This is a genomic window from Chromobacterium rhizoryzae (assembly GCF_020544465.1).
GTDB lineage: Bacteria > Pseudomonadota > Gammaproteobacteria > Burkholderiales > Chromobacteriaceae > Chromobacterium.
Genome location: NZ_CP066126.1, coordinates 1,026,486 through 1,083,374, shown reverse-complemented (window position 1 = coordinate 1,083,374; position 56,889 = coordinate 1,026,486). Strand labels below are relative to the sequence as shown.

Genomic DNA, 56,889 nt, shown 5'->3' with positions numbered 1-56,889 from the left:
CGAAAGCGGCTTCCGCCAGCAAGTCCACCTTGGCCAGGAAATCCGCCTCGGCCACGCCGGCGGCCTGGATGGACGCCGGAATGTCCAGTGTGCGCTTGAGCTCGTCCACCCACTCGATCAACTTCTCCACCCGCTCGTGGTCGCGGCTGGCTTCCAGGCCCAGATGGCGGGCGATTTCAGCGTAGCGCGCCACGCTCTTGGGCCGGTCGTACTGGCTGAAGGCGGTCTGCTTGGTCGGCACGTCGGCCGCGTTGTAGCGGATCACATTGCTGATCAAGAGCGCGTTGGCCAGACCGTGGGCCAGGCCGAACTCGGCGCCTATCTTGTGCGCCATCGAGTGGCAGACGCCGAGGAAGGCGTTGGCGAAGGCGATGCCGGCGATGGTGGCGGCATTGTGCACCTGCTCGCGCGCCTTGGGGTCTCCGGCGCCGTTGCGGTAGGCGGACGGCAGATAGTCCTTGAGCATCTTCAAGGCCTGCAAGGCCTGAGGGTCGGAATACTCGTTGGCCATCACCGAGGCGTAGGCCTCCAGCGCGTGGGTCACCGCGTCGATGCCGCCGAAGGCGGTCAGCGACTTGGGCATATTCATCACCAGATTGGCGTCGACAATCGCCATGTTCGGCGTCAGCTCGTAGTCGGCGATCGGGTATTTGACCCCGGTGTTCTCGTCGGTGACCACGGCGAACGGCGTCACTTCCGAACCGGTGCCGGAGGTGGTGGGCACGGCCACCAACTCCGCCTTGCGTCCCAGTTTGGGGAACTGGTAAATCCGTTTGCGGATGTCCATGAAACGCAGCGCGAGGTCTTCGAAATGCACTTCCGGGTGTTCGTACATCACCCAGATGATCTTGGCCGCGTCCATGGGCGAACCGCCGCCCAAGGCCATGATCACGTCCGGCTTGAAGGCGTGGGCCAGGTCCGCGCCCTTGCGCACCACCGCCAGCGTGGGATCGGCCGGCACCTCGAAGAACACTTCCACCTCCAGACCCATTTTCTTCAGCAGGCGGATGGGCTCGTCGACGAAGCCGTTGTCGAACAGATACTGGCCGGTGACGATCAGACAGCGGCGTTTGCCGGACAGATCCTCCAAGGCCACCGGCAGGCAGCCGCGGCGGAAGTAAATCGACTTGGGCAGCTTATGCCACAACATGTTCTCCGCCCTCTTGGCCACGGTTTTCTTGTTGATCAGGTGTTTGGGGCCGACGTTCTCCGAGATCGAGTTGCCGCCCCAGGAGCCGCAGCCCAGCGTCAACGACGGCGCCAGGCTGAAGTTGTAGAGGTCGCCGATGCCGCCTTGGGACGACGGCGTGTTGATCAGGATGCGCGCGGTCTTCATCTTGTCGCCGAAGTAGCGGATGCGCTCGCCTTGCAGATCCTGGTCGGTGTACAGCGCCGAGGTGTGGCCGATGCCGCCCATCGCCACCAGCGCCGCGGCCTTGTCGCAAGCGTCGATGAAATCGCCGGCGCGGTACATCGCCAGCGTCGGCGACAGCTTTTCATGCGCAAAGGCCTCGGCGGCGGACACATCGCTGACTTCGCCGATCAGCACCTTGGTGGCCGGCGGCGCTTCGATGCCGGCCATCGCGGCGATCTTGGCCGCGCTCTGGCCGACGATGGCGGCGTTGAGGCTGCCGTCCTGCAGAATCACCTTGCGCACCGCCTCCGCTTCGCGCTTGGACAGGATGTAGCCGCCGTGCTTGGCGAAGCGCTCGCGCACCGCCTCGTAGATTTCATCGACGATGATGACGGACTGCTCGGACGCGCAGACCACGCCGTTGTCGAAAGTCTTGGACATCAGGATGGAGGCGACGGCGCGCTTGATGTCGGCGGTCTCGTCTATCACCGCCGGGGTGTTGCCGGCGCCCACGCCGATGGCGGGCTTGCCGGAAGAATAGGCGGCGCGCACCATGCCCGGCCCGCCGGTGGCCAGGATCAGATTGAGGTCGGGGTGATGCATCAGCTGATTGGATAGCGCCACCGAGGGCTCGTCTATCCAGCCGATGATGTCCGGCGGCGCGCCGGCCGCCACCGCCGCCTGCAACACCAGCCGCGCCGCCTCGCAAGTGGAACGCTTGGCGCGCGGATGCGGCGAGAAAATGATGCCGTTGCGCGTTTTCAAGGAGATCAACGCCTTGAAGATGGCGGTGGAGGTGGGATTGGTGGTGGGCACGATGCCGCAGATCAGGCCGATGGGCTCGGCGATGGTGATGGTGCCGAAGGTGTCGTCCTCGGCCAGCACGCCGCAGGTTTTATCGTCCTTGTACTTGTTGTAGATGTATTCGGAGGCGAAGTGGTTTTTGATCACCTTGTCCTCCAGCACGCCCATGCCGGTTTCCGCCACCGCCATCTTGGCCAGCGGTATCCGCGCGTCCGCGGCGGCCAGCGCCGCGGAGCGGAAGATGTGGTCCACCTGCTCCTGGCTGAAGCCGGCAAACGCGGCCTGCGCCTTTTTCACCCGCGCCACCAGCGCGTCCAGTTCCAGTTCATTGCCAACGGTCATTTCAAGTCTCCCAAACAGTTAAACCTGTCGCAGCGAGAGAATGACTAATTAGCGACATTTTATTTTCATTTATGAAAATAAAATCTAGACAATAATATTGTCCATTCACCGCCCATTCTCATCGCTTCAAAACTTTTTTGTAGCAAGCGCATTACAGCGATACGCTTTCAACACCGAAAAACCCTGTCGCCCGCAAACGCGAAACCATAGCGGCGGCATCAATAAGTCCATGCTAAGCGAAAAAACGATATTCGTTTTTGCGCATTGCCAAACAAATACGGATTAAGCGGAGAAAAAATGTCACAACCGGAATCATGAGGGGAAAAGCGCGCGCATCGGCTGTAACGGCGACGCTACCGCGCCGACGCCGCGCAAATAGAATGGCCGCCTGTCGGCGGCCATGGGCGAAGCGGAAATGCGGCGCGCCGCTATTTCATGAAACTGTATTTGAAGAACTGGCCGGCGCGGCTCATTTCGCGGATCTTGGCCGGATCGGTCTCGCCGTTCAGATTGGTGATCACCAGCTTGCCGTAGCCTTGCTTCAGATCGTTGCGGAAGTCGTAGAACGCGCCCAGCACCGCCAGCTTGCCCGCCTCCACCTCACCGGCGTAGGTCATGATCGCGGTTTCCACCTGATTGTTGACGTTCAGCAGCGCGCCGTTGGTGGGGTCTATGCCCTTGGGAATGTCGATGGTGGACAGCTCTTTGCGGATTGCCGGCTCCAGCCCGCCATAGTCGCCGGAGGCGGCCTTGATCGCGCCGCAGGCGGCATGGCCGATGATGATCAGCAAGGGGGTATGCAAATGCCTCACCCCGTATTCGACCGAACCCTCGGCGGTGGCCAATTGATTGCCGATGTCCCGCACCATGAACAGATCGTTGACCGCGTCGCCGTGGAAGGCATTGGTTTGCACTCGGGAATCCGAGCAAGTCACCACGGTGGCGCGCGGGCTCTGATGCTCGGCGAAGCGCTCAAAATAGGCTTTGTCGTGCGCCTTCATATAGCGGGCGTTGGCTTCGACTATGGTCTCCACCACGCCGCGCACTTGCTGGGCCTCGGAGGCCAAATGCGCGCCGGCGTGCGCGTCGCCGTGCTCGGCAGCAACCGCCTTGCGCCTGGGCTTGACCACGCGGCGCTTTTTCACCGGCGCGTGCACTTCCGGGCTGGGTTCGCTCAAATTCTTGGCCGCCGGCGGCGGCGCCATCTTCACCGCCGGTTCCATTTTCTCCGGCGGTTTGGCCTCGGCGTGTTTGGCTTCAGCGGGCTTGGCCTCCGCCGGTTTCGCTTCCGCGTGCTTCGCCTCCGGCTTGGCCTCCGCTTTGGCCTCCGCTTTGGCCTCCGCCTTGGCGGCGGGCTTGGCCTCGGTCTTGTGTTCCGCCGCCGGCGCGGCCGGCTTGGCCGGCTCCGCCTTGTGGGCTTCCGGCGCCGCCGGCTTCAACTTCAGCGGCAGCTTGATCACCGTCTTGGGCTGAGACCCTTCGGCCGGCGCCGCCTCCTCCGCCCAAGCCTGGGCCGTCAACAACAAGAGACAAAGCGCCAGTCGGCGCTTGCGTCCAAGCATCCCCATTTACCACTCCTTATTGTCATCTTGGCGGTCATTATATTTATGCAATATCGGCTATGTTTGATAAAACTGAAAGACGATATTAATTGACCGGTAATTAGCCCAAAAAAATGACAATAAGTTAAATTAACGCCGTTCAACATGCAAACGGCGCCGGCGACTCAGCTGCTTTGTATCCAGTACTCGACAATGCGGCCATCCGCCACCCGGTAGCAGGCGCTGCCGATCTGGCGCAGCGGCTCGCCGCTGGGCGGGCGGCCGTCCAGGCCGGCCAGGCCATGTCCCAACTGGGTCCAGCGCGCGTAAGCCTTGTCTCCATCCACCAGCAATTCGTCCACCCTCAGTTCAAAGGCCCCGTAGTCGCGCAGGAAGTCCCGCACATGGGCGGCGTAGTCGGCCGGGCTGCGCTCCAGCGTATGCGGCGACTCCGCCACCAATTGATGCGCCAATACCTTGGGCGCCAGATAATCGCCGGCCGCGTCCGGATTGCGTCCGGAACGCACCTCCTTCAAAAACCCCGTCACTACCGCTCTGGTATCCTGCATTTTCGTTTCTCCTCGATTCGACATCACGGTCAATGAAACACCCGTCGGTTCCGCGCGCAATCCACCGGATTGGCGCACTGCCGCCCTCCGTTCGACGCCGCGCACCTCGCCCGCTCCAGCGCCTCCGTTTCATCGCGCAACGCCCGCCGCGTGTGGGCTTGCATGCCCTGCCACCACAAACGGCCCAGCCGCCCCCAGAATCGACTCCACGCCCCCCAGGCTCCCAATGCCATGATGCGCTCCAATTGTTCTGCTATTGATCACGCAAGCATGCTAATCTACATGCGCATACAATAAAATCCGTGAAATATCCACACACTGTTCTGAAATGAAAACAAACCACCCTCCCTCTCCGGACGCTCTGCTGGCCTTCGACGCACTGGCCCGCCACGGCAGTTTCACCGCGGCGGCCGACGCGCTCGGCTGCGCCAAAAGCCGCGTCAGCCAATTGGTCAAGCAGCTGGAGCAGGAGCTGGGCGCGGTGCTGGTGCTGCGCAATACCCGGCGCGTGGCGCTGACCGAGGCCGGCCAGCGGCTGGCCGTGCACGCGCGCCAGCTGCGCGAGATGCTGGACCGGGTGCGCGGCGATGTCGGCAATGTGCAGGATTGCGTGGAAGGGCCGCTGGTGATCAGCTCCGCGTCCGCCTTCGCCCAGTTCCTGCTGGTCCCCATCCTGTCCGAGCTGTCCAATCAATACCCGGGACTGGAGATGCAGCTGCAAGTGGAGAACCGGCTGCAAGACCCGGTGGCGGAAGGGCTGGATTTTTGCGTGCGCACGCGCAATGTCTACGACGACGGACTGGTGGCCAAACCGCTGGGCTTCATGCGCGAAACCGTCTACGCCTCGCCCGGCTACCTGGCCCAGGCGCCCAGGCTGGAACACCCGGAAGACCTGTGCCTGCACCGCGTGCTCTACGATTCCAGCAAGGCGCCCAGCGAGGCGGTGGAATGGGCGCTGGAGAAGGACGGCGTCTATGTGCGCATGCCGGTGCGGCCGGTGCTCAGCTGCAATCAGTATTCGCCGCTGGTGTCCGGCGCGGTGGCCGGCTGCGGACTGGCGCTGCTGCCCCATTACGTGGCCAGCAGCTTTCTCGCCACCGGCCAGTTGGTGCCGGTGCTGCCGGGCTGGAGCCACGATTGCTGGCCGGCCTTCCTGGTCTACCCTTACCGTCACCCGCTGCCGCGCAAGAACGAGATCTTCGTCCAGCACGTGGTGCCGCGGCTGCGCGCGCTGCTGGCGGCGGAACCGCAAACGGCTTGATCCAGGCCAAGACGCGCGGCGCCTCCCCTGGGCTATGCTGGCGCGCGACCCGGCGCTCGGCGAAAGGCGCGGGCAAACGATTGGAAAGGGATTTATGCAATACAGCGATATTCTCATCGTCGGCGGCGGCATGGTGGGCTCGGCGCTGGCCGCCGCGCTGTCCGGCCACGGCCTGAGCATTGCGGTGCTGGAGCAAGCGCCGCCCGCCCCGTTCGACGCGGCCCAGCCGCCGGATCTGCGGGTTTCGGCGATCAGTCCGGCCTCGGCTCGCTTTCTGGCCGGCATCGGCGCCTGGGACGCGGTGCTGGCGATGCGCGCGGCCCCCTATCTGCGCATGCAGGTGTGGGAGGGCGAAGAAGCCGACGGCACGCTGTTCACCGCCGAGGAGGCCGGCGAGGCCGCGCTCGGCCACATCGTGGAAAACCGGGTGGTGCAACTGGCCGCCACCCAGGCCCTGCGCCAATGCGCCGACGTCGACTATCTGGCCCCGGCCGCCATCCGCCGCATCGTCTACCAGCCCTTCGCCTCCCGCGTGGAGCTGGAAGACGGCCGTCAATTGAGCACCCGCTTGCTGATCGCCGCCGACGGCGCGCGCTCGTCGGTGCGCGACGCCGCCGGCATCGGCGTCACCAGTTGGGACTATCCCATGCACGCGCTGGTGGCTTGCTGCGAGCAAGAGCAAACGCAGCAGGACATCACCTGGCAACGCTTCACCCCCACCGGCCCGCAAGCCTTTTTGCCGCTGACCGGCGAATACGGCTCGCTGGTCTGGTATCACCGTCCGCCGGACGTCCAGCGGCTGCTGGCGCTGGACGAGGCCGAGCTGGCCGCGGCCTTTCACGCCGCCTTCCCCCGCAAGCTGGGCGCGATCCGCCGCATCGTGGCCAAGGGCAGCTTCGCGCTGACCCGCCGCCACGCGCAGCGCTACGTCAAGGACGGCGTGGCCCTGGTGGGCGACGCCGCCCACACCATCCACCCCTTGGCCGGCCAGGGCGTGAACCTGGGCTTCCAGGACGCGGCCAAGCTGGCCGAGGTGATACGGGAAGCCGCGGCTCAAGGCCGGGACTTCGCCGCCGTCGACGCGCTGCAACGCTACCAGCGCGCGCGCAAGCCGGCCAATCTGGCGATGCAGACCGCGATGGACGCCTTCTGCTACGGCTTCGGCAACGATATCGCCCCGCTGCGGCTGGCGCGCAAGCTGGGGATGCGCGTGGCCAACCACGCCGGCCCGCTGAAACGCGAAGCGATACGCTACGCGCTGGGCTTGAAAGGCGGCTGACGCCCGGCGGCGGCGGACATGAGGGAGGCGGCGCCGGCGGTGGCTCCGGAGGCGGCGGCAACCATGACGGCGGCCCACAGGGCGGCGGTCATGCTCCCGGCAACGCCAACGGCGGCCCGCAACACGGCGCGGCCCCCGGCAACGCACCCTCCGGCGCGCCCCATGGGGAACCGCCGGGAGACCGCCGCGCGGCGCCGGGCGCCGACGATGCGGCCGCTCAGGGACAGGCTCCGGCCGGAAACGGCCAATAAACAAGTACAGGAAAGCAAACAGGCCGCATCCGAGGATGCGGCCTGTTTGCTGTCAGCGCGCCGTCATGCCTGATTTGGAACAGGCCCTCAAACCGCCTCCACATTGTTGTGGACTTCGCTGTCGCGCAAGACCACCTGCGCCCACACCGCGGCGTCCATATAGTACTGGTTGACCAATTCCACCTCGAAATCCAGCACCTTGGCCAAGGCTTCGATCTGCTCGGTGTCGCCCTGCTCGCAGGCCAGCGCCATCGCCAGGAAGGGCGCGAACATGCCGCGGCGCTCCACCACCGCCTCGCGCACCGGCGAGGCCAGCTCCAGCGGGTCCAGCACATCGGGAAACGGCACCCCGAGCAAAACGTCCAGCATGGAGAACATGCCGGTGAGGAACAGATGTTCGGCCTCCACCCGGTTGCCGCGATAGCTGCCCATGCGCTCCAGCAGGCGGGCGCGGATCAGCGACTTTTCCAGCAGCGACACCGCGGTGCCGTCGTCCTTGCGCGCGGTGAACAACAGCATGGACAGCCACTTGAACAAGGTTTCCCGGCCCAGCAGCAGCAGGGTTTCCTCTATGGTCTGCACCTTGCGCGACAAACCGTGCACCGGCGAATTCATGAAACGCAGCAGTTTGAACAGCAGCACCGAGTCCAGCTTGAACTGGGTCTCGATCTCGGCGGCTTCGGCATTGGCGCGCAACATGCGCATGATTTGCAGCACCCGGGTCTGGCTGGCGTCCACCTTGCCGCCCTCCAGCGCGCGCACGGTGGCGATGAAGGGACCGTGGAATAAGGCGAAACGATTATGCCCCGGCCCGCGCAGACAGACGTCCAGATCCTCGGCGGTGCCGACGTTGCGCGCCATCCAGCGCACAGTGGGATAACGCTTGGGCAGTTGATCCAGAATGGGCTCCAGCACCTTGCCGGACGGCGCGTCGAAGTCCAGGATCATGAAGTCCATGCGGCTGAACAAATCGTTCTGCAGGTGCGCCGGCAGGCTGCCCGGATCGTAGCCGGCCGGCTCCAGCGCGAAGCGCATCGCTTTTTGCTTGAGCGCGTCCAGCTGCCGGATCATCTCCTCGGACACCGAACCGGTCTGGGACGGCTCCAGCACGAAGATCACGCTGCTGGCCGGCATATTCGACAGCATAGGCTCGTCCAGGGTATCGATGGAGATATGGACAAAGGCGCGGCGGAAAGCCAGCAAGCGGAAGATGTCCATATTCTGCAGCGTGCTGAGCATCAGCCTGTCGAATTCTTGCTGCTTGCCGGCGGCGATATTGCGCTTGCCCTGGCGCACGAAGAAATCGTAAGCCACCACCCTTTGCAGCCTGTCCATCACCGGCTGATGCGAAACAAAGCCCAGGGTGGGCGGCAAATCCAGCGGCGGCGCGTTTTCCAGCTGCCGGCTGGCCGGCGAGTCGTGCGCCAGCTCGGTGAACGGCGCGGGCACGACCTGTTCGTCGCTGGAGGAGTCCGAAGATTTCTTCATACGGCCGGTCAGGCCGCTGATCAGATTTTTCAGCATGTTCCATCCTACCGGATATGCCGGCGTCGTCCCGGCTTACGGTTTACAGTCTAGCCGATTCGGCCGGCAATTCTGGGAGTATCTACCGAAACATCGCCGCATTGCGCGCGATGGCGCAAGGCGTGGTCGATCAACACCAGCGCCAACATCGCCTCGGCGATCGGCGTGGCGCGGATGCCGACGCAAGGATCGTGGCGGCCGTGGGTTTCCATGGTCAGCGGCTGGCCCTGCTTGTCTATGGAGCGGCGCGGCTGGGCGATGGAGGACGTCGGCTTGATGGCGATGGACACTTCGATGTCCTGGCCGGTGGAAATGCCGCCGAGCACGCCGCCGGCGTGATTGCTGGCGAAGCCCTGAGGCGTCAGTTCGTCGCCGTGCTCGCTGCCGCGCTGGGTCACGCAGCCGAAGCCGGCGCCGATCTCCACGCCCTTGACCGCGTTGATGCTCATCATCGCGTGGGCGATGTCGGCGTCCAGCCGGTCGAACACCGGCTCGCCCCAGCCCACCGGCACGTTTTCAGCCACCACCCGCAGCCGCGCGCCGATGGAGTCCAGGCTCTTGCGCACGCTGTCCATATAGCTTTCCAGCTGCGGCACCACCTCGGGATCTGCGGCGAAGAAGGGGTTGCCGGGCACATGCTCCCAGCTCTTGAACGGGATGGCGATTTCGCCGATCTGGCTCATGTGGCCGCGGATGACGATGCCGTAGCGCTGATGCAGCCATTTCTTGGCGATGGCGCCGGCGGCCACCCGCACCGCGGTTTCGCGGGCGGAGGAACGGCCGCCGCCGCGCGGATCGCGGATGCCGTACTTATGCCAATAGCAGTAATCCGCATGGCCGGGACGGAAGGTGTCGGCGATATTGCCGTAGTCCTTGCTGCGCTGATCGGTGTTGCGGATCAGCAGCGCGATCGGCGTGCCGGTGGTCTTGCCCTCGTACACGCCGGACAGGATTTCCACCGCGTCCGGCTCGCGGCGCTGGGTGACGTGGCGGCTGGTGCCGGGCTTGCGCCGGTCCAGCTCCGCCTGGATGTCGGCTTCGCTGATCTCCAGCCCCGGCGGGCAGCCGTCCACCACGCAGCCAATGGCCGGGCCGTGGCTTTCGCCGAAGGAAGTCACCGTGAACAACAACCCCATGGTATTGCCTGACATCTTCACTGTCCTTTGTATGCGGAATCCTTGGCGAAGATTCTAGCACGAGCCGTCGGCCTACCAGCCGGCCGCCGTCGCCATGCGGCGGCGAAACCAGCCGGTGATGGACAAACGCTGCCGGCCGGCCGGCAACACCTCGTGCCAGAAGCGGTCGGACAAAAACAGCGCCAGGGTGCCGGCCTCCGGCCGGACGTCGACATGGCGCTCGCCGTCCTCGTCCAGATAAAGCCGCATCTCGCCGCCGGCGTCGGCCGGCCAGTCGTCGTTCAGGTAGAGCACCGCGGTCAGCGCGCGCGCGTCGTCGTCGCGGAAGCGGTCCAGGTGTTTTTTATAGAAAGCGCCCTGCGGGTACACGGCGAAGTGGGACTCCAAGTCTTCCAGCCCCATGTAGAAGGCCTGGTTGACCGCCTGGCGGACGGCGTCCAGCTTGGAGAAATACAAGGATGCGGCGGAATCGGCATTGTCCGGCTCCAGCCACAGCACCGAGTCGGAACGGATTTCGCTGCGGCGGTTTTGCTGCGCGGCGCGCCCGACGGCGGCTTCATGGAACTTGCCCTGCTGCCAGTGGACGAGGCATTCCTCGCGCAGCAGGCGGATGTCTTCGGCAGAGAACAGGCTGCGGTCTACGACCCAGCCCTGTTCGGCAAGGTTGTCGATAACGGGCCCTAGCAAATAGGGCGAAACTTCAAAGTCTTGTGTCATGGTTCATTCTCCCAGGCGCGATTTCTACCACAGCCGCGCGCCAAGGAAAATGTCATTTATCAGTAATTTTCGCTGACCTGATCATACTCACCATGCAGCCATGCCAATACCAGCGGGAAATGGTCCCGGATGGCATCAGGATGGGTCAATAATGACACATGGTTGTAATCGTGCAGATGGCCGACGCGCCGGGACAGCAGGCGCAGCCGCGACAGGTGCGGGCCGGATTCGTCGCGGAAACGGCGCACGTCCTCCGGATGGCCGCGGCAGGGATCGTGGCCGGCGGCGAAGTACAGGGCCGGCGGCAAATGGGCGCCTTGGGCGGCGGCACCGTAATCGAAGCCGTCGTCGCTGTCCACCCAGGGCTTGGGCTGCGCCCACAGTTTGCTTTGCAGATGGCTCTTGTCGCTCTCGTCGTCCGCCCCCAGCCGGATGCGCCGCGCCGGCAGATAGCCGAACAGGCGGATCAAGACCCGCGAGGCGATATTCCACATGAAGTCCACCTCCACCAGCTTGTTCAGATTGCGCACCCGCACGCTGCGCTTGCTGCCGAAGTAAACCAGGCTGGCCACTTGCTCAGCCAGCTCGGGAAAGCGGATAAGGCAGCTGGACATGTGCACGCCGCCCCAGGAATGAGCCATCCAATGCAGCGGCGCGCCGTTCTTGAGTTCGCGGATGTGGCGATGCAGCGCCGGCAAATCCTCGCAGATGGTCTCGGTCTGCCCGTGGCGCGAGGCGCGGCTGATCTTGGGCAGACTGCGGCCGCGGCCGCGCAGATCGGCGACGAACACATCGTAGCCGGCCTCGGCCAGGTAATGAGCCAGCCCTCGGCCGGAATCGCTGTAAAAAGTGCGGCCGTTGGCCATCACCCCGTGCAACAACAGCACCGGCGGGCCGTCCTCGCGGCAATAAATGCGTTTCAGATACAGCTGCTCGCCGCCCACCGCGACAAAGCGGTCCTGCTGGCGCTTTTCCATGCCTTCTCCTCGTATCGGCGTCTGCTTCGTCGTCTGCGCGACAATTCAAACAAGCGCTTGATCATGACAAAAAAGCCGCCAAAGAGAAAGCCCGCCCTGCGTCAGAACCTGTTCAAAGTCTATCGAGCCAGAGCGAGACAAGGCGGACACGGCTGAAGAAGCGGAATGTACGGGTGGTAATGAGCATTCTGAAGACGTTTTCAACGCCGTATCGCCGACGCGTAGCAGATCGTAAACAAGTTCTCAGAGCCTGTTCAAAGTCTCGCGAGCAAGGGCGAGACAAGGCGAAAACGAGCGAAAAAGCGGAGTGTACAAGTGGTACATGAGCATTTTGAGCTTGTTTTTAACGCCGTATCGCCGAAGCGCAGCAGACTTTGAACAGGTTCTCAGGTCTTCAAGGCCGAAGCCTGCCACACGCCGCCGCCCCGGGCCTGCCGCAAGGCCTCGCCGCGCAGCGCCAGCCACCAGGCCAGCGCGCACAAGCTCGCCATCGCCGCGAATAAAGTCCCGCCGGACGCGCGGGCCAGCATCCAGCCGGCCAGCATCGGCCCCAGCGCTCCGCCCAGACTGGCCAGATTCTGCGCGCCGTAGTAGACGCCCTTGCAGTCCTCCGGCGCGATCGCGTCTATGTACAGGTATTCGGCCGGCACCAGCACGATCTCGCCTACGGTGAACACCAGCATCGCCGCGCACATGCCCAGCAGCCCGCCGGGGACCCAGCCCAAGCCCAAGGTGCCCAGCCCCAGCAGCAGAAAGCCGGCGCCGATGGCCTTCATCAAGCCGGCGTCGCCTATCCGCCGGCCCAGCGGGTATTGCAGCAAGATCACGCCGACCGCGTTGCAGCTGATCAGCGCCGACATCCAGCGCAGCACCTCGGCCTCCGGCAAGCTCTGCATCAGATACAGGGGCAGATAGCTGGAAAAACGCGCGTACACCAGGTTGGCCAAGGCGCAACTCAGGGTGAACAAGACCAGCACCCGGTCTTGCCGCAAACGGCCCAGCGTCGCCAGAAAGCCCGGCGCAGGCGCGCCGGCCTCCCGGCTGGGCGCGCAAGGGCCGCGCGGCGTCGCCGCTCCGCCGGCCGCGGCCAGCGCGATCGCGCACCAGAACGGCCAGTTCCCGTCCCAAGCCAACAGCAGGCTGCACAGCAAGGGCCCCAGCGCCCAGCCGACGTTGGCCAGGGTGTAACGCAGGGAAAAGGCCTTGCCGCGCCGCTCCGGCGGCAGCAAATCGCTGATCATGGCCTTGATCGCGATGCTGTGCACCGCCTGGCCGATCTCGCTGAGCGCCAGCGCCAGCGCGCTCCACCACAGCTGCTGGCTCAGCGGCAGCACCAGATAGTTCAACGCGATCAAGGCCGCGGCGCCCAGCAGCACCGGCCGCCGCGGCCAACGATCCAGCAAATGGCCGCCGTACAAGCCCATCAAGGCGGACAGCAGCAAGACGCCGCCCAGCAGCAGGCCGGTCTGCTCGCCGCTCAAGCTCAGTTGCCGCCCCAGGGTCAGCACCAGCAGCGGCGCGATCACCGCCCGGCTCATCGTCAACAACCAGGAGCCGGCCAGCAGCCAACGCACCTGGATTTCTTTTTCGCCAATCATGCCAAGGCCTATGCAAACAGGAAGTGCCCCCAGTATCCTGCTAAAAGCGGAATGTAAAAATGGATGCGAACCAAACAAATTGCTTCCGCTTTTAGCCTAGCCCTCAACCGGAAACGAGCATGAAGCTGGAACGACAATATCAGGCGCTGCACCAGGCCTACGCCGGCCGGCAGCCCGCCCAGCCGGGGCTGGCCGAGCTGTGCGCGCTGTGGGACTGCAGCGAGCGCAACGCCCGGCTGCAGCTGGCCAAGATGCGCGAGCGCGGCTGGCTGGCCTGGGAGCCGGGCCGGGGGCGCGGCCGCAAATCGCGGCTAAGCCTGCTCTGCCCGCCGGAACAGCTGGAATGGCAGCGTCTGCAGCGCTTGCTGCGCGACGGCAAGCTGGAGCAGGCCTTCGCCCAATTGCCGCCGCAGCGGCGCGAACAATTGCTGAGCGCGCTGCCGCAATACCTGGGCAGCGCCGCGCAAGGCCGCTGCCTGCGCATCCCGATACCGCATGCGCCGCTGAGCCTGGACCCGGTCACCGTCAGCGGCCGGCTGGAATCCCATCTGGTCCGGCAGATATTCGACCGGCTATGCCGTTTCGACCGCGCGCTGCAAAGCCTGCAGGGCGGCCTGGCCCATCACTGGGAAAGCGACGCCGCGGCCAGGCGCTGGCGCTTCTGGCTGCGCCCCGGCCTGCAATTCCACGACGGCTCGCCCTTGCAGGCCGACGCCGCGGCCGCCAGCCTGCTGCGACTGCGCGAATCCGACAATCCTTATCAGCGGCAATACCGCCACCTGAGCGCGGTCGAGGTCCACGATCCGCTGTCCTTCAGCTGCCGCTTGGACGACGGAGATTTTCTATGGCCGCAGCGGCTGGCCACCGCCAACAGCTCCATCGTCCCCTTGCGGCGCGGCGCCGACTTCGAACGCCTGCCGGTGGGCAGCGGTCCGTTCCGGGCGCTGCGCCACAGCGAGCAGCGGCTGAGCCTGGCCGCCTTCGCCGCCCATTACCGCGAGCGGGCGCTGCTGGACGAGATCGAGCTCTGGTTCATTCCCTCCGGCGACGACGGCCAGGACTTCCACCTGCGCCTGGATTACGCCAACGACGACGCCAACGGCACGCTGCAATCGGCCTGCACCTATTTGCTGCTGAACCCGGCCTTGCCGGATAGCGAGCGCGCTCCGCTGATGCGCTGGCTGGCCGAGCCCGCGTTGGTCCAGGCCAACGACGTTCTGCAGACGCCGGCGGCCGGCCTGCTGCCGGGCTGGCGACATCCCTTGCCGCGAGCCGAGCGCCGCCCCCGGCTGGACCGCCCCCGCCTGCGCCTGTTCCATTACGACCTGCCCTGCTTTCCGCCGCTGGCCGCCGCCATCCGCCAGCGCCTGGCCGCCCTGTCCATCGACCTGGAGATCCACGCCCTCAGCCGGCGCGCCTTTTTTCACGATCAGGACTGGTGGCGGCAGGCCGATCTGATGTTGTGCAGCGAGGTCTTGCACGACGATCGCGACTACAGCTGCCACGAATGGCTGGGCACCCGGCAACCGTTGCAGCGCGGCCTGGGCGCGGCGGCGCAGGCGCGGCTGAACGCGCAATTGCAGGACATCCAGCGCCAGCCGGACACCCAACAGCGGATGGCCGGTTACGCCGCCATCGGCGACTGGCTGTGCGCCGAGGGCTGGGTGCTGCCGCTATCGCATGAGCGCCAGGGCCATCAGGCCAGTCCCCAGCTGGCCGGCCTGCAAATGAGCGAAAACGGCTGGACCGATTTCGCCGGCCTGTGGCTGAGACCTGTCCAATCGGACTGATACGCGCGCGTCCCGCCACATTCCGCCCGCGCCGGGGCTTGAGAATCCGCGCGGCGTCCCTATATCGACAACAGGGCCCGTTTTACACCTAATCCATTGATCTAAAAGGAGAGTGAGATGAACATCCTGCCTTCCCGCGGCAATGTTAGCCTGTTTGACGAACTGTTCCGCGACTTCAGCCCCGGCTTTTTCATCAAGCCGCTGCACGGCGATCCCCTGCCCAGCCAGATCAAGATCGACGTGAGGGAATCCGAAACCCTGTTCACCGTTCACGCGGAAATCCCCGGCGTCGGCAAGGAGGATATCCATGTGGAAGTGGACGGCCCGCTGGTCACCATCAAGGCGGAAGTGCGTCAGACGGACAGCGAGCGCAAGGACGAACGCCCGCTGCGCACCGAGCGGTTTTACGGCGCGGTGTCGCGCAGCTTCCAGCTGCCGGCCGAGATCGAACGCAACGCGGCCAGCGCCAAGTATGAAAACGGCGTGCTCAGCCTGACGCTGCCGAAGAAACAAGGCGGACAGGGCGGGCAACGGCTGCGCGTAGAATAAGCCGCGCCGGGCAACCCAAGCCGCCATGAAAAAAGCCCCGGTTTGAAACCGGGGCTTTGTGTTGAGCGGCGCGAGACGACTCAGGCTTCCAAAATCTTGGACACGATCTCGTACACGTCCTTGGACAGCGTTTGCCCGGCCAGGCGCTGCAACTGCTCGCGCATCAGCGCCTGACGCGCCGGCTCCAGCTTCTTCAGTCGGCGGAAGGCGTTGACGATGCGGCTGGCCACCTGCGGATTGATCGCGTCCAGCGCCAGCACCTGATCGGCGAGGAAGCGATAGCCGCTGCCGTCGGCGGCGTGGAACAAGGCCATATTGGCGCCGAAGGTGCCGATCAGCGCGCGCGCCTTATTGGGGTTCTTCAAGGTGAAGGCCGGATGCTGCATCGCCGCCTGCACATGCTCCAGCGTGCCCGGCAGTTGGCTGCTGGCCACCAGCATGAAGAACTTGTCCATCACCAGCGCGTCGCCCTGCCAGCGGGCGGCGAAGGCGGTGAAGCAATCGTCGCGCTCGGCGCCGTCGCGATCGCGCAAGGCCAGCATCGCGCCCATCTGGTCGGTCATATTGTCCGCCTCCTGGCACTGCTTGGAGGCGGCCTCCGCCGGCCAGGCGTCGTCCAGGCGGTTCAGCATGGCCAGCGCGCGGTTCTTCAGATCGCGCTTACCGGCGTCCTGCGGCTTGTAATCGCGGGTCTGGCTCAGCTCGTACGCCTCGCGCCACTCGCCGCGCAGCGCCTGCGCCAGCTCGTCCAGCACGAAATCGCGCACCTGATGGATGCTCGCCGGATCGGCCGCCTCCACCATCTCCAGGATTTCCGCCTCGGAAGGCAGAGCCAGCATCAAGGCCTTGAACGCCGGATCGGCGACATGGTCCTTGAGCACCGCGCGGAAGGCGGAGACGAAGGTTTCCGGCAACTTCAGCTCGCCGCCGGCGGCCAGCGTCGTCAACAGCTGCTTGAACAGGCGCTCGGCCAAGGTCTGGCCGGCCTCCCAGCGGCTGAAGCTGTCGCTGTCGTTGGCCATCAGGAAAGCCAGTTGGTCGTCGCGCCAATCGAAATCCAGCTTCACCGGCGCGGAGAAGCCGCGCAGCAGCGAAGGCACCGGCTCAGCCGGCACGTCGACGAAGGTGAAGCTCTGCTCCGCCGCCTTGACGTCCAGCACCCGGGTGCCGCCCTGCGCCTCGGCCTCGCCTTCCATCCGCAGCGGCAGGTCGGCGCCGTCCGCGCCCACCAGACCCAGGGCCAGCGGGATGTGGAAGGGCTGCTTCTGCTCCTGGCCCGGGGTGGCCGGGCAGGATTGGCGCACGTTCAGGGTGTAGCTGCGCGCCACGCTGTCGTAACGGCCGCTGACGCTGAGCACCGGGGTGCCGGCCTGGCTGTACCACAGGCCGAACTGACCCAGGTCCACGTCGTTGGCGTCGGCCATCGCCGCGCGGAAGTCGTCGCAGGTCACCGCCTGGCCGTCATGGCGTTTGAAATACAGATCCATGCCCTTGCGGAAGCCGGCTTCGCCCAGCAAGGTGTGATACATGCGCACCACTTCCGCGCCTTTTTCATACACCGTCATGGTGTAGAAATTATTCATCTCGATATAGCTGTCCGGGCGGATGGGATGGGAGGTGGGGCCCGCGTCCTCCGGGAACTGATGAGCGCGCAGGCCCTTGACGTCCTCGATGCGCTTGACCGCGCGGCTGCTCATGTCGGCGCCGAACTCCTGGTCGCGGAACACGGTCAGGCCTTCCTTCAGCGACAGCTGGAACCAGTCGCGGCAGGTGACGCGGTTGCCGGTCCAGTTGTGGAAGTATTCATGGCCGATCACCCGCTCCACGCCCTGGAAGTCGGCGTCGGTGGCGGTGTCCTTGCGTGCCAGCACGTACTTGGTGTTGAAGACGTTGAGGCCCTTGTTCTCCATCGCGCCCATATTGAAGTCGCCGACGGCGACGATCATATAGATGTCCAGATCGTATTCCAGGCCGAAGCGCTGCTCGTCCCACTTCATCGAGTGCTTCAGGGACTCCATCGCGTGCTGGGTCTTGTCCTGATCGGCCGGTTCGGTCCAGATCTCCAGCGCCACTTCACGGCCGCGCATGGTGACGAACTTGTCCTTCAGCGCCGTCAGCTTGCCGGCCACCAAGGCGAACAGATAAGACGGCTTCTTGTACGGGTCCACCCACTTCACCCAGTGACGCTTCTTGTCCACCATGCCCTCGCCCACCTTGTTGCCGTTGGAGAGCAGCACCGGGAATTTATGCTTGTCCGCCATGATGGTGGTGGTGAACTTTGCCATCACGTCGGGACGGTCCAGGTAATAGGTGATTTTGCGGAAGCCTTCCGGCTCGCATTGGGTGAACAGATTGCCGTTGGACGCGTACAAGCCCATCAGACTGGTGTTGGCCGCCGGATCGATCTCGGTTTCCACTTCCAGGATGAAGCTGTCCGGCACGCCGCGCACGGTCAGTTGATCGTCGGCCAGCGCGTAGCCGCCTTCGCCCAGGCGTTCGCCGTCCAGCGTCACCGCCACCAATGCGGCGCTGCCGTCCAGCACCAGATCGTCCTGGCGCACGGCCTTGTCGTTGCGGGTCACCACCAGACGCGCGTGCACGCGGGTGGCGTCGTCTTCAATGTCGAAGCTCAGATCGACGCGGTCGATCAGAAAAGCGGGGGCTGCGTAGTCGTTGCGGTACTTGACTTGCGGCTGTTGAGCCATGTCTACGTCTCCTTCGATGCCGGCTGCGCCGGTCTTGGCTGGAGGGGGACGACGCCGGGCAGCGGCGCCGACCCGATGAATATTAGCGGCGCAGCCACTGCGCGCCGCCGTCCTGCAACAGCAGGCGGCAGGCGTCGGCAGGAGCGGCTTGCAATTCCACTTGCGCGCTGATCAGTTCGTCGCGGCGGAACCAGTGCAGTTTCAGCTTATCGCCGGGCTGGTAGCGCGCCAGCGCCTTGTCCAGGTCCACGGCCTTGAGCTTGTCTATGGCCACGATCACGTCGCCGCCGGACAGGCCGGCGCCTTGCGCCGCGCCGCCGTCGTAGACATTGAGCACGCGCACGCCCTGGGCCTCGGCCACGGCCTTGACCCCCAGGCTGGCCGGCGCAGGCTTGCCGCTCAACGCCAGGCCGCCGCGGTCGCCGGCGTTGGCCGCCGGCTCGAAGCGCAGCTCCACGCCCTGGGCCGCCAACAGTTCGGCCAGCGGCAGGGACTCAACGCCGCGCAGCGCGCGATCGAAAAAGGCCTTGAGGTCCAGGCCGGTGACGGCCTGCGCCTGGCTTTCCCACTCGTCCTCGGCCAGGCCCTTGCCGTCGTCCAGCCATTTGCGCCACAGCGCGCGCATCACGTCGTCCAGCGACTGACGGCCCTGGCTGTCGCGGCGTATGGTCAGGTCCAGCGCCAGCGCGGCCAGCGCGCCCTTGGTGTAATAGCTGACGATGCTGTTGGGGCTGTTTTCGTCTTGTCGATAGTACTTGGTCCACGCTTCGAAGCTGGATTGCTCCAGCGTCTGCTTCAAGCGGCCGGCGCCGCGCTCGACGCCGCTGATGGTTTCCGCCAGCAGGCCCAGATAGCGCTTCTCGTCTATCAGGCCGCAACGCACCAGGCTCAAGTCGTCGTAATAGGAGGTGATGCCCTCGAAGGCCCACAGCAGACGGGTATAGCCTTCCTGGTTCAGATCGTAGGGCGTGAACGCCGCCGGCTTCATCCGCTTGACGTTCCAGCTGTGGAAATATTCGTGGCTGATCAGGCCCAGCAGCTTCAGATAGCCGTCGCCGATCTCCTCGACGCCCTGCTGCGGCAAGTCGTCGCGGTTGGCCACCAGCGCGGTGGAGGCGCGATGCTCCAGGCCGCCGTAGATGTCCTTGCCGACGAAAAGCATGAACACGTAGCGCTCGAAGGGCGCCGGCTCGCCGAACAGCTTGATCTGGTATTCGCAGATTTTCTTGGCGTCGCGCGCCAGGCGCTTGAGGTCGGCGCGGAAGCGGCCGGAGACGACGAATTCGTGCGGCACGCCGCAGGCTTTGAAGCTGACGCGTTCGAAAGCGCCCAGTTCCACCGGGTGGTCGATCAACTCGTCGTAAGAGGCGGCCTGATAGCCGCCGAAGCCGGTTTTCTTGTCCGCGCCGCGCGCCGGCAAGCTGGTCGCCACCTTCCAATCGGCGTAGGCCTTGCCTTCCGGCGGCAGGATCTCCACCTCGCAAGCCTCGTTCTCGTAGCCGTCCGCCGCCAGGAAAACGCTGCTGCCGTTATAGAAGCCGCGCTGCGCGTCCAGATAAGCGCCGCGCACCGACAGATCAAACGCATAAACTTTATAGCGTAGAACCAACGAGCCCTTGACTGGCGCGGCTTGCCAACTGTTTTTTGTCAGCTGGACCAGCCGCACCGCTTTTCCCGCGGATTCCGCGCGAATTTCCACAATATGTTTGGAGAACTCCCGGATCATGTAACTGCCGGGAATCCACGCCGGCAATGAGAAAATCTGGCCATTCTTGGCGGGCCGGGAAACGGTCAGGACGACCTCGAAAAGATGCGCCTCCGGGGCGCTCGGACATAGGGTGTAGCGGACGGAAACGGTCATGATCTGCCTGCAATCGTTGCAAAACCTTCTGATTTTAGCACTTGCCGCGGGTAAACGCTGCGTTTTATGACATCTTGATCCAGGTCAAGAAGGCTGGGCCGCCAGACAATACAATCTCGGTCAGTAGCAACAGTATTTGCAAGAACTGTCACGCTCGCTTGAGACATAAATAAAGACAAATGGGAAAGCGACATCCCCCGGCCGTCCAAACTGGCCCGATATGGGTAATTGATTTAGAATGCCGGGTTAACTAAATGGGGAAATTGCGCTGTCGCAATACGGGATGAACTGCTAATACAGACATCAGTACCGCTGCGATCTGGGTCAAGCGCTTGATTTTAATAAAAGTCGTTTTCCCTGCGGCATCGTCTGGATACAGTCACATCGGTACAGATGGGGACAGTTTCCCGGACTTCAAGCCGCCGATTAGATATGTCACGTTCTGAGTTAGCAACCTTGGAGAAAACCCTAAATGGAAACGCAATCCACTTATAACTATAAGGTGGTGCGCCAATTTGCCATCATGACCGTCGTGTGGGGCATTGTCGGTATGTTGGTGGGCGTCATCATTGCGGCCCAACTGGTGTGGCCCGAATTGAACTTCGGCCCCTGGTTCCACTTTGGCCGCCTGCGTCCTCTGCACACCAATGCGGTCATCTTCGCCTTTGGCGGTTGCGGCCTGTTCGCCACCTCCTATTACGTGGTGCAGCGTACCTGTAACGTCCGGCTGATCTCCGACAAGCTCGCCGCCTTCACCTTCTGGGGCTGGCAGCTGGTGATCGTGCTGGCCGCCATCACCTTGCCGCTGGGCCTGACCACCAGCAAGGAATACGCCGAGCTGGAATGGCCGATCAAACTGCTGATCGCGGTGATCTGGGTTGTTTACGCCATCGTTTTCTTCGGCACCATCGCCATCCGCAAGGTCAAGCACATCTACGTGGCCAACTGGTTCTACGGCGCCTTCATCCTGGCCGTGGCCCTGCTGCACATCGTCAACTCCGCCTTCGTGCCGGTGTCGCTGTGGAAATCCTACTCCGCCTACTCCGGCGCCGTGGACGCCATGGTGCAATGGTGGTACGGCCACAACGCCGTGGGCTTCTTCCTGACCGCCGCCTTCCTGGGCATGATGTACTACTTCATCCCGAAACAGGCCGGCCGTCCGGTTTACTCCTACCGCCTGTCCGTGGTGCACTTCTGGGCGCTGATCTTCACCTATATGTGGGCCGGTCCTCACCACCTGCATTACACCAGCCTGCCTGACTGGACCCAGTCCGTAGGCATGGTGTTCTCCCTGGTGCTGCTGGCTCCGAGCTGGGGCGGCATGATCAACGGCATCATGACGCTGTCCGGCGCCTGGCATAAGCTGCGCACCGATCCGGTGTTGAAATTCCTGGTGGTCTCGCTGTCCTTCTACGGCATGTCCACCTTCGAAGGCCCGATGATGTCGATCAAGACCGTCAACGCCTTGTCCCACTACACCGACTGGACCATCGGCCATGTGCACTCCGGCGCGCTGGGCTGGGTGGGCTTCATCACCATCGGTTCCATGTACTACCTGATTCCGCGCCTGTTCGGCCGCGAATCCATGTTCAGCCTGAAGCTGGTTGAAGCCCATTTCTGGCTCGCCACCGTCGGCGTGGTGCTGTACATCGCCGCGCTGTGGATCTCCGGCGTGACCCAGGGCCTGATGTGGCGCGCGCTGAACCCGGACGGCACCCTGACCTACGCCTTCGTAGAGGCGGTCAAGGCCACCTATCCGTACCACTTCGTGCGTCTGCTCGGCGGCTTCCTGTACCTGCTCGGCATGTTCCTGATGGCCTACAACACCTTCCGCACCGTAACCGCGGGCCGTGCCGTAGACGCCAAGATCCCGGCCATCACCGCCCACGCTCATTGAGGCGCAAGGAAACATCATGGATAAGATACAAAAACTGATCGAAGAACACGTCGGCTATCTGATCGTGTTCACCCTGCTGGTCGTCAGCGTGGCCGGTCTGGTGGAAATTCTGCCGCTGGCCTTCCAGAAATCGACCACTCAGCCGGTGGCCGGCGTCAAGCCCTACACCGCCGTGCAGCTGGCCGGCCGCGACATCTACATCCGCGAAGGCTGCCATACCTGCCACACGCAGATGATCCGTCCGTTCCGCGCTGAAACCGAGCGCTATGGCCACTACTCCGTGGCCGGCGAATCGGTGTACGACCACCCCTTCCTGTGGGGCTCCAAGCGCACCGGTCCGGACCTGGCCCGCGTGGGCGCCCGTTACTCCGACGAATGGCACCGCGTGCACCTGATCAACCCGCGCGACGTGGTTCCCGAGTCCAATATGCCGGCCTTCCCGTGGCTGGCCAAGAATCTGGCCGACGCCGACATTGTGCCGACCAAGATGAAGGCGCTGCGCCTGGTGGGCGTTCCCTATACCGACAAGGACATCGCCGAGGCCAAGGCCCAGGTGGAGGGCAAGTCGGAAATGGACGTGCTGGTCGCTTACCTGCAAGGCCTGGGCCTTGCCTTGAAGAACGTTCGTTAAGCCATGGACTGGGTAACCATCGGACGCTCGCTGTTCACGGTAGTGTGCTTTGCATTCTTCATCGTGGTGCTGGGCATCGCCTACAGCAAGCGCTCCAAGAACCGGTATGAGGACGCGGCCAACCTGCCCTTCCTCGACGACGACAAGGTGCAGGAAGCGGAACAAGACCAAGCTTCCAACGGAGCAAGAAAATGAGTGATTTCGTGAGCGAATTCTGGAACATCTGGATCACCGCGATCGTGCTGGGCGGCCTCGTCTGGCTGACCTATCTGGTGTTTTCGCAATCCAAGATCAAGGTGCAAAAGGGCGAACAGGTGGAGATCACCGGCCACGTGTGGGACGGCGACCTCTCCGAGTACAACCACCCGCTGCCGCGCTGGTGGATGCTGATGTTCTACGTGACCCTGGCCTTCGCCGTGGTCTATCTGATCCTGTATCCCGGCCTCGGTACCTGGAAAGGCATGTTCGGCTGGACCTCGGTAGACCAGTACAAGAAGGAACGCGCACAGGCGGAAGCCAAGTATCAGCCGCTGTACGACCAGTTCCTGAAGCAGGACGTCAAGGCCGTGGCCGCGGATCCCAAGGCTCAGGAAATGGGCAAGCGCCTGTTCCAGACCTACTGCGTGCAGTGCCACGGTTCCGACGCCCGCGGCGCCAAGGGCTTCCCCAACCTGACCGACAACAAGTGGCTGTGGGGCGGTGACATCAAGACCATCCATACCACCATCTCCGAAGGCCGTCACGGCCAGATGCCGGCCTGGGGCGCGGCGTTCGGCGAGGAAAAGGTCAAGGACGTGGCCAACTACGTGCTTTCCCTGTCCAAGCGCAAGCATGACGCGGAGCGCGCGGTGCGCGGCAAGGAAACCTTCGCCACGGTCTGTATCGCCTGCCACGGCGCGGACGGCAAGGGCAACCCGCAGCTGGGCGCGCCCAATCTGACCGACAACAACTGGCTGTACGGCGGCAGCGAGAAAACCATCATCGAAACCATCACCAACGGCCGCAACAACCAGATGCCGGCCTGGAAAGACTTCCTGGGTGAAGGCAAGGTGCATCTGTTGACCGCTTACGTCTGGGGCTTGTCCAACAACCCCAAAGCGCCGCAATAAACCGGTGCCGACCTACTGCCCGCTCACGCGGGCAGTATTCTTTCGCGAGGATGTTATATGATTTCATATAACATCTCCGCTCCGACGCAGCCGCGCATTTCGCCAAGTCCATGCCGCGCATGGCTTTGGCCAAATCCGCAGAGAAGGAAACGCCCATGTCCGATTCGCTCAAGGAAATTCCGATCAAGGTCGAACCGCCGCGCCAGGCCGGCCAGCAGCCCGACGCCACCGAGACCGTTTCTCTGTACGAGTCGCATATCAAGATCTATCCGCGCGCCGTCAAAGGCCTGTTCAACAATCTGCGCGTGCTCTTCGTCATAGGCACCCAGCTGGTCTTCCTCGGCCTGCCCTGGCTGAGCTGGAACGGACGCCAGGCGCTGCATTTCGACCTGATCGAACGCAAATTCCACCTGTTCGGCCTCACCATCTGGCCGCAGGACTTCGTCTATCTGGCCGCGCTGCTGATGTGCTGCGCCTTCGCCCTGTTCACCTGGACCACCATCGCCGGCCGGCTGTGGTGCGGTTATTCCTGTCCGCAGACGGTCTACACCGAAATCATGCTGTGGATAGAGCAATGGGTGGAAGGCGACCGCAACAAGCGCATCAAGCTGGACAAGTCGCCGATGAGCTTGCGCAAATTTCGTCTCAAATTCACCAAGCACGCCTTGATGATCCTGTTCTCGCTGTGGACCGGCTTCACCCTGGTGGGCTACTTCACGCCGATCCGCGATCTGGTGGCCGCCGCGCCGCGCTTCGACTACGGGCCCTGGGAAGCGTTCTGGATGTTCTTCTACGCCGGCTTCACCTATCTGCTGGCCAACTTCATGCGCGAGCAGGTCTGCAAATACATGTGCCCGTACGCGCGCTTCCAGAGCGTGATGTTCGACGCCGACACTCTGATCATTTCCTATGACGAAAAGCGCGGCGAGCCGCGCGGCGCGCGCAAGAAAGGCAGCGACCCGAAGGAACAGGGTCTGGGCGCCTGCATCAACTGCAGCATCTGCGTTCAAGTCTGCCCGGTGGGCATAGACATCCGCAACGGCCTGCAATACGAGTGCATAGGCTGCGCGGCCTGCATCGACGCCTGCGACGAGGTGATGGATAAAATGGCCTATCCGCGCGGCCTGATCCGTTACACCACGGAAAACGCGCTGGAAGGCAAATACCCGGAAAAGGCCATCGCCTCCCGGCTCAAGCGCCCGCGCGTGATACTGTATACGCTGGTGCTCAGCGTCGTTATCGCCACCTCCATCGGCTCCATGCTGATGCGCAAGCCCTTCAAGGTGGACGTGCTGCGCGACCGCGCCTCGCTGGTGCGCGAAACCGATGCCGGCTGGCTGGAAAACACCTATATCATTAAAATTATCAATACTACGGAACAGAATCAGCATTTCAGGATCACAGCATCGGGCTTGCCCGGCCTGAAAGTGCAGGCCGACCGCAAGGACATCGCTGTCGCGGCCACCGGCAACACCGACGTCACCGTTCACGTCCAGGCCGATCCGCAGTACGCGACCAAGGGCAGCCACGAGATCCGCTTCCTGATCGAGTCCATCAACAACCCTTCCCTGCAAGTGGAAGAGAAGTCCAGCTTCATCGGAGAGTAATACATGCAGCACACCCACCCTGCTCCGCGCCCCTGGTACCGCGAGCCCTGGCCCTGGATTCTGTTCGGCCTGCCGCTGATTTCCGTCATCGTCGGCGTGATGTTCCTCGCCACCGCGATCCGCACCGACGACGGCCTGGTCACCGACGACTATTACAAAAAGGGCAAGGCCATCAATATGGAGCTGCGCCGCGACAAGCAAGCCTTCAATATGGGCCTGAGCGCGCAGCTGATGGTGGGCTCGGATCAGCGCACGCTGCGGCTGATCACCACCAGCAAGGTGGCGCTGCCCGCCACCATCACCATGCGCATGGTGCATCCGGCTCAGGACGACTTCGACCAACAAGTGGATATGCGCCAAGCCGGCCCCAATCTCTACCAGGCCACGCTGCCGACGGTTCCGGTCAAGGCCAACCACTGGTACATCCTGCTGGAAGACCAGGCCAAGCAATGGCGGCTGCAGGGCGAGTGGAAGCCGGCTGAAGGCCAGACCGTCTCGCTGGGCCACCCCAACCTGGAGCCGGCGGACTGATGATGACGCGATGGTTCCGCGCCCTGTGCGCGCTGACTCTGGGCCTGGCCATGAGCGCCGCCCACGCCGGCGGCTTCGTGCCCGCCTACCTGACCGGCAATATCGCGCCGCAGCAGAGCGCGACGCTGTCCCAGGCCAAGGACGTGCTGGTCAAGGTTCGCCTGCTGGATCAAAGCCGTCAGGACGCGCCGCCGCAGCTGCTGGCCGAGCAAATCCTGGAAAAGCCGCGCAGCATCCCGGCGGACTTCTCCCTGTGCTACGACAAGCAGGCGATCAAACCCGACGGCCGCTACGTGGTGGAAGGCCAGATCTTCGTTGACGGCGAACTGCGCTACAACAGCAGCCGCCAGACCGAGGTGCTGCGCGCCGGCGCCGACGAACACCCGCAGCTGAGGCTGGACACCGTCGGCGGCAATTAAACGCCGAAGCGCTCCGCCTCCCGGCCCTGCTTCCCGCAGGGCTTTTTCTTTGTCCGCCGCCGCCGGCGCCCGATCAAGTGTTGCTGTTTTGCCTCAGCGCCGGCGAGCCCGGCCCTCAGCCTCCCCTCCAAGGCCGGCAGCGCCGCAAACACGCTTAAGCCCTTCTCCCGCCGGGATTTTCGACAATAGCCCGAATGTGAAGCCTCACAGCACCCATGTCATTTTGCTTACAAATAAATATGACAAATAAAGACAGTTAGTGACGCATTTACTCTATAAACACTGATTGTATGGCAACAAATATTAAAAAATTTTCACATCCAAACATTTCCTAGTTATTATCAAAAATTGCCTACAAAATCCAAGGCAAGTAAAAACTACAACAACACCTCACTCGATCTTGCTCGTTCAAGTGGTGTCACTCAAGTCACACAAGGAAATAATCTATGTCGACCACTTCGCATCCCAAAGGGCTCTATCTGCTTTTTGTGACCGAAATGTGGGAGCGCTTCAGCTATTACGGCATGCGCGCCATTTTCGTGCTGTTCATGATCAAGGCTCTGATGTTCGACAAGGCTCACGCCGCCGACATCTACGGCACTTATACCGGCCTGGTCTACCTGACTCCGCTGATCGGCGGCTATATCGCCGACCGCTACTGGGGCAACCGCCGTTCCATCCTGGTGGGCGGCGTGCTGATGGCCATTGGCCAGTTCATGCTGTTCTTCTCCGGATCGCTGCACGACAGCAATGTGCAAAGCGCCTCCTGGCTGCTGTACGGCGGCCTGGGCATGCTGATTGCCGGCAACGGCCTGTTCAAGCCGAACATTTCCTCGATGGTGGGCCAGCTCTACCCTGAGGGCGACAAGCGCGTCGACTCCGCCTTCACCATCTTCTACATGGGCATCAACGCCGGCTCGCTGATCGCGCCGCTGGTCTGCGGCACCCTGGGCGACACCGGCCACCCGGCCGACTTCAAATGGGGCTTCATGGCCGCCGGCTTCGGCATGCTGCTGAGCCTGGTCGTGTTCTCGCTGTTCAAGAACAAATACCTGGTGACCCCGGAAGGCAAGCCCATCGGCATGGCGCCTAAGCGCCACCACGACAGCGGCGAAAAAGTGGTTCACGCCCCGCTGACTCGCATAGAGAAAGAGCGCCTGGCGGTGATCCTGATCGTGTCCGCCTTCGTGATCTTCTTCTGGTCCGCCTTTGAGCAAGCCGGCGCCTCGCTGACCTTCTTCGCCGAAGAGCAGACCAACCGCAACCTGCTCGGCTTCACCGTGCCGGCCTCCTACTTCCAGTCCATCAACCCGATTTCGGTGGTGATCTTCGCGCCCATCTTCGCCCTCATCTGGACCAAGCTGGGCCACAACAACCGCGAGCCGAACTCCCCGGTGAAAATGGCGCTGGGCCTGTTCTTCCTGGCGCTGGGCTATCTGGTGATCGCCTTCGGCGTGGAAGGCCTGGAACCGGGCGTCAAGGTCAGCATGCTGTGGCTGGTCAGCCTGTACGTGCTGCACACCTTCGGCGAACTGTGCCTGTCCCCGATCGGCCTGTCCCTGGTGGTGAAACTGTCCCCGGCCCGCTTCACCGGTCTGATGATGGGCATCTGGTTCCTGTCCAACGCCGCCGCCAACAAGTTTGCCGGCACCCTGTCGGAACTGTACCCGGACCCGAGCAAGCCGGTGCCGCACTTCCTCGGCTACGCCATCAGCAATCTGCACGACTTCTTCATGTTGTTCGTGGCCATGGCCGGCGTCAGCTCGCTGGTGCTGTTCGCGCTGTCCTACAAACTGAAGAAAATGATGCACGGCCTGCAATAAGGCCAAGCGTCGCCAGCCGGGCGCCCAGCCCGGCTCCGCAAGCAGCCGGCGGACGCCGGCTTTTTTTGCGCCGTCCCCGGCCAACACAGACCGGAGAAAAGGCTTTATCATACGGGGCTTCCAGATTCCGGCCCTTATTCGCCGCCGCGCCCGCGCGCGCCGACGGCCCTCCACCCCGAATGAAAAGATCAAGTCTCTCCTGGCAGCAAGGCGCCTTCGCCGTCCTGCTGCTGCTATTGCTGCTCCGCCTCGCCGGCATGTGGGCGATTCCGCTCACCGACACCACCGAGGCGCGCTACGGCGAAATCGCCCGCAAGATGCTGGAAACCGGCAACTGGGTGACCCTGTGGCACGATTACGGCATTCCGTTCTGGGCCAAACCGCCACTGTCCAGCTGGCTGTCCGCCGCCGGCATGGGCCTGTTCGGCGTCGATGAAATCGCCGCGCGCCTGCCCTCGCTGCTACTGGCCATCGCCACCCTGGGCCTCAGCGCCCACCTGATGCGCCACCGCAGCGGCGGAGACGCCGCCATGGCCGCCGCGCTGATCCTGGCCAGCGGCCTGCTCTTCCTCGGCGCCGCCGGCACGGTGATGACCGATCCGGCGCTGCTCTTCTGCGTGACCCTGAGCCAGGTCGCTTTCTGGCACGCTCTGGCGCGCGACAGCCGCCGCTGGGGCTATGTCTTCTTTGTCGGCCTGGGACTCGGCCTGTTGGCCAAGGGCCCGCTGGCCGTGGTGCTGGTGGGCATGCCCATCTTCTTCTGGGTCTTGCTGCGCAATCAATGGCTGGCGCTGTGGCGCAAGCTGCCGTGGATCGGCGGCGTCTTGCTGATGTTCGCCGTCGCCGCGCCCTGGTATGCGCTGGCGGAACAACGCACCCCGGGCTTCCTCGATTACTTCATCATGGGCGAACACGTCAGCCGCTTCCTGGATTCCGGCTGGAAAGGCGACAAATACGGCTTCGCCCACGCCACGCCGCGCGGCATGATCTGGCTGTACGCGCTGGGCGCCATCTTTCCCTGGTCCGTCGCCATGCTGGCCTGGCTGGTCCGCCACGGCGCCAAGCTGCCGCGGCTCTGCCGCGACGACGACGGCTGGCTGCTTTATCTCTCGCTGTGGACCCTGATGACGCTGCTGTTCTTCACGATGTCTGGCAACATCATCTTCCCCTACTCCCTGCCCATGCTGCCGGGCTGCGCGCTGCTGTTCGCCGAACTGTGGCGTCGCGCGCGCGCCGACGACGCGAAGCGCAGCGCGCTGCCCTGGATCGCCGCGATCGGCGGCGTGGTGCTGTTGGCGCTGCTGGCCTTCAACCACTACGACGGCAATCGCTACCTGCGCACCCAGAAACAGGTGATCGCCGCTTGGCGCGCGCAAAACCCGAGCGCGGACAGCGCCTTGGTCTATTGGGCCGGCCGCCGCGAATTCTCCGCCGAGTTCTACTCCCACGGCCGCGCGCGCACCACGCAGGACCCGCAGCAACTGCGCGCCTGGCTGGCGGGCAAACCCGGCAGCTTCATCGTGGCCGACGAAAACGAGCTGGCGCGGCTGCCGGCCGACATCCGCGCCCGCTTCGCGCCGCTGGGCCGCTTCCAGGTCATGAACGACACCATGCTGCTGCTCGGCGACGCCCCGGGTGCGCGGCAAGCCCACCACGAGGACGCTCAGCATGACTGAGGCTTTTGTGCCGCCCTATCTATTGGCCCAACGCGCCAAGGAGCGTCCGGCCGATCCGCTGGTCAGCTGCGTGGTGCCGGCCTACAACGAATCCGCCAACATCGTGCCGATGCTGCAAACCCTGCATCAGTTGCTCGCCGACGCCGGCTACCGCCACGAACTGGTGGTGGTGGACGACGGCAGCCGCGACGACACCGTGGAACAGGTGCTGACCCATGCCGCCGGCCTGCCGGTGACGCTGATCCAGCTGTCCCGCAACTTCGGCAAGGAGATCGCGCTCACCGCCGGCGTCGACCACGTCCAGGGCGACGTGGCCGTGCTGATAGACAGCGATTTCCAGCATCCGCCGGAAATGGTGCCGGTGTTCCTGCAGGAATGGCGCCAAGGCTACGACATGGTCTACAGCGTGCGCAGCAGCCGCGAGGACGAGCCGCTGGCCAAGCGCCTGTTCACCCGAGCCTTCTACCAACTGGCCAATAGCGGCAGCCGCCACAAGATGCCGGCCGACACCCAGGACTTCCGCGTGCTGGACCGCTGCGTGGTGGAAGCGCTGCGCCAGATGCCGGAGCGCAACCGCTTCATGAAGGGCTTGTACCACTGGGTGGGCTTCACCCAGCGCCCGATGCCGACCCAGACCCGCGAGCGCCGCGCCGGCCAGAGCAGCTTCAACTACCGCCGGCTGCTGGACCTGGGCATCACCGGCCTCACCGCCTTCTCCAATATGCCGCTGCGCATCTGGACCGTGGTCGGCTGCCTGATTTCGCTGTGCTCCATCGGCTACGCCGCCTGGGAGCTGACCCACACCCTGCTGTTCGGCAACCCGGTCAGCGGCTGGCCCACGCTGGCGGTGGCGATCAGCTTCCTCGGCGGCGTGCAGCTGCTGTCCATCGGCATACTGGGCGAATACGTGGGCCGTATTTTCGACGAGGTCAAACAGCGCCCCACCTATCTGGTCAGCCGCATCAGCGGCCGCGGGCGGCCGGACGCCGGAGACGCAGGGGAATGAGCCGCGAGCTGTTCTGGTTCGGCGTGGTCGGCGTGTCCGCCATGCTGGTGCATTTCGGCGTGGTGGCCTGGCTGCTGGTGCCGCTGGGCATGGCGCCGCTGCAAGCCAATGTGCTGGGCTTTCTGATCGCTTTCCAGGTCAGCTACTGGGGCCACCGGCTGCAAACCTTCCAAGCCGCCCACATCCCCCACCGCCAGGCCTTGCCGCGCTTCTTCGGCGTCGCCTGCCTGAGCTTTCTCGTCAACGAAGCGATGTACGCGCTCTTGCTGCGCTTCACCCCGCTGAATTATCGCGCCGCCCTGTTGCTGGTGCTCGTCGTCGTCGCGGCGCTGACCTTCGCGCTCAGCAAGCTATGGGCCTTCCGTGAGCCGCCGTCGACACAGAAACTACACAGAAGCCCTTAATTTTCAGCACAAAGGGATATAAAACTTTACCCGCTTGTCGCGGTCACACTCCCATGACAAAACGACTGACACTCTGCGCCGACGACTTCGCCCAGTCCGACGCCATCAGCGCCGGCATTCTGGAACTGCTGGCCGCCGGCCGCCTGTCCGCCACCAGCGTGATGAGCCAGGCGCCCAGCTGGGCCAGCCGCGCTGCCGAGCTAAAAACCTTCGACGGTAAAGCCGACATCGGCCTGCATTTCAATTTGACTCACCCCTTTGGCGAGCAGGCGCGTCCCTTATCGCATTGGCTGATGAAGAGTCAATTGCGCCAGCTATCGCGCCCGACGCTGCGTGATGCCGCCATCATGCAAATCGATCTGTTCTGCCAGCATTTCGGCCGGCTGCCGGACTTCATCGACGGCCACCAGCATGTGCATGCGCTGCCGGTGGTCCGCGACGCCTTGTTCGAAGCCGTTGCCCAGCGCTGGCAGGGCCAGACGCTGCCCTATTTGCGCTCTCCGGACCGCCTGGGCCACCCCGGCGACAACCGGCTCAAGGCCCTGGTGCTGCGCAGCGTCAGCACCGGTTTCGACGACGGCGCTCGCGAACTGGGCTTCAACACCACGCCCTGGTTCGGCGGCATGTACTCGCTGACGCCGCAAGCCGACTTCGCCGGCCTGATGCAGCAATGGCTGGCCCGCACGCCGGACCGCGGGCTGATCATGTGCCACCCCGGTCACCCGGCTCAAGACAAGGAAGACCCGATCGCCGCGACGCGGGACAAGGAATTCCGCTTCCTCTCCAGCCAGGCCTTCGTCGAACTCTGCGGACAATACGGCGTGGAATTGGCTCGCTTCGACCAGGCCGCGCCCGCTCCCGCACCGATGGCGGCCTGAAAGCCGGACCCCGGCCCAGCCTAGCCGCTTACGCCGCCGGCCACCCCAAATCCCAGGGTTGGCCCAAGTCCCGCAACGCCGCGAGGCAGGTCTCGGACAAGAAGGCCTCGCCTCGGCTCGGCGGGCAGACAAAGCGGAAACTTTCGCCCTCCAGTTCGAAGCGCAGCGCATAGGCGTGCAGATAGCCGCGATCCGCCGGCGTTCCGCCGTATAGCAGATCCCCCAGTATCGGCGCGGACTGCGACTTCAAGGCCACCCTCAGCTGATGGGTCTTGCCGCTGCGTGGCCGCAGCAGGAACAAGCGCAGACCCGGCTGCAGCGAATAGCTGAAGAACTGCGTCACCGCCGGGTTCTGCTGACTATTCAGCAAGCGCCAGGCGCCGCCTCGGCCCTTGGCCATATCGCCGGCAACCTTGCCCTGTTTCTTGCCCGGCTTGCGGTCCGACAAGGCCAGATAATATTTCTCTATCTCTCGCCCGGCGAAGGCTTCGCCCAGCCGCGCCGCCGTCTCGGCCGAGCGCGCCACCAGGATCAGGCCGGAAGTGATGTGGTCCAGCCGGTGCACCGGCCACAGCGCCTCGTCGCTCAAGCCGGCGCGCAAGGCCTCCATCAGGCCGGCCTCCTCGCCCTCGCGGTGGAAGCTGACGCCGGGCGCCTTGTCCACCAGATAAAAGCGGGGATCGCTATGCAATAGAGTGAACGCCGCCTCAGGCATCGGCGCCGTCCTGCTTGGAGGCCTGGCGCATGCGCTGTTCGGTTTCCATCCTCATCTTCTTGCGGATTTCGGCGTCGCGGAAACGGTGTTGCTGCTCCGTCGTTTCCAGCGTCAGCGGCGGTACCGGCACCGCCTTGCCGTTTTCGAACGCCACCATGGTGAAATAGCAGCTATTGGTGTGGCGCACCGTGCGCTTCTGAATATCCTCGGCCACCACCTTGATGCCCACCTCCATCGAGGTGCGGCCCACATGATTGACGCAGGCGAGAAAAGTCACCAGTTCGCCCACGTGGATGGCCTGCTTGAACAGCACCTGATCCACCGACAAGGTCACCACGTAACAGCCGGCGTAACGGCTGGCGCAGGCGTAAGCCACCTGGTCCAGCAGCTTCAACAGCACCCCGCCGTGGACATTGCCGGAAAAATTGGCCATGTCCGGCGTCATCAACACCGACATCACCAGTTCGCGCTGGCTCGCCTGATCCACCTGTTGCCCCATGCCATACTCCCAAAAGCGGACCTCGCCCGACGCCGGCCGGCGTGGTCCCGCAAAGATTCGAAACCGCGTATTCTGCGCCCTTAAGCTTGTTTTAAACAGTTTTTAGCGGAATTTCCGCCCCTGTCGCCGCCGCAACAGCTTTTGGACAAAAACCCCGCATAGCGGCTAAACTGGAAATATCAAGCTAAGACGATGAATTCATGAGCATTTCCGGGATATCCAGCTACGGCGGCTATGGCGGCTACGCCTTGCAAGCCAGCCATGGCGCCAACTGCCAGTGCCCGGCCTGCCAGCAAAACCTGGCCAGCGCCGCGGCGCCGGCGGCGCTTGCCTCTGCGCCCGGAAACAGCGCGGCCGATCCCGGCGCCGCCGATCAAAAAGAGCCAGCCCGGCCCAATGCCACGCTAGGCGCCGACGGCAAGCCCCTGGACGAGCCGCAGCAAAAACAAGTGGAAGCGCTCAAGGCGAGAGACAGCGAAGTGCGCCAGCATGAGCAAGCCCATCTGACCAGCGGCGGCGCGCTGGCCGGCGGCGGCGCCACCTACACTTATCAGCAAGGCCCGGACGGCAAGCAATACGCGATAGGCGGCGAGGTGGGCATCCGCCTGGCTCGGGGCAGCACGCCGCAGGAAACCATCTCCAACGCCCAAACCGTGCAAAGGGCCGCGCTGGCGCCGGCCGACCCCTCCGGCCAGGATCGCGCGGTGGCCGCGGCGGCCGCGCAGATGGAACAGCAGGCCCGCATCGAGCTGATGCAGCAACAGGCCGGCAAGCAAGGGATGAGTCCGCTGCAGGCGCGCCAACACGTCAACAGCCCCGAGCGGCAAGGCCCGGGGCTGGGGTCCAACATCGATACCTATGCCTGAGAACCTGTTCAAAATCCGCTGCGCTTCGGCGATACGGCGTTGAACAGGCCCGGAGAACCAGGCGTCGTTTCTATCACTCCGCCTTGCGCACGCCGCGCGCCAGCCTCAGGCCGTTGGCGATCACCACCAGACTGGTGCCCACGTCGGCGAACACCGCCATCCACAAGCTGGCCATGCCCAGCATCGCCAACACGAAGAACACCAGCTTGGTGAGCAGCGCCACCGCGATATTCACCTTCAACACCCGCGAGGTGCGCCGCGCGTGGCTGAGCATATCGGCCAGCTTGGCCAGCTTGTCGTCCATCAGCGCCACGCCGGCGGTTTCCAGCGCGCTGTCGGAGCCTGCCGCGCCCATGGCGATGCCCAGATCGGCGCGGGCCAGCGCCGGCGCGTCGTTGACGCCGTCGCCCACCATCGCCACCGTCTTGCCGGAGGCCTGCAAGCGAACGATGCGTTCCAGCTTGTCTTCCGGCAGCAAGCCGCCGTGCGCCTCGACGATGCCGGTCTGCGCCGCCACCGCCTGCGCCACCTGCTGGTTGTCGCCGCTCAACATCACGGTCGCCACGCCCAGCTTGGCCAATTGCCTCAAGGCCGCCGGTGCTTCCGGACGAATCCGGTCGGCCACCGCGATCACGCCCAGCGCGCGCTCGCCCTCCAGCAACACCAGCGCGCCCTGGCCGGCCAGCTCCAGCCGCGACAGCTCGGCTTGCAAGGCCTCGTTCAAAGCGCCCTGCTCCCGCGCCAGCCGGCTGCTGCCCAAGGCCAGCTTCCTGCCGTCCGCCAGGCCGCTGACGCCACGCCCGGCCTGTTCGCTGACTTGCTCCGCCTCCGGCCAGGACAGGCCGCGGGCGCTAGCCGCCGCCAGCACCGCCTTGGCCAGCGGGTGGGTGGAATGCGCGTCCAGGGCCGCGGCCCAGCGCAGCAGCTGATCCTGATCCGCGTCGGCCAGCGCCACCACCTCGGTCACCTGCGGTTCGCCCTCGGTCAAAGTGCCGGTCTTGTCGAAACACACCGCGTCTATCCTGGCCGCCGTTTCCAGCGGCGCGCCGCCCTTGATCAGCAAACCGTGCTTGGCGGCGGAGGCCAGCGCGCTGACCACGGTCACCGGCGTGGCGATCACCAGCGCGCACGGGCAGGCGATCACCAGCATCACCAGCGCGTTGTAAACCGCCTCGCCCCAGCTCAGCCAGCCCAGCAAGGGCGTGGCCACGGCGAATAGCAGCGCGGCGACCAGCACCACCGGGGTGTAGATCTCGGCGAAGCGGTCGATGAAGCGCTGCGTCGGCGCCTTACTGGCCTGGGCGTTGCGCACGGTATCGATGATGCGCGCCAGCACGCTGCCGTTGGCCGCCGCCGTGGTCAGCACTTCCACCACGCCGCTGCCGTTGATGCTGCCGGCGAACACCGCGTCGCCCGGCGATTTGTCCACCGGCAGGCTCTCGCCGGTGATCGGCGCCTCGTTGAAGGCGCTATGGCCCTGGTCGATGCGGCCGTCCAGCGGCACACGCTCGCCCGGACGCACCCGCACTCGGCTGCCCGGCGCCACTTCGGCGGCCGGACGCTCCACCCATTCCCCGCCGCTTTGCAACCAGGCGGTTTCCGGCGCCAGCGACATCAAGGCCTTCACCGCCTCGCCGGCGCGCGCCAGCGACATCGCCTCCAGGCGCTCGGCGATGGCGAACAGAAACAGCACCATCGCCGCCTCCGGCCACTGACCGATCAGCATCGCGCCTATCACCGCCACCGACATCAGGAAATGAATGTTGAGCGTGCGCGTGGACAAGGCGATCCAGCCCTTTTTCAAGGTGGGAATGCCGCCCAGCAGGATGGAGGCCAGGGCCAGCGCCGCGCTGCCCCAGCCCTGATCCGCGCCGCTGAGCCAGGCCACGCCTTCCGAACCCGCCGCCGCCAAACCGGACAAGGCCAGCAGCCAATTGCCGCGGCGCGAGGATTTGGGCTGCTCCACCGGCGCCGAGGCGTCCGTCAGCTCCACCGCCTTCATGCCCACCTTGGCGATGGCCTGTTTGACTCCGTCCAGATTGGGCAGATCGTGACGCACCAGCAGCACGCGTTCGATGAAGTTGAACTCCAGCGCGGCCACCCCCGTCATACCGCCCAGGGCTTTTTCAATCAGCTTGGCCTCGGTCGGGCAGTCCATCGCCTGGATGTGCAAGCGCGCCTGCTGCCGGCCGCCCTCGCCCAAGGACACCGCGCGCGGCGCTTCCGCGCCGTGGTCGTGACCCGAGCAGGCCTTGCCCGCAGCGTCGTGGCTGTGATCGTGATCATGCGCGGCGGCGGGCCGTTGGGCCGGCATCGCCGCCTCCAATTTATGGCCGCAGCAATCGTCCGCCGGGCGCGGATCGGGCTTGCCCTCTCCGCCGCGGCAAGAAGCATGGCCGGCATGCGGAGCAAGCTTGTTTCGCCTTCTTTGCGCTGGATGGAACATGGTGGCCTCCCTTGATTCGGATTGATATAGCTTCATTGCAAACCCTATAGTCGCTACAAGGTCAAGCTTTTTTGCTAAAATATCCTCACCCGGCGGCACATCGCCGCCATCGCCCATCGGGGCGTCTTGCGGGAGAACTGAGATGCTGATTGGAGAACTGGCGCGCCAGACCGGCTGCGAAGTGGAAACCATCCGTTATTACGAGCGCGAAGGCCTGCTGTCCGCGCCGCTGCGCAGCGCCTCCGGCTACCGACGCTACAACGCCGAGCAATTGGGCGAACTGAATTTCATCCTGCACTGCCGCTCGCTGGGCATGTCGCTGGCCGACATCCGCCAGCTGGCCGCGTTCAAGGCCGACTCCTCGCTGGCCTGCGACGACATCAATCAATTGATAGACCGCCAGGTGAGCAAGGTCCATCAGCAAGTGGAAAGCCTGCGCCTGCTGGAACAACAGCTGCTGGCGCTGCGCGACCGCTGCCACGACCATCACACCGTGGCGGAATGCGGCATTCTGCAAACCCTGGTGGAGGCGTCCGAAGGCGAACCCTGCGTCTGCCACACGCCCTTCGGCCAGGACCCGCACCCCCATCACCCTTCAGTGGAGAAGCAATGACCCGTTTGTTCAAGCCCGCCACCGCCGCCGCGACCCTGATCGCGCTGGCTCTGTCCGCCTGCACCACCAACCCGCAAACCGGCCAGACCGAGATCAGCAAGACCGCTCTCTACGGCCTGGGCGGCGCGGCGGCCTGCGGCCTTGTGGGCGCGCTGACCCATGGCGGCAAAGGCGCCCGCAATTCGGCGCTGGCCTGCGGCGCGATCGGCGCCGGCATCGGCGGCTATATGGATTACCAGGAAAAACAATTGCGCGAGAAGCTGAAGAACAGCCAGATCGCCGTCGAGCGCATCGGCGACCAGCTCAAGCTGTCCCTGCCCGACAACATCACCTTCCCCACCAACGGCTATCAGCTGAACGCCAGGGCGCAAAAACCGCTGGGCGACATCGCCGGCGTGCTGGTGCAGTTCCCGGACACCTCGATCACCGTGGCCGGCCACACCGACAGCAGCGGCGCCGCCGCCTACAATCAGACCTTGTCGGAAAAGCGCGCCCAATCGGTGACCGAATACCTGCAAGGCCAGGGCGTCAACTCGGTACGGGTGCGCACCATGGGTTACGGCGCGGCCCAGCCGGTGGCCAGCAACGCCAGCGACAGCGGCAAGGCGCGCAACCGCCGCGTGGAGATCATGATCACCCCGCAGCAAATGGGTTGAACGATCTTGATACCCAACCCGGCTCCGGCCGGGTTTTTTATCGTCCATGCGCCGTGGCGAATAGGCAAAAAAAGGGGCCGACCCACTGGGTCGGCCCTAACAACGCTCGTTTGGGGAGATGAGGAGAAACCACCGCACGCCACCCCACGGGAATGCGGGTCACAACAAGTACACACACAAACTACAACAACAAACCTATCAGCGGCGCGGCGAACACCGTCGCCAAACCGCCCAGCATCATGGTCAGGCTGGCCACCACGCCTTCTTCGGCGCCCAGCTCGCTAGCCTTGGCGGTGCCGGCCGCGTGGGCGGCGGCGCCAAACAGGGCCCCGCGCGCCAGGCTGGAGCGCAGCGGCATCCAGGCCAGCATCACTTCGCCCAGCAACATGCCGCACACCCCGGTCATCACCACGAACACCGCGGTCAGATCCGGCGAGGCGCCGATGCCGGAGGCCGTGGCCAGGGCGAACGGGGTGCTGATCGAACGCGGCGCCAAGCTGCGCTGCAAGAGCTCGGACAAGCCCAGCAGGCGCGCCAGCCAGATCGAACTGAACACCGCCACCGGCATGCCCACCAGCACGCCGCAGCTCAGCGACAGCCAGTGACGGCGTATCATCGCCCGGTGCTCATAGATTGGCACCGCGAAGGCCACCGTGGCCGGGCCCAGCATCCAGGTCAGCCAGCGGGTGTCTTCGAAATACACCCGGTACGGCACCTTGGCCAGGACCACCAGCGCAATCACCAACAGCGGCACCGCCAGAATCGGGGCGCTCCACCAATTGCGCTTTTTCAGATAAAACTTTTTGACCAGTCCGTACAAGACAACGGTAATCAGCAGACTGGCCAGTGCGATTTCATGCTCCATGCGTCTTCACCTGTTTCTGGCGGCCATGCCAGCGCAGGGCCACTTCCAGCCGGTAACATTTGTCCACCACCCAGGAGGTCGCCGCCATCACCAGCAAGGTGGACAGCACGATTACCGCCACGATCCGCAGCCCGGCGGCCATGATCACGTCCGGGTACTGGATCACCGCCACCACGGCGGGGATGAAGAACAACAACATTTCGGCCAGCAACCAGCGGGCGCCGCTGCGGCACCAATCCAGCGGCAACCAGCCCAGCCAGAGCGCCGCCAGCACCAGGAACATCCCCAGCACGCCGGCAGGCACCACAGGCAGGAAATGGCTGCTCAACTGGCTGGCCGCTATCCACACCACGCTCAGCAAGGCCACCTGACCAACGGTCAGCGCCACTTGCTTGAATGCGGGAAGGTTCGGGTTTGCCATGATTGAGCCACTACACAACACAGGGAGTGTTTCGAGTATAGAGCGCCGGCATGCATTCAAAAAATGAATTAAAATTATTTCACGCATTCCAATCTGGAATACATGATCCGGACAAGCACACATGGACATCCGCGCGCTGCGCTATTTCATCGAGGTGGTCAAACGCCAAAGCTTCACCAAGGCGGCCGAAGCCCTCTATGTGACCCAGCCCACCATCAGCAAGATGGTGCGCCAGCTGGAGGAGGAGCTGGGCTGCCCGCTAATCCTGCGCGAAGGCCGCAGCTTCCGCCTCACCGATGCCGGCCGGGCTACTTACGAGCGCGGCCTGGACGTGCTGTCGGCGATGAACCAGTTGAAAACCGAGCTGTCCGACTTGTCTGCGCTCAAGCGCGGCGAACTGGTGGTTGGCCTGCCGCCCATGGTGGGCGTGGCCTTCTTCGCGCCGGTGGTCAGCAGCTTCCGTCAACGCTATCCGCAGATCGAACTGAAGATGGTGGAGGACGGCGCGCTGGCCATCGAGAGCAGCGTGCGCAGCGGCGAACTGGAAATCGGCGTGGCGGTGCTGCCGGTGGACAATCAGGCTTTCGATCAATTCGCCGTGGTGCGCGACCCGCTGTGCCTGGTGGCGCCGGCCGGCTCGGAGTGGCGGGGCCAGAGCGTGGTGAGGCTGGAACAGATCGCCGGCCAGCCCTTCGTGCTCTACCCGCAGGATTTCACGCTGGCGCGCCGAGTCAGCGACGCCTTCCGCGAGCTGGGCCGCCCGCTGCATGTGGTGGGACGCAGCGCGCACTGGGACTTCATCGTGGAACTGGTCTCCGCCCATATGGGCGTTACCCTGCTGCCGCGCTCCATCGTGGAGCGGCTGGACCGCGCCGCCTACGACGTGATTCCGCTGGCCGAACCCAAGCTGGTCTGGCATCTGGCGCTGATCTGGCAAAAGAACGGATACTTGTCGCACGCCGCGCGCGCCTGGCTGGCGGTGACGCGCGATGTGCTGGGCGGTTTGGAATAAAGCCAGTCAACCCTAGGAAAACCGAATATGAAACGATATCTGAGCATCGCCCTGTTCGCCCTGCTACTAAGCGGCTGCGCAGCGCTGAACTATCAGAAACCGCAGATCAGCATCGCCGACGTCAAACCCGGCAAGACCACGCTGTTCGAGCAAAGCTTCGAAGTCAGCCTGCGGATCAGCAATCCCAATAATCTGGCCTTGAACGCCAAGGGCATGACGCTGGAGCTGAACGTGGCCGGAGAAAAGCTGGCCACCGGGCTCAGCAATCAAGCCATCGCCGTGCCGGCGCTGGGCGAAGGCATGGTCACCCTGCAATTGCACACCTCGCTGGCCGGCTGGCTGAAACAGATCGGCAAGGCGATGGAGGCCGGCAACGGCGGCAAGCTGGAATACCAGCTGAACGGCACGCTGGAGGACCTGAACGGCATGGGCCGGGTGCCGTTCCGCAGCAAGGGGGAATGGAAGCTGCCCGGCCAGTAAGAACCGGTTACGATCCGCGGCGCGAGCCATCGAGATCGTGAACATGCTCTACATGTCCGCAGCCCCGCCGTCCGGCGGGGCCGGAACTCACTGCCGCGGCACCGCCACGCAGTTGTTGCCGTCGAAGCTGACGGTCTCCACCAGCTGGCTCTTGGGATTGACCACGAAATTGGTGGTGCAACTGTAATGGGTGGAACCGCCGCCTATCATGCCGGTGTTGACCCAGCGTCCCGGCGTTTCTATGGTCTTGGTCTGGCCGTTCTCGTTGTAAGTCACCTTGGCGCCCGGCTCGTACACGCGGTTCTCGCGCAGCGGCTCGCGCTGGGTGAATTCCTTGCTGTAGGTGTAGAGCATGTTGCCGTTCGGCATCTTCAGGGTTTTCTGCGGCGCGCCCCACTCCGCCAGCAATTGATTCACATCGCGCCCCTGCCAGTAATACGCCTTCTGCGCATAGCCTTCCTGGGTCGGAAAGGTGCCGCAGGCGGTCAGCAGCAGCGCCGACATCATCATCAGTCTTTTCATCCGAAATCCTTCAATCCCCGTTTCACTATCCATAGCATAACAAAACGCCGGCCCCTGAACGGAGCCGGCGTTGTATGACTGACCATGCGAAAGCGCGAGAGTTTCCTTACGCGGACAATCGCTGAGTCGGTTTAGAGCCGGAAGCGGTTGAAGGTGCTCTGCATGCCGCGGGCCAGGTCGTTCAAGGAGCCCAGGGTCTGCATCGCCGATTGCAGCGCGGAGTCGGAATCGATGATCTGATTGTTGATCGACTCGGTGCTCTGCGCCATCGCCGTGGTGGCGTTGTGCTGCTCGCTGGTGGACAGGGCCACGTCGCCGATCTTGTCCACCACCTGCTGCATCGCCTCGCTGATCGCGGTCAGGCGCGCGCGCGCCTGGGCGGTCAGGTCCACGCTGTTGTCCACCGCGCCGACGGTGCTGTTCATGTTCTGCACCGCCTTGCCGGTTTCGCCCAGAATGTTTTCCACCATCTGGCTGATTTCCACCGTGGCCTGGCCGGTGCGCTCGGCCAGCTTGCGCACTTCGTCGGCCACCACGGCGAAGCCGCGGCCCTGCTCGCCGGCGCGCGCGGCTTCGATCGCAGCGTTCAAGGCCAGCAGATTGGTCTGGTCGGCGATGTCGCGGATCACATTGGTGATCTTGGAGATTTCCTGCGAACGCTGCTCCAAGGACGCCAGCAGGCCGGACAGTTCGCCCACCGATTCGCTGGTGCGCGACATCTCGCTGCTGATACGCTGCATATCGTTGGCGCTCTCGCGCGAATGTTCGCCGGTATTGCGCGCCAGGCTGTCGGTCTCGCGGGTGGCGTCGGCGATGTGGGAGATGCTCACCGTCACTTCTTCGATCGCCGCGGCGTTGGAGCTGGAGATGTCCGCCAACACGTGGGAATCGTCGGCCAGACGCTTCACCGCGCCGCTGACTTCGATCACGCCCTGGGTCAGTTGCCCGGCTTCGTCGCGCAGTTCGCGGAACATGCCGTTCAGCCGCTGCACGAACTGGTTGAAGGCCTGCGCGGTCTGCGCCACCTCGTCTTCGCCGGCCACTTCGATGCGACGGGTCAGATCGCCTTCGCCCTGAGAGATTTCGCGCATCGCGTCGCGCACCTGGAACAGGCCCTTGAGCAGGCGGCCCAGATAGGCGGAGCTGAAGGTCAGCATCACTGCCAGCACGATGGCGACGGCGCCGGCGATCAGCCAGATGATGCCGTTGACCTGGGAGGAGATCACGTCTTCGTCCGCGGCCACGCCCATCACCCAGTCGGAGCCGGCGATCGGACGCAAGGCCACCATATAAGCGCCGCCGTCAATGTCCACGCTCTTGGCCTGGTCGCTTTGCAACAGGCTGGCGAAGGCGGCTTCGTCCAAGGCCGGAATCACGCTGCCGATGGGCTTGAGCTCATTGCCCGGCTTGGGATAGGCGATGATCTTGCCCTGCTTGGTCAGCAGGAAGGCATGGCCCTTGCCGGCCAGCTTGATGTCCAGCACCGACTTGACCAGCTTGTCGATCAGGATGTCGCCGCCCACCACGATCTCCTGGCCCTTGACCTTGTCGGCGATGGTGATCACCAGCTTGTCCTTGGTTTCCGGCTCGGAATCCTTGTAGGGATCGGTGACGATCAGGCCGTCCTGGGCCTTGGACTGCTGGAACCAGGGACGCTGGGCCGGCTGGTAGTCGGCGCTGGGCTTGGGACGCCCCGGCACCGAGTACTTCATGTCGCCGGTCGCGCCGTTGCCGGCGTAGATTACGTTGAAGCCGCCGCCCTTGGCCAGCTGCTGCAGATAGTAGCTGACCTGAGCGTCGTCGGCGTGACTGAGGCTGGCGCTGATCAGATTCTTGCGGACCGACAGCCATTCGGACACGAAGCCGCCCTGTAGCTGGGCGACCTGATTGATCTCGCGCTCCGCTTCTTGATAAGCGTGGGAACGGATATTCAGGCAGGCGGTGATGGTGATGCTGAGCGTGGCGACCAGAATGGACACCGCTGTCAGCAGCGTGAGCTTGTGACGGATGGAGCGCATGATAAGCCGTTGCTGATAAAAGCGTTATTATCCGTCATACGAGATGTCATGCATTGTTAAAAATAACAATGTCTTTAAATATTTGCGCATGTTTTAAATCAAATTACCAGCTCAATCATGCATTTCAAATACTCGTAACGCCTGCGAAGCTTATCTTGCCGACGCTTGCGTCACAAAATGTCGACAATTTGCCCTAACCACGACAATTTCACCCCAATTTGAGCGATACTTGCGCCTGGACGCGGCCACGGCAATGGGCGGCGCCCGGTTATTAGACAGAAAGGGGCCAAGATGAGTAAAAGCGGCGAACGGTCGCAAACCTTTCAGAACATCGTTGACGCCAGCTTGCAGCTGTTCAATCAGGAGGGCGAGCGCGTCATCACCACCAACCATATCGCCGAGCGGATGAATATCAGCACCGGCAAGCTCTACTATCACTTCCGCAACAAGGAAGAGATCATCAGCGAGCTCTACCAGCGCTACGTCAAGGGCATGGCCGAGCAGTTGTCCGCCGCGCTCCGGCACAGCAACTCGATAGAGGCGATGGTGGGGGCGATGGAAAAAACGCTGCGGCACATCTGGAGCTTCCGCTTCCTGCCCAAGAGCATGCCCAGCCTGTACTACCTGCACCCGGAACTGGCGGAAAACCACCAGCAGCTGTCCCGCGGCCAATTGGCCGGCAAGCTGGCCCAGCTGTTCTCACGGCTGCGCGAAGAGGGCGTGCTGCTGGGCGACGACAAGCAACTGGCGCACCTGGTCCAGCACTTTCAGATGGTGCAGACCGGCTGGGTGACCACGCTCAAGCACTCCGCCACGCCCAGCGAGCTGGAGCGCATGGTGAAAGACGGCTGTCGCAGCCTGCTCTATCTGCTGACGCCTTACGTCGATCCGCGCTACCGGCCGCCGTTCGACCGCGTCTGCGCGCGCTACGCCTGAACGGCGACGCATAAAAAAACACCCCTGGCTGGCCAGGGGTGTTTTGTTTGCGGCTTGCTTGTAAGCGCTTAGATCATGCCCTTGCTTTTCAGCAGTTCAAACATGGTCTTGCCGATTTCCGCCGGGCTGCGGGTGTAGGCGATGCCGGCCTTCTCGAAGGCCTTGAACTTCTCTTCCGCCGTGCCCTTGCCGCCGGAGATGATGGCGCCCGCGTGGCCCATGCGCTTGCCCTTGGGAGCGGTCACGCCGGCGATGTAGCCGACCACCGGCTTGGTCACGTAGGACTTGGCGAACTCGGCCGCCTCTTCCTCGGCGGAACCGCCGATTTCGCCGATCATCACGATGGCGTCGGTGTCCGGATCATCCTGGAACAGCTTCAGCGCGTCGATGTGGCTGGTGCCCGGGATCGGGTCGCCGCCGATGCCGATGCAAGTGGACTGGCCCAGGCCCAGAGCGGTGGTTTGCGCCACGGCTTCATAGGTCAGGGTGCCGGAACGGGACACGATGCCGATGCGGCCCGGGTTGTGGATGTGCCACGGCATGATGCCGATCTTGCACTCGCCCGGGGTGATGATGCCGGGGCAGTTCGGGCCGATCAGGCGGATGCCGGCTTCGTCCACGGCCTTCTTCACGTAGAGCATGTCCAGGGTGGGCACGCCTTCGGTGATGCAGACGATCAGCTTCACGCCGCTGTCGATGGCTTCCAGGATGGAGTCCTTGGCGAAGGCTGCGGGCACGTAGATCACCGAGGCGTCGGCCTGGGTCTGACGCACGGCGTCCTTCATGGTGTTGAACACCGGCAGGCCCAGATGCTCGGAACCGCCCTTGCCCGGGGTTACGCCGCCTACGACCTTGGTGCCCACTTTCAGCGCCTGCTCGGCGTGGAAAGTGCCGTTCTTGCCGGTGAAGCCTTGCACCAGCACTTTGGTGTCTTTGTTTACCAATACGCTCATTTTGTATTCCTCAGCTCAGTGCGGGTCTCAGGCAGCGGCCTTGACGGCGGCGACGATCTTCTCGGCAGCGTCGTTCAGACCCTGGGCGGAAGTCAGTTTCAGACCGGAATCGTCCAGGATCTTGGCGCCCAGCTCGGCGTTGTTGCCTTCCAGACGCACCACGACCGGCACGGTCACGTTCACTTCCTTCACCGCGGCGATGATGGCTTCGGCGATCATGTCGCAACGCACGATGCCGCCGAAGATGTTGATCAGCACGCCCTGCACCGAGGTATCGGCCAGGATCAGCTTGAACGCTTCGATCACGCGCTCCTTGGTGGCGCCGCCGCCCACGTCCAGGAAGTTGGCCGGCTGGCCGCCCTTCAGCTTGATGATGTCCATGGTGGCCATCGCCAGGCCGGCGCCGTTCACCATGCAGCCGATATTGCCTTCCAGCGCCACATAGTTCAGATCGAACTCGGAAGCCTTCACTTCGCGTTCGTTTTCCTGGCTCTTGTCGCGTTGCGCCAGCAGTTCCGGGTGACGGTACAGGGCGTTGGAGTCCAGGTTGATCTTGCCGTCCACGCAGGCCAGCTGGCCGTTTTCGCGCAGCGCCAGCGGGTTCACTTCGAACAGGGCGAAGTCGTTTTCAACGAAGGCCTTGTAAGAACCCAGCATCAGCTTGGTGAAGGCGGCGACTTGCTCGCCCTTCAGTTCCAGCGCGAAAGCGGCGTCGCGGGCCTGGAACGGCTGCATGCCCACCAGCGGATCAACCTCGATCTTGATGATCTTTTCCGGGGTTTCCTCGGCGACCTTCTCGATTTCCACGCCGCCTTCGGTGGACACCATGAACACCACGCGCTGGCTGCCGCGGTCAACCACGGCGCCTAGGTAGAGCTCGCGCTGCACCGGGTACATGTCTTCGCACACCAGCACGCTGTTCACCGGCTGGCCGGCGGCGTCGGTCTGGTAGGTCACCAGGTTCTTGCCGATCAGGCCCTTGGCCACTTCGGCGGCTTCTTCGCGGCTTTTCACCACTTTCACGCCACCGGCCTTGCCGCGGCCGCCGGCATGCACCTGGGCCTTGACGACGGCGAATTTGCCGCCCAGTTTGTCATAAGCGGCAGCGGCTTCTTCCGGCGTGGCGGCCAGAATGCCCTGTTGCACCGGCAGGCCGTACTTGGCCAGCAGCTCTTTCGCTTGGTATTCGTGCAGGTTCATCTATGGTTTCCTTTCGGAGAAATGGATGGCGGGCTGAAACCGACGCCCCTATTTCTTTGAGTCGCTTGTAAACCTTGAATGTATCTGGCGCGCGGCGCTTACCCCCCAGGCTAAACGCCGCCGCCGCATACTCCGTCAACCGGCCCCCTAGGAGGCCGTTTTGCCGGGCCGTGCGCGATTGTACACGACCCGGCCAACGCTTAGCCGTGCAAAGCGCGCTTGTCGGCGGCCAGAGCGGCTTCGTGTATCACTTCCGACAAGGACGGGTGGGCATGGACAATGCGCGCCAGGTCTTCGCTGGCGGCCTTGAACTCCATCGACACCACGCCTTCGCTGACCAGCTCGGACACCATCGGGCCTATCATGTGCAGACCCAGGATGCGGTCGGTCTTGGCGCAGGCCAGGATCTTGACCGTGCCTTGCGCCTGGCCCAGACCCAGCGCGCGGCCGTTGGCGCCGAAGCCCGAACTGCCTTTTTTGTACTCAACGCCCTCGGCTTTGAGCTGCTCCTCGGTCTTGCCGACCCAGGCGATCTCCGGAGAAGTGTAGATCACCCACGGAATCACGCCGAAGTCCACGTGCGGCTTCTGGCCGGCGATGCGCTCGGCCACGGCCACGCCCTCTTCCGACGCCTTGTGCGCCAGCATCGGGCCGCGCACTACGTCGCCGATCGCCCAGACATTGGGCAGATTGGTGTGGCAATGGTCGTCCACCGCCACAAAGCCGCGCTCGTCCAGCTGCAGGCCCACCGCGTCGGCGCCCAGGCCCTGGGTGTTGGGCACGCGGCCGATGGAGACGATCAGCTTGTCGAACTCGGCCTTGACCGCTTCGCCGTTCAGTTCGTAATTGACGGTGACGCTCTTCTTGCCAGCCTTCACTTCGCCGATCTTGACGCCCAGCTTGATGTCCAGGCCGGTGTCCTTGGTCAGGGTCTTGAAGGCTTCCTTGGCGATCTGCTGGTCGGCCGCGGCGAGGAAGGTCGGCATCGCTTCCAGGATGGTGACTTCCGCGCCCAGACGCTTCCAGACCGAGCCCATTTCCAGGCCGATCACGCCGGCGCCGATCACGCCCAGGCGCTTGGGCACGTCCGTCAGCGCCAACGCGCCTTCGTTGTCCAGCACCAGCTTGTTGTCGGTGGCCAGGCCCGGCAGCGCGCGCGGGCTGGAACCGGTGGCCACGATCACGTGGCCGGCTTCCAGGGTGTCCACCACCTTGCCGCCGTCGCTGACCTCGATCACCCATTTCTCGCCCTGGCGGCCCTTGAAGGCGGCCAGACCGTGGATGTTGGCGACCTTGTTCTTTTTGAACAGGAAGCTGATGCCGGCGGCGTTCTTGCTGATGATGTCGGTCTTGCGCGAAATCATCTGCGCCACATCCATCTTGGCGCCGGAGACGCTGATGCCGTGCTTGGCGAAATCGTGCTGCACCGCGTGGAAGTTTTCAGACGACTGCAGCAGCGCCTTGGACGGGATGCAACCGACGTTCAGGCAGGTACCACCCAGCGACGCCTTGCCTTCCGGGTTCTTGAACGCGTCCACGCAGGCGGTGTTGAAGCCCAGCTGGGCGGCGCGGATGGCGGCTACGTAACCGCCGGGGCCGCCGCCGATCACCACTACATCAAACGATTGGCTCATCTTGTTTTCCTTTGTCGGTGGCGGGCGCGCGGCCCGCCGGCTGCCGGGTCTACTTGCCGACCTTCAGCAGCAGAATGCCGAATGCGATCATGAACAGACAGAGAATGCTTTTGCCGATCAGGCTGTACAGGTCTTCGCGCACGCCGTTGCGGCGTTTTTTCCAGGTCAGCCAGCCTATGGCCACGCCGGCCAGGATGGCGGCGATTCCGTAAAACCAGTCGGGCAACTGCATTCAAGCTCCATTCATCGCAAGACAGGCCGGGAGCGCGCTCCCGGCCGCGGGTGATTACAAGTCGAGGATCAGGCGGGCCGGATCTTCAATCGCGTCCTTGATCGCCACCAGGCTCAGCACGGCTTCGCGGCCGTCGATGATGCGGTGGTCGTAGGACTGGGCAAGATACATCATCGGGCGCACCACCACTTGACCGTTCTCAACCACGGCGCGCTCCTTGGTGGCGTGCATGCCCAGGATGGCGGACTGCGGCGGGTTGATGATGGGGGTGGACATCATCGAACCGAAGGTGCCGCCGTTGGAGATGGTGTAGGTGCCGCCGGTCAGTTCTTCCACGGTCAGCTTGCCTTCCTGGGCGCGCTTGCCGAATTCGGAGATCTGCTTCTCGATGTCGGCCAGGCTCAGCTGGTCGGCGTTGCGGATCACCGGCACCACCAGGCCGCGCGGGCTGCCCACGGCCACGCCGATATCGAAGTAGCCGTGATAGATGATGTTGTTGCCATCCACCGAGGCGTTGACGATGGGGTATTTCTTCAGCGCAGCGACCACGGCCTTGACGAAGAAGCCCATGAAGCCCAGCTTGATGCCGTGTTCCTTCTCGAAGCGGTCCTTGTACTTGGCGCGCAGGTCCATCACCGGCTTCATGTTCACTTCATTGAAGGTGGTGAGGATGGCGTTGGTCTGCTGCGACAGGATCAGACGCTCGGCCACGCGCTGGCGCAGACGGGACATCGGCACGCTCTGTTCCGGACGGTCGGACAGGATGGCGGCGACATTGACCGCGGCCGGGGTGGCGGACAGCGCGGCGCCGGCGGCGGCCGGAGCCAGCACCGGGCCGGCCTGGGCCGGAGCGGCTTGCTTGGCGGCCTGCACGTCTTCCTTCAGCACGCGGCCGTCGCGGCCGGAACCGGCCACCTTGGACAGGTCCACGCCGGTTTCGGCGGCCAGCTTGGCGGCGGACGGCATGGCGGCTCCGCCTGCCGGAGCGGCGGCGGGCGCCGGGGCGGCTGCCGGAGCCGGCGCGGCGGCTGCGGCCGGAGCCACGTCGCCGGCCTTGGCGGCGGTGTCGATCTTGGCGATCAGCTGGCCGGACACCACGGTGGCGCCGTCTTCCACGATGATTTCAACGATCACGCCTGCCTGGGGCGCCGGCAGTTCCAGCACCACCTTGTCGGTTTCCAGGTCGATCAGGTTCTCGTCGCGGCTGACGGCTTGGCCAACCTTCTTGTGCCAGCTCATCAGCGTGGCTTCGGATACGGACTCGGGCAGTTGCGGGACGGTGACTTCAATCAGCATGTTCTTCTCCATGTAGAGGCAGCCCTCCGGCTGCCTCGAACTCATTCAGTGGTTATTTGGCGACCGACATGGCTTCTTCAACGAAAGCCTTGAGTTGGGCGACGTGTTTGCTCATATAGCCTACGGCCGGGGAAGCGGACGACGGACGGCCGGCGAAGGACAGCGACTGCTTGGCGCCCAGCAGGCCTTCCAGGCGGTGGCGGATCTGATACCAGGCGCCCTGGTTGCGCGGCTCTTCCTGCACCCACATCACTTCGCGCGCCTGCGGGAAGCGCGCCAGTTCGGCGGCCACCTGCTCGGTCGGGAACGGATACAGCTGCTCGATGCGGACGATGGCGATATCGTCGTCCAGACCGCGCTCCTTGCGAGCGGCGGCGAGGTCGTAATACACCTGGCCGGCGCACAGCAGCACGCGCTTGACCTTCTTGGCGTCCTGCACCACCGCGTCGCCGATCACCGGGCGGAAACCGCCGCTGGTGAACGCTTCGATCGGGCTCATCGAATCCTTGAAGCGCAGCAGGCGCTTGGACAGGAAGATGACCAGCGGCTTGCGGTACGGGCGCAGCACCTGGCGACGCAGCATGTGGAACATCTGCGAGGCTTCGGACGGCATCACCACCTGCATATTGTGCTCGGCGCACAGTTGCAGCCAACGCTCCAGGCGCGCGGACGAGTGTTCCGGGCCCTGGCCGTCGTAGCCGTGCGGCAGGATGGTGGTCAGGCCGCACAGACGGCCCCACTTGGTCTCGCCGGAGGAAATGAACTGGTCGATGGCCACCTGGGCACCGTTGGCGAAGTCGCCGAACTGGGCTTCCCAGATCACCAGCTGATCCGGAGCGGAACAGGCATAGCCGTATTCATAGGCCAGCACCGCTTCTTCGTTCAGGATGGAGTCGATCACCAGGAAATCGGCCTGGTTGTCGGACATATTGCGCAGCGGCACATAGCTGCCCTGGTCCCAGCTCTCGCGGTTTTGGTCGTGCAAGACCGAATGACGGTGGGAGAAGGTGCCGCGGCCGGAGTCTTCGCCGGACAGGCGCACGCCGAAGCCGTTGGTCACCAGGCTGGCGTAAGCCAGGGTCTCGGCCATGCCCCAGTCCGCGTTCTGCTCGCCGGCGGCCATCGCCTTGCGCGCGGCCAGCACCTTCTGCACCGTCGGATGCAGCTTGAAGCCTTCCGGCAGCGAGGTGAACTTCTCGGTCAGGCGCTGGATGTCGGCCTGCGGCAAGGAGGTGTCGGTCGGATGCGCCCAGTGGGTGCCCAGATACTGGCTGAAGTCCAGCGCGTGTTCGCGCTTGTAATTGGTCAGCGCGGTCTGCTCTACGTGCTCGCCCTTGTCCAGCGCGTCGCGGTAGGCCTGGATCTGCGCGTCGGCCTCTTCCGCCTTCAGCACGCCTTCCTGCACCAGACGCTCGGCGTACATCGCGCGCACGCCTTGGTGCTTGGCGATCTTCTTGTACATCATCGGCTGGGTCAGGAACGGGTCGTCGCCCTCGTTGTGGCCCAGTTTGCGGTAGCACACCAGATCGATGACCACGTCCTTCTTGAAGGTCATCCGGTAGTCCAGCGCGGCCTGCATCACATAGCAGACGGCTTCCGGATCATCGCCGTTGACGTGGAAGATCGGCGCTTCGATCATTTTGGCCACGTCGGTGCAATACATGGTGGAGCGGATGTCGCGGGTGTCCGAAGTGGTGAAGCCCACCTGGTTGTTGATCACGATGTGGATGGTGCCGCCGGTGCCGTAGCCGCGGGTCTGCGACAGGTTGAAGGTGCCCTGGTTGACGCCCAGGCCGCCAAAGGCGGAGTCGCCGTGGATCAATACCGGCACCGCGGTCTTGCGTTCCGCGTCCTTGCGGCGTTCCTGGCGCGCGCGCACCGAGCCCTCCACCACCGGGTTGACGATTTCCAGGTGCGAGGGGTTGAAGGCCAGCGACACATGCATCGGGCCGTCGGCGGTCGGGATGTCGGAGGAGAAGCCCATGTGGTACTTCACGTCGCCGGAGGCCATTTGCTGGGCGGCCTTGCCTTCGAATTCGGCGAACAGATCGCGCGGCAGCTTGCCCAGGGTGTTGACCAGCACGTTCAGACGGCCGCGGTGGGCCATGCCGATGATCAGTTCCTGCACGCCCTGGCCGGTGGCGTTCTGGATCAGGTGATCCAGCGCGGCGATGGCGGACTCGCCGCCTTCCAGCGAGAAGCGCTTCTGGCCGACGTATTTGGTGTGCAGATAGCGTTCCAGCGTCTCGGACGCGGTGATCTGCTTCAGGATGCGCTGCTTCTTGGCCGCGTCGTAATGCGGCGTGGACAGATCGCCCTCGAAGCGCTTTTGCACCCAATGCTTTTCATCCGACTTGGTGATGTGCATGTACTCGACGCCGATATTGCCGCAGTAGGTCTGCTTCAGGCGCGCCAGGATGTCGGACAGCGGCATCTTCTGCGGGCCCACCAGCGAGCCGGCGTTGAATTGCACCGCCATGTCGGCGCCGGTCAAACCGTGGGTAGCCGGGTCCAGTTCGCGCACCAGCTCCTGGTCCATGCGCTTGAGCGGGTCCAGATTGGCCTGGCGGCTGCCCAGCACGCGGTAGGCGGAAATCAGTTTCAGCACCCCCACCTGCTTTTGCATGGTGTCCCATTCCGCCCCGCTGCTGGCGCGCTGGCCGGCGGCCGGCTTCTTGGCCAGCTGAATGAAGGATTCCTGGATCGGCATGTGCGGCACATCGCGTTCGGCAGCGCCCGGCGCTTGCGCCAGCTTGTCGAAATAGTCGCGCCACTCGTTCGGAACGGAGTTGGCGTCAGCGAGGTACTGTTCGTACAGCTCCTCGATGAACGGTGCATTCCCACCGAACAGGTAAGAATGGCTGTACATGGATTGCATCATGGGGCTACCCTTTGTCGTTTCTGTTCGGAATCCGGCCAGCTACGCCCTGGCGCGAACTCCCTGTTGCTGCATGGGGAAAACGCTATCGGAAAAACTTTTTGTTGTGCTTCCCATAACATTCTGACCCTGCCCCGGCCCGCCGTCGGGCCGGAAAAAAAGGCTGGCTGAAGCCCTGCTCCAGCCAACCCTCGTTCCTGCTTACTTGCGCTTCTCCACCGGAATGAAATCGCGGCGGGGGGCGCCGGTGTACAACTGACGCGGACGGCCGATCTTCATCGCCGGGTCGGAGATCATTTCGCTCCAGTGGGCGATCCAGCCCACGGTGCGGGCCAGCGCGAAGATCGGGGTGAACATCGACACCGGGATGCCGATGGCCGACAAGACGATGCCGGAGTAGAAGTCCACGTTCGGGTACAGCTTGCGCTCGATGAAGTAGGGATCGGACAGCGCGATCTTTTCCAGTTCCATCGCCAGCTTGAACTTGGGATCGTTGTGCAGGCCCAGTTCGTTCAGCACTTCGTCGCAGGTCTGCTTCATGATGGAAGCGCGCGGGTCCATGTTCTTGTACACGCGGTGGCCGAAGCCCATCAGCTTGTAGCGCTTGTCCTTCACGCCTTGCATGAAGTCGGCCACGTTTTCCACGCTGCCGATTTCGTCCAGCATCTTCAGCACGGCTTCGTTGGCGCCGCCATGGGACGGGCCCCACAGGCAGGCGATGCCGGCGGCGATACACGCGAAGGGGTTGGCGCCGGAGGAGCCGGCCAGACGCACGGTGGAGGTGGAGGCGTTCTGCTCGTGATCGGCGTGCAGGGTGAAGATGCGGTCCAGCGCGCGCGCCAGCACCGGGTTCACCTTGTACTCTTCGCACGGGGTGGAGAACATCATGTGCAGGAAGTTTTCCGCGTAGGTCAGGCCGTTTTTCGGGTAGGAGAACGGCAGGCCCTTGTTGTAGCGGTAAGCTTGCGCGGCGATGGTCGGCAGCTTGGCCACCAGGCGATGCGCGGAAATGCGGCGATGCTCAGGATTGGAGATGTCCAGCGAGTCATGGTAGAAGGCGGACAGCGCGCCCACCACGCCCACCATCACCGCCATCGGGTGCGCGTCGCGACGGAAGCCCTTGAACAGGCTCATCAGCTGATCGTGCAGCATATTGTGGCGCATGATGCCGCGCTCGAAGTCCTTGCGCTGCGCCGCGGTCGGCAGCTCGCCGTTCAGCAGCAGGTAGCAGACTTCCAGGTAATCGCTCTTCTCGGCGAGTTGCTCGATCGGGTAGCCGCGATAGTAGAGCTGGCCCAGATCGCCGTCGATGAAGGTGATGCCGGACTCGCAGCTGGCGGTGGCCAGGAAGCCCGGGTCGAACGTGAACATGCCGGTTTTGGAGAAGGTGCGGATGTCGACGACATCCGGCCCCAAAGTGCCGCTCTGGACCGGCAAATCCAGAGTTTCCTTACCCTCGTTGTATGTGAGCGTTACTTTGCGATCAGTTTCCACAGCAATACTCCCAGTCGGTTTATGGTCGTTGTAATTGGGGTGATGCACAGCCGTCAGAGCGAACGGAGAATCGCCACGATGCCCATCTCTTCCGGATCGTCCAGATCGGCCTTGCCGCTGACGACGTCCAGAAAATCGGTATCGGGCAAATCCAGCAACCGCCGATAAGCCTCAATCTCGGCGGGGGCGAGCTGGTCGAAGGGGCCGGCGAAGAATTTCTCCAGCACCAGATCCAGCTCCAGCAGCCCCCGCCGGGACCGCCAACGGATCCGCTTGAGTTCAATCGGATCGTAGGCGGTCATACTGCACGCTTGACCATGAGGTCCTTGATCTTGCCAATCGCCTTGGTCGGATTCAGGCCCTTAGGACACACGTCCACGCAGTTCATGATGGTGTGGCAACGGAACAGGCGGTACGGGTCTTCCAGGTTGTCCAGGCGCTCCTTGGTCGCTTCGTCGCGGGTGTCCGCGATAAAGCGATAGGCGGCCAACAGGCCGGCCGGACCGACGAACTTGTCCGGGTTCCACCAGAAGGACGGGCAGGACGTCGAGCAGCAAGCGCACAGAATGCACTCGTACAGGCCGTCCAGTTCCTTGCGGTCTTCCGGCGACTGCTTGCGCTCGCGTTCCGGCGGCGGCGTGTCGTTGATCACATAAGGCTTGATCGAGTGGTACTGCTTGAAGAACTGGGTCATGTCCACGATCAGATCGCGGATCACCGGCAGACCCGGCAGCGGACGCAGCTCGATCGGCTGTTTCAGGTCGCGGAAGTCGGTCAGGCAGGCCAGGCCGTTCTTACCGTTGATGTTCATCGCGTCGGAACCGCACACGCCTTCGCGACAGGAGCGGCGGAAGCTCAGCGTGTCGTCCTTCACCTTCAGCTTGACCAGCGCGTCCAAGAGCTTGTGCTCGGTGGAGTCCATCTCCACGCTGATGTCCTGCATATACGGCTTGGCATCGGTTTCCGGATTGTAGCGGTAGATGCGGAATTTGACGGTTTCGGTAGTCATCTTGATGGAACCCTTAGTAGGAGCGGGTCTTCAGCGCGATCGTATCGACCGACAGCGGCTTCAGATTGACCGGCTTGTAGTCCAGACGGTTGGCTTCGCGATACCACAGCGTGTGCTTCAGCCAGTTCTTGTCGTCGCGGCCGTTCGGGGTTTCCTCGGTGTCCTTGGCGTCGTCGCGCACATGGGCGCCGCGGCTCTCGGTGCGGGCGTTGGCCGAGATCATGGTGGCCTTGGCCACTTCGATCAGGTTCTCCAGCTCCAGCGCCTCGATGCGGGCGGTGTTGAAGACATTGGACTTGTCGGAGATCTCGGTGCGCTGCACCATCTTCTCCACTTCCAGAATCTTCTCCACGCCTTCGGCCAGCATGTCCTTGAAGCGGAACACGCCGCAGTGCGCCTGCATGGTGCGCTGCATGGCTTCGCGCGCGTCGTTGACTTGCACGCCGCCGGTCTGCTGATTCAGGCGCTCGACGCGGGCGACGGAGCGCTCGACATCGGCCAGCGCCAGTTCCGGCAGGTCTTCCGGATGCTGCTTGATGAACTCGATCATCGAGTTGGCCGAGCTCTTGCCGAACACCAGCAAGTCCAGCAGCGAGTTGGTGCCCAGGCGGTTGGCGCCATGCACCGACGCGCAGGCGCATTCGCCGGCCGCGTAGAAGCCCTGCACTTTTTCGCCCTGCACCACCACTTCGCCGTGGTAGTTGGTGGGAATGCCGCCCATTTGGTAATGGCAAGTCGGCACCACCGGAATCGGGGCCTTGATCGGGTCCACGCCGGCGAACTTGATCGAAATCTCGCGGATGCCCGGCAGCTTGGACATGATCACTTCCGGATCCAGGTGAGTGATGTCCAGCAGCACGTGATCCTTGTTCGGACCGCAGCCGCGGCCTTCGTTGATCTCGGTCACCATCGCGCGCGACACCACGTCGCGGGACGCCAGGTCCTTGGCGTTGGGCGCGTAGCGTTCCATGAAGCGTTCGCCCTGCGCATTGCGCAGAATGCCGCCTTCGCCGCGCACGCCTTCGGTGATCAACACGCCGGCGCCGGCCACGCCGGTCGGGTGGAACTGCCAGAACTCCATGTCTTCCAGCGGGATGCCCGCGCGGGAAGCCATGCCCAGGCCGTCGCCGGTATTGATGAAGGCGTTGGTGGACGAGGAGAAGATGCGGCCGGCGCCGCCGGTGGCGAACAAGGTGGCCTTGGCCTGGAACACGACGATTTCCGAGGTTTCCATTTCCATGGCGATCACGCCCTGGACATTGCCGTCGGCGTCGCGGATCAGGTCCAGCGCCATCCATTCAACGAAGAAATGGGTATTGGCGCGCACATTGCGCTGGTATAGCGCGTGCAGCATGGCGTGGCCGGTGCGGTCGGCTGCGGCGCAGGCGCGGCGCACCGGCTTCTCGCCGAAATTCGACATATGGCCGCCGAACGGGCGCTGGTAGATGGAGCCGTCGGCGTTGCGGTCGAACGGCATGCCGAAGTGCTCCAGCTCCACCACCACCTTGGGCGCTTCGCGGCACATGAATTCGATGGCGTCCTGATCGCCCAGCCAGTCCGACCCCTTGACGGTGTCGTACATATGCCAGTGCCAATGATCTTCCTCGGAGTTGCCGAGAGAAGCGGACACGCCGCCCTGGGCGGCAACGGTGTGGGAGCGGGTCGGGAATACCTTGGACAGCACCGCTGTCTTCAGGCCGGCCTCGGACAATTGCAAGGCCGCGCGCATGCCTGCTCCGCCTGCCCCAACGATAACGGCGTCGAAATGACGAACAGGAATACCCATTACAGCCCCCAGACCACTTTAACGGAATAGATAAAACAGGAAACCAGCCAGACGATGGTGAACACGTGCAGCGCCAGGCGTACGCCCACCGGCTTCACATAATCCATCCACAGATCGCG

General features: G+C 63.9%; 50 protein-coding genes (2 of these 50 running past the window's edge). 22 read left to right on the top strand and 28 right to left on the bottom strand.

Annotated elements, in window-relative coordinates; translation table 11 throughout:
- The 3 genes from adhE to JC616_RS04850 form a co-directional block, all read right to left on the bottom strand.
- Nucleotides 1-2,500, bottom strand: partial view of a bifunctional acetaldehyde-CoA/alcohol dehydrogenase gene (gene adhE / locus JC616_RS04860; protein ID WP_227107012.1) — the 5' portion only. The gene continues 170 nt to the left of window position 1, outside the view; the window shows 2,500 of its 2,670 coding nt (coding positions 1-2,500); it begins with the start codon at nt 2,498-2,500; its stop codon lies off the left edge, out of view.
- Nucleotides 2,501-2,928: 428 nt separating this feature from the next.
- The gene (locus JC616_RS04855) at nt 2,929-4,068 is read right to left on the bottom strand and encodes a carbonic anhydrase (RefSeq protein WP_227107010.1); all 1,140 of its coding nucleotides are present in this window, start codon (nt 4,066-4,068) and stop codon (nt 2,929-2,931) included.
- Between the two features lie 158 nt (nt 4,069-4,226).
- Nucleotides 4,227-4,610 carry an ester cyclase gene (locus JC616_RS04850; RefSeq protein ID WP_227107007.1) on the bottom strand — a complete coding sequence of 128 codons (384 nt, stop codon included), beginning with the start codon at nt 4,608-4,610 and terminating at the stop codon, nt 4,227-4,229.
- Between the two features lie 328 nt (nt 4,611-4,938).
- Here JC616_RS04850 and JC616_RS04845 point away from each other — a divergent pair, with 328 nt between their 5' ends.
- Entirely contained in the window at nt 4,939-5,871 is a 933-nt protein-coding gene (locus JC616_RS04845) for a LysR family transcriptional regulator (RefSeq protein WP_227107005.1), read from the top strand.
- Nucleotides 5,872-5,965: 94 nt separating this feature from the next.
- Nucleotides 5,966-7,150: an FAD-dependent monooxygenase gene (locus tag JC616_RS04840; protein WP_227107003.1), complete on the top strand. Its 1,185-nt coding sequence runs from the start codon at nt 5,966-5,968 to the stop codon at nt 7,148-7,150.
- A 338-nt stretch (nt 7,151-7,488) separates the two neighbouring features.
- Here the strand turns inward: JC616_RS04840 and JC616_RS04835 are convergent, their stop codons facing one another.
- The 5 genes from JC616_RS04835 to JC616_RS04815 form a co-directional block, all read right to left on the bottom strand.
- Nucleotides 7,489-8,925, bottom strand: a complete 1,437-nt coding sequence (locus JC616_RS04835) for an EAL and HDOD domain-containing protein (RefSeq protein WP_107798199.1) — start codon at nt 8,923-8,925, stop codon at nt 7,489-7,491.
- Between the two features lie 50 nt (nt 8,926-8,975).
- Nucleotides 8,976-10,076, bottom strand: a complete 1,101-nt coding sequence (gene aroC, locus JC616_RS04830) for a chorismate synthase (RefSeq protein WP_227107002.1) — start codon at nt 10,074-10,076, stop codon at nt 8,976-8,978.
- 57 nt (nt 10,077-10,133) lie between these two features.
- Nucleotides 10,134-10,778 carry a 2OG-Fe(II) oxygenase gene (locus tag JC616_RS04825; protein WP_227107001.1) on the bottom strand — a complete coding sequence of 215 codons (645 nt, stop codon included), beginning with the start codon at nt 10,776-10,778 and terminating at the stop codon, nt 10,134-10,136.
- Between the two features lie 59 nt (nt 10,779-10,837).
- Nucleotides 10,838-11,755 carry an alpha/beta fold hydrolase gene (locus JC616_RS04820; protein ID WP_227107000.1) on the bottom strand — a complete coding sequence of 306 codons (918 nt, stop codon included), beginning with the start codon at nt 11,753-11,755 and terminating at the stop codon, nt 10,838-10,840.
- Between the two features lie 386 nt (nt 11,756-12,141).
- Nucleotides 12,142-13,353: an MFS transporter gene (locus tag JC616_RS04815; protein WP_107798195.1), complete on the bottom strand. Its 1,212-nt coding sequence runs from the start codon at nt 13,351-13,353 to the stop codon at nt 12,142-12,144.
- Between the two features lie 119 nt (nt 13,354-13,472).
- On the opposite strand from JC616_RS04815, the gene JC616_RS04810 reads away from it, so the two are divergent.
- Together JC616_RS04810 and JC616_RS04805 are read left to right on the top strand one after the other, a co-directional pair.
- A complete protein-coding gene (locus JC616_RS04810; RefSeq protein ID WP_227106999.1) occupies nt 13,473-15,143 on the top strand; it encodes an SgrR family transcriptional regulator in 1,671 nt (556 codons plus the stop codon).
- A gap of 117 nt (nt 15,144-15,260) precedes the next feature.
- Nucleotides 15,261-15,692, top strand: coding sequence for an Hsp20/alpha crystallin family protein (locus JC616_RS04805; protein ID WP_227106998.1), 432 nt, complete (start codon nt 15,261-15,263; stop codon nt 15,690-15,692).
- Between the two features lie 80 nt (nt 15,693-15,772).
- On the opposite strand, the gene pepN is transcribed toward JC616_RS04805, so the two are convergent.
- Both pepN and JC616_RS04795 read right to left on the bottom strand, forming a co-directional pair.
- Nucleotides 15,773-18,397: an aminopeptidase N gene (pepN, locus tag JC616_RS04800; RefSeq protein ID WP_227106997.1), complete on the bottom strand. Its 2,625-nt coding sequence runs from the start codon at nt 18,395-18,397 to the stop codon at nt 15,773-15,775.
- 82 nt (nt 18,398-18,479) lie between these two features.
- A complete protein-coding gene (locus tag JC616_RS04795; RefSeq protein WP_227106996.1) occupies nt 18,480-20,258 on the bottom strand; it encodes a M61 family metallopeptidase in 1,779 nt (592 codons plus the stop codon).
- 472 nt (nt 20,259-20,730) lie between these two features.
- Here JC616_RS04795 and ccoN point away from each other — a divergent pair, with 472 nt between their 5' ends.
- The 12 genes from ccoN to JC616_RS04735 all read left to right on the top strand — a co-directional run bounded on the left by ccoN (nt 20,731) and on the right by JC616_RS04735 (nt 32,239).
- Nucleotides 20,731-22,155 (top strand): cytochrome-c oxidase, cbb3-type subunit I, encoded by a 1,425-nt coding sequence (gene ccoN, locus JC616_RS04790; RefSeq protein ID WP_107798190.1) that lies wholly within the window; start codon nt 20,731-20,733, stop codon nt 22,153-22,155.
- Nucleotides 22,156-22,171: 16 nt separating this feature from the next.
- Nucleotides 22,172-22,786, top strand: a complete 615-nt coding sequence (gene ccoO / locus JC616_RS04785; protein WP_019102681.1) for a cytochrome-c oxidase, cbb3-type subunit II — start codon at nt 22,172-22,174, stop codon at nt 22,784-22,786.
- A 3-nt stretch (nt 22,787-22,789) separates the two neighbouring features.
- Nucleotides 22,790-22,981, top strand: coding sequence for a cbb3-type cytochrome oxidase subunit 3 (locus tag JC616_RS04780; protein ID WP_048410958.1), 192 nt, complete (start codon nt 22,790-22,792; stop codon nt 22,979-22,981).
- Entirely contained in the window at nt 22,978-23,895 is a 918-nt protein-coding gene (gene ccoP, locus JC616_RS04775; protein WP_227106995.1) for a cytochrome-c oxidase, cbb3-type subunit III, read from the top strand. Before JC616_RS04780 ends, ccoP begins: the two co-directional genes overlap by 4 nt.
- 155 nt (nt 23,896-24,050) lie before the next feature.
- Nucleotides 24,051-25,502, top strand: coding sequence for a cytochrome c oxidase accessory protein CcoG (gene ccoG / locus JC616_RS04770; RefSeq protein WP_227106994.1), 1,452 nt, complete (start codon nt 24,051-24,053; stop codon nt 25,500-25,502).
- A gap of 3 nt (nt 25,503-25,505) precedes the next feature.
- Nucleotides 25,506-26,033 (top strand): FixH family protein, encoded by a 528-nt coding sequence (locus JC616_RS04765; RefSeq protein WP_107798188.1) that lies wholly within the window; start codon nt 25,506-25,508, stop codon nt 26,031-26,033.
- Nucleotides 26,033-26,452 (top strand): YbaY family lipoprotein, encoded by a 420-nt coding sequence (locus JC616_RS04760; protein WP_227106993.1) that lies wholly within the window; start codon nt 26,033-26,035, stop codon nt 26,450-26,452. Before JC616_RS04765 ends, JC616_RS04760 begins: the two co-directional genes overlap by 1 nt.
- A 446-nt stretch (nt 26,453-26,898) precedes the next feature.
- Complete coding sequence (locus tag JC616_RS04755) at nt 26,899-28,275, top strand: peptide MFS transporter (protein WP_107798187.1); 1,377 nt, start codon at nt 26,899-26,901, stop codon at nt 28,273-28,275.
- A gap of 179 nt (nt 28,276-28,454) precedes the next feature.
- Nucleotides 28,455-29,951 (top strand): ArnT family glycosyltransferase, encoded by a 1,497-nt coding sequence (locus tag JC616_RS04750; RefSeq protein WP_227106992.1) that lies wholly within the window; start codon nt 28,455-28,457, stop codon nt 29,949-29,951.
- Entirely contained in the window at nt 29,944-30,957 is a 1,014-nt protein-coding gene (locus tag JC616_RS04745; protein ID WP_107798185.1) for a glycosyltransferase family 2 protein, read from the top strand. The genes JC616_RS04750 and JC616_RS04745 overlap by 8 nt, the downstream gene beginning before the upstream one ends.
- Complete coding sequence (locus JC616_RS04740) at nt 30,954-31,361, top strand: GtrA family protein (protein ID WP_107798184.1); 408 nt, start codon at nt 30,954-30,956, stop codon at nt 31,359-31,361. Before JC616_RS04745 ends, JC616_RS04740 begins: the two co-directional genes overlap by 4 nt.
- A gap of 53 nt (nt 31,362-31,414) precedes the next feature.
- The gene (locus JC616_RS04735) at nt 31,415-32,239 is read left to right on the top strand and encodes a ChbG/HpnK family deacetylase (RefSeq protein WP_227106991.1); all 825 of its coding nucleotides are present in this window, start codon (nt 31,415-31,417) and stop codon (nt 32,237-32,239) included.
- A gap of 28 nt (nt 32,240-32,267) precedes the next feature.
- Here the strand turns inward: JC616_RS04735 and JC616_RS04730 are convergent, their stop codons facing one another.
- The gene (locus JC616_RS04730) at nt 32,268-32,954 is read right to left on the bottom strand and encodes a TIGR01621 family pseudouridine synthase (protein ID WP_227106990.1); all 687 of its coding nucleotides are present in this window, start codon (nt 32,952-32,954) and stop codon (nt 32,268-32,270) included.
- The gene (locus JC616_RS04725) at nt 32,947-33,453 is read right to left on the bottom strand and encodes an acyl-CoA thioesterase (RefSeq protein WP_199225795.1); all 507 of its coding nucleotides are present in this window, start codon (nt 33,451-33,453) and stop codon (nt 32,947-32,949) included. The genes JC616_RS04730 and JC616_RS04725 overlap by 8 nt, the downstream gene beginning before the upstream one ends.
- 200 nt (nt 33,454-33,653) lie before the next feature.
- On the opposite strand from JC616_RS04725, the gene JC616_RS04720 reads away from it, so the two are divergent.
- Entirely contained in the window at nt 33,654-34,319 is a 666-nt protein-coding gene (locus JC616_RS04720) for a putative metalloprotease CJM1_0395 family protein (RefSeq protein ID WP_227106989.1), read from the top strand.
- Between the two features lie 73 nt (nt 34,320-34,392).
- Here JC616_RS04720 and JC616_RS04715 read toward each other — a convergent pair whose 3' ends face one another.
- On the bottom strand, nt 34,393-36,633 hold the full coding sequence (locus JC616_RS04715) for a heavy metal translocating P-type ATPase (RefSeq protein ID WP_227106987.1): 2,241 nt from the start codon (nt 36,631-36,633) through the stop codon (nt 34,393-34,395).
- A 274-nt stretch (nt 36,634-36,907) separates the two neighbouring features.
- On the opposite strand from JC616_RS04715, the gene JC616_RS04710 reads away from it, so the two are divergent.
- Complete coding sequence (locus JC616_RS04710; RefSeq protein ID WP_107798179.1) at nt 36,908-37,378, top strand: Cd(II)/Pb(II)-responsive transcriptional regulator; 471 nt, start codon at nt 36,908-36,910, stop codon at nt 37,376-37,378.
- A complete protein-coding gene (locus JC616_RS04705) occupies nt 37,375-38,034 on the top strand; it encodes an OmpA family protein (RefSeq protein ID WP_107798178.1) in 660 nt (219 codons plus the stop codon). Before JC616_RS04710 ends, JC616_RS04705 begins: the two co-directional genes overlap by 4 nt.
- Before the next feature lie 181 nt (nt 38,035-38,215).
- Here the strand turns inward: JC616_RS04705 and JC616_RS04700 are convergent, their stop codons facing one another.
- Together JC616_RS04700 and JC616_RS04695 are read right to left on the bottom strand one after the other, a co-directional pair.
- Nucleotides 38,216-38,899: an LrgB family protein gene (locus JC616_RS04700; protein ID WP_048415644.1), complete on the bottom strand. Its 684-nt coding sequence runs from the start codon at nt 38,897-38,899 to the stop codon at nt 38,216-38,218.
- Nucleotides 38,889-39,320, bottom strand: coding sequence for a CidA/LrgA family protein (locus JC616_RS04695; protein WP_107798177.1), 432 nt, complete (start codon nt 39,318-39,320; stop codon nt 38,889-38,891). Before JC616_RS04695 ends, JC616_RS04700 begins: the two co-directional genes overlap by 11 nt.
- A gap of 121 nt (nt 39,321-39,441) precedes the next feature.
- Here JC616_RS04695 and JC616_RS04690 point away from each other — a divergent pair, with 121 nt between their 5' ends.
- Together JC616_RS04690 and JC616_RS04685 are read left to right on the top strand one after the other, a co-directional pair.
- Complete coding sequence (locus tag JC616_RS04690) at nt 39,442-40,332, top strand: LysR family transcriptional regulator (RefSeq protein ID WP_107798176.1); 891 nt, start codon at nt 39,442-39,444, stop codon at nt 40,330-40,332.
- 27 nt (nt 40,333-40,359) lie between these two features.
- Nucleotides 40,360-40,812 (top strand): LEA type 2 family protein, encoded by a 453-nt coding sequence (locus tag JC616_RS04685; RefSeq protein ID WP_227106985.1) that lies wholly within the window; start codon nt 40,360-40,362, stop codon nt 40,810-40,812.
- An 87-nt stretch (nt 40,813-40,899) separates the two neighbouring features.
- On the opposite strand, the gene JC616_RS04680 is transcribed toward JC616_RS04685, so the two are convergent.
- Complete coding sequence (locus JC616_RS04680; protein ID WP_227106984.1) at nt 40,900-41,334, bottom strand: hypothetical protein; 435 nt, start codon at nt 41,332-41,334, stop codon at nt 40,900-40,902.
- 131 nt (nt 41,335-41,465) lie between these two features.
- A complete protein-coding gene (locus JC616_RS04675) occupies nt 41,466-43,352 on the bottom strand; it encodes a methyl-accepting chemotaxis protein (RefSeq protein ID WP_227106982.1) in 1,887 nt (628 codons plus the stop codon).
- A 291-nt stretch (nt 43,353-43,643) separates the two neighbouring features.
- On the opposite strand from JC616_RS04675, the gene JC616_RS04670 reads away from it, so the two are divergent.
- Entirely contained in the window at nt 43,644-44,288 is a 645-nt protein-coding gene (locus JC616_RS04670; protein ID WP_081544319.1) for a TetR/AcrR family transcriptional regulator, read from the top strand.
- Between the two features lie 68 nt (nt 44,289-44,356).
- Here JC616_RS04670 and sucD read toward each other — a convergent pair whose 3' ends face one another.
- The 11 genes from sucD to sdhD all read right to left on the bottom strand — a co-directional run.
- Nucleotides 44,357-45,241: a succinate--CoA ligase subunit alpha gene (gene sucD, locus JC616_RS04665; RefSeq protein ID WP_043592732.1), complete on the bottom strand. Its 885-nt coding sequence runs from the start codon at nt 45,239-45,241 to the stop codon at nt 44,357-44,359.
- Between the two features lie 27 nt (nt 45,242-45,268).
- A complete protein-coding gene (gene sucC, locus JC616_RS04660; protein WP_048411387.1) occupies nt 45,269-46,441 on the bottom strand; it encodes an ADP-forming succinate--CoA ligase subunit beta in 1,173 nt (390 codons plus the stop codon).
- Nucleotides 46,442-46,641: 200 nt separating this feature from the next.
- Complete coding sequence (gene lpdA / locus JC616_RS04655) at nt 46,642-48,075, bottom strand: dihydrolipoyl dehydrogenase (protein ID WP_166450602.1); 1,434 nt, start codon at nt 48,073-48,075, stop codon at nt 46,642-46,644.
- Between the two features lie 49 nt (nt 48,076-48,124).
- A complete protein-coding gene (locus JC616_RS04650) occupies nt 48,125-48,307 on the bottom strand; it encodes a hypothetical protein (RefSeq protein ID WP_048411385.1) in 183 nt (60 codons plus the stop codon).
- Between the two features lie 54 nt (nt 48,308-48,361).
- Nucleotides 48,362-49,603, bottom strand: coding sequence for a 2-oxoglutarate dehydrogenase complex dihydrolipoyllysine-residue succinyltransferase (gene odhB / locus JC616_RS04645; protein WP_081544315.1), 1,242 nt, complete (start codon nt 49,601-49,603; stop codon nt 48,362-48,364).
- Nucleotides 49,604-49,655: 52 nt separating this feature from the next.
- The gene (locus JC616_RS04640) at nt 49,656-52,484 is read right to left on the bottom strand and encodes a 2-oxoglutarate dehydrogenase E1 component (protein WP_227106980.1); all 2,829 of its coding nucleotides are present in this window, start codon (nt 52,482-52,484) and stop codon (nt 49,656-49,658) included.
- Between the two features lie 198 nt (nt 52,485-52,682).
- Nucleotides 52,683-53,975 carry a citrate synthase gene (gltA, locus tag JC616_RS04635; protein ID WP_107798170.1) on the bottom strand — a complete coding sequence of 431 codons (1,293 nt, stop codon included), beginning with the start codon at nt 53,973-53,975 and terminating at the stop codon, nt 52,683-52,685.
- A gap of 53 nt (nt 53,976-54,028) precedes the next feature.
- On the bottom strand, nt 54,029-54,277 hold the full coding sequence (locus JC616_RS04630) for an FAD assembly factor SdhE (RefSeq protein WP_107798169.1): 249 nt from the start codon (nt 54,275-54,277) through the stop codon (nt 54,029-54,031).
- Entirely contained in the window at nt 54,274-54,984 is a 711-nt protein-coding gene (locus JC616_RS04625) for a succinate dehydrogenase iron-sulfur subunit (RefSeq protein WP_107798168.1), read from the bottom strand. Before JC616_RS04625 ends, JC616_RS04630 begins: the two co-directional genes overlap by 4 nt.
- 13 nt (nt 54,985-54,997) lie before the next feature.
- Nucleotides 54,998-56,770: a succinate dehydrogenase flavoprotein subunit gene (gene sdhA / locus JC616_RS04620; protein ID WP_107798167.1), complete on the bottom strand. Its 1,773-nt coding sequence runs from the start codon at nt 56,768-56,770 to the stop codon at nt 54,998-55,000.
- Nucleotides 56,770-56,889, bottom strand: partial view of a succinate dehydrogenase, hydrophobic membrane anchor protein gene (gene sdhD / locus JC616_RS04615; RefSeq protein WP_043592734.1) — the final stretch only. The gene runs 225 nt beyond the window's last position; only the last 120 of its 345 coding nucleotides appear in the window; its start codon lies beyond the right edge, outside the window; its stop codon occupies nt 56,770-56,772. The genes sdhA and sdhD overlap by 1 nt, the downstream gene beginning before the upstream one ends.

Coding starts and splice junctions, on each gene's coding strand:
- JC616_RS04855 (WP_227107010.1), bottom strand. CDS start 4,068: ATGGGGATGCTTGGACGCAAGCGCCGACTGGCGCTTTGTCTCTTGTTG.
- JC616_RS04850 (WP_227107007.1), bottom strand. CDS start 4,610: ATGCAGGATACCAGAGCGGTAGTGACGGGGTTTTTGAAGGAGGTGCGT.
- JC616_RS04845 (WP_227107005.1), top strand. CDS start 4,939: ATGAAAACAAACCACCCTCCCTCTCCGGACGCTCTGCTGGCCTTCGAC.
- JC616_RS04840 (WP_227107003.1), top strand. CDS start 5,966: ATGCAATACAGCGATATTCTCATCGTCGGCGGCGGCATGGTGGGCTCG.
- JC616_RS04835 (WP_107798199.1), bottom strand. CDS start 8,925: ATGCTGAAAAATCTGATCAGCGGCCTGACCGGCCGTATGAAGAAATCT.
- aroC (WP_227107002.1), bottom strand. CDS start 10,076: ATGTCAGGCAATACCATGGGGTTGTTGTTCACGGTGACTTCCTTCGGC.
- JC616_RS04825 (WP_227107001.1), bottom strand. CDS start 10,778: ATGACACAAGACTTTGAAGTTTCGCCCTATTTGCTAGGGCCCGTTATC.
- JC616_RS04820 (WP_227107000.1), bottom strand. CDS start 11,755: ATGGAAAAGCGCCAGCAGGACCGCTTTGTCGCGGTGGGCGGCGAGCAG.
- JC616_RS04815 (WP_107798195.1), bottom strand. CDS start 13,353: ATGATTGGCGAAAAAGAAATCCAGGTGCGTTGGCTGCTGGCCGGCTCC.
- JC616_RS04810 (WP_227106999.1), top strand. CDS start 13,473: ATGAAGCTGGAACGACAATATCAGGCGCTGCACCAGGCCTACGCCGGC.
- JC616_RS04805 (WP_227106998.1), top strand. CDS start 15,261: ATGAACATCCTGCCTTCCCGCGGCAATGTTAGCCTGTTTGACGAACTG.
- pepN (WP_227106997.1), bottom strand. CDS start 18,397: ATGGCTCAACAGCCGCAAGTCAAGTACCGCAACGACTACGCAGCCCCC.
- JC616_RS04795 (WP_227106996.1), bottom strand. CDS start 20,258: ATGACCGTTTCCGTCCGCTACACCCTATGTCCGAGCGCCCCGGAGGCG.
- ccoN (WP_107798190.1), top strand. CDS start 20,731: ATGGAAACGCAATCCACTTATAACTATAAGGTGGTGCGCCAATTTGCC.
- ccoO (WP_019102681.1), top strand. CDS start 22,172: ATGGATAAGATACAAAAACTGATCGAAGAACACGTCGGCTATCTGATC.
- JC616_RS04780 (WP_048410958.1), top strand. CDS start 22,790: ATGGACTGGGTAACCATCGGACGCTCGCTGTTCACGGTAGTGTGCTTT.
- ccoP (WP_227106995.1), top strand. CDS start 22,978: ATGAGTGATTTCGTGAGCGAATTCTGGAACATCTGGATCACCGCGATC.
- ccoG (WP_227106994.1), top strand. CDS start 24,051: ATGTCCGATTCGCTCAAGGAAATTCCGATCAAGGTCGAACCGCCGCGC.
- JC616_RS04765 (WP_107798188.1), top strand. CDS start 25,506: ATGCAGCACACCCACCCTGCTCCGCGCCCCTGGTACCGCGAGCCCTGG.
- JC616_RS04760 (WP_227106993.1), top strand. CDS start 26,033: ATGATGACGCGATGGTTCCGCGCCCTGTGCGCGCTGACTCTGGGCCTG.
- JC616_RS04755 (WP_107798187.1), top strand. CDS start 26,899: ATGTCGACCACTTCGCATCCCAAAGGGCTCTATCTGCTTTTTGTGACC.
- JC616_RS04750 (WP_227106992.1), top strand. CDS start 28,455: ATGAAAAGATCAAGTCTCTCCTGGCAGCAAGGCGCCTTCGCCGTCCTG.
- JC616_RS04745 (WP_107798185.1), top strand. CDS start 29,944: ATGACTGAGGCTTTTGTGCCGCCCTATCTATTGGCCCAACGCGCCAAG.
- JC616_RS04740 (WP_107798184.1), top strand. CDS start 30,954: ATGAGCCGCGAGCTGTTCTGGTTCGGCGTGGTCGGCGTGTCCGCCATG.
- JC616_RS04735 (WP_227106991.1), top strand. CDS start 31,415: ATGACAAAACGACTGACACTCTGCGCCGACGACTTCGCCCAGTCCGAC.
- JC616_RS04730 (WP_227106990.1), bottom strand. CDS start 32,954: ATGCCTGAGGCGGCGTTCACTCTATTGCATAGCGATCCCCGCTTTTAT.
- JC616_RS04725 (WP_199225795.1), bottom strand. CDS start 33,453: ATGGGGCAACAGGTGGATCAGGCGAGCCAGCGCGAACTGGTGATGTCG.
- JC616_RS04720 (WP_227106989.1), top strand. CDS start 33,654: ATGAGCATTTCCGGGATATCCAGCTACGGCGGCTATGGCGGCTACGCC.
- JC616_RS04715 (WP_227106987.1), bottom strand. CDS start 36,633: ATGCCGGCCCAACGGCCCGCCGCCGCGCATGATCACGATCACAGCCAC.
- JC616_RS04710 (WP_107798179.1), top strand. CDS start 36,908: ATGCTGATTGGAGAACTGGCGCGCCAGACCGGCTGCGAAGTGGAAACC.
- JC616_RS04705 (WP_107798178.1), top strand. CDS start 37,375: ATGACCCGTTTGTTCAAGCCCGCCACCGCCGCCGCGACCCTGATCGCG.
- JC616_RS04700 (WP_048415644.1), bottom strand. CDS start 38,899: ATGGAGCATGAAATCGCACTGGCCAGTCTGCTGATTACCGTTGTCTTG.
- JC616_RS04695 (WP_107798177.1), bottom strand. CDS start 39,320: ATGGCAAACCCGAACCTTCCCGCATTCAAGCAAGTGGCGCTGACCGTT.
- JC616_RS04690 (WP_107798176.1), top strand. CDS start 39,442: ATGGACATCCGCGCGCTGCGCTATTTCATCGAGGTGGTCAAACGCCAA.
- JC616_RS04685 (WP_227106985.1), top strand. CDS start 40,360: ATGAAACGATATCTGAGCATCGCCCTGTTCGCCCTGCTACTAAGCGGC.
- JC616_RS04680 (WP_227106984.1), bottom strand. CDS start 41,334: ATGAAAAGACTGATGATGATGTCGGCGCTGCTGCTGACCGCCTGCGGC.
- JC616_RS04675 (WP_227106982.1), bottom strand. CDS start 43,352: ATGCGCTCCATCCGTCACAAGCTCACGCTGCTGACAGCGGTGTCCATT.
- JC616_RS04670 (WP_081544319.1), top strand. CDS start 43,644: ATGAGTAAAAGCGGCGAACGGTCGCAAACCTTTCAGAACATCGTTGAC.
- sucD (WP_043592732.1), bottom strand. CDS start 45,241: ATGAGCGTATTGGTAAACAAAGACACCAAAGTGCTGGTGCAAGGCTTC.
- sucC (WP_048411387.1), bottom strand. CDS start 46,441: ATGAACCTGCACGAATACCAAGCGAAAGAGCTGCTGGCCAAGTACGGC.
- lpdA (WP_166450602.1), bottom strand. CDS start 48,075: ATGAGCCAATCGTTTGATGTAGTGGTGATCGGCGGCGGCCCCGGCGGT.
- JC616_RS04650 (WP_048411385.1), bottom strand. CDS start 48,307: ATGCAGTTGCCCGACTGGTTTTACGGAATCGCCGCCATCCTGGCCGGC.
- odhB (WP_081544315.1), bottom strand. CDS start 49,603: ATGCTGATTGAAGTCACCGTCCCGCAACTGCCCGAGTCCGTATCCGAA.
- JC616_RS04640 (WP_227106980.1), bottom strand. CDS start 52,484: ATGATGCAATCCATGTACAGCCATTCTTACCTGTTCGGTGGGAATGCA.
- JC616_RS04630 (WP_107798169.1), bottom strand. CDS start 54,277: ATGACCGCCTACGATCCGATTGAACTCAAGCGGATCCGTTGGCGGTCC.
- JC616_RS04625 (WP_107798168.1), bottom strand. CDS start 54,984: ATGACTACCGAAACCGTCAAATTCCGCATCTACCGCTACAATCCGGAA.
- sdhA (WP_107798167.1), bottom strand. CDS start 56,770: ATGGGTATTCCTGTTCGTCATTTCGACGCCGTTATCGTTGGGGCAGGC.